52 protein-coding genes, 1 tRNA gene and 3 pseudogenes (2 of these 56 running past the window's edge) are annotated in these 57671 nt (G+C 56.8%); 19 read left to right on the forward strand and 37 right to left on the reverse strand.

The annotated features are described in order from the left end of the window. From ACHZBS_RS01945 to ACHZBS_RS01965, 5 genes are all read right to left on the reverse strand, one after another. Positions 1-206, reverse strand: partial view of a hypothetical protein gene (locus tag ACHZBS_RS01945; protein WP_319404847.1) — the start only. The gene continues 322 nt to the left of window position 1, outside the view; the window shows 206 of its 528 coding nt (coding positions 1-206); it begins with the start codon at positions 204-206; the stop codon falls past the left edge of the window. Continuing rightward, positions 203-1039 carry a rod shape-determining protein MreC gene (gene mreC / locus ACHZBS_RS01950; protein ID WP_319404848.1) on the reverse strand — a complete coding sequence of 279 codons (837 nt, stop codon included), beginning with the start codon at positions 1037-1039 and terminating at the stop codon, positions 203-205. Before mreC ends, ACHZBS_RS01945 begins: the two co-directional genes overlap by 4 nt. 8 nt (positions 1040-1047) lie before the next feature. After that, complete coding sequence (locus tag ACHZBS_RS01955) at positions 1048-2088, reverse strand: rod shape-determining protein (RefSeq protein WP_319404849.1); 1041 nt, start codon at positions 2086-2088, stop codon at positions 1048-1050. A gap of 157 nt (positions 2089-2245) precedes the next feature. Continuing rightward, complete coding sequence (locus tag ACHZBS_RS01960; protein ID WP_319404850.1) at positions 2246-3334, reverse strand: serine hydrolase domain-containing protein; 1089 nt, start codon at positions 3332-3334, stop codon at positions 2246-2248. A 12-nt stretch (positions 3335-3346) separates the two neighbouring features. Then, a complete protein-coding gene (locus tag ACHZBS_RS01965; RefSeq protein WP_319404851.1) occupies positions 3347-4267 on the reverse strand; it encodes an LD-carboxypeptidase in 921 nt (306 codons plus the stop codon). Between the two features lie 60 nt (positions 4268-4327). Between ACHZBS_RS01965 and ACHZBS_RS01970 the strand changes: the two genes are divergently transcribed. Continuing rightward, positions 4328-4404 (forward strand) — tRNA-Pro (locus tag ACHZBS_RS01970). Positions 4405-4782: 378 nt separating this feature from the next. On the opposite strand, the gene ACHZBS_RS01975 is transcribed toward ACHZBS_RS01970, so the two are convergent. Further along, complete coding sequence (locus ACHZBS_RS01975; RefSeq protein ID WP_319404852.1) at positions 4783-4932, reverse strand: hypothetical protein; 150 nt, start codon at positions 4930-4932, stop codon at positions 4783-4785. A gap of 124 nt (positions 4933-5056) precedes the next feature. Between ACHZBS_RS01975 and ACHZBS_RS01980 the strand changes: the two genes are divergently transcribed. The 3 genes and pseudogenes from ACHZBS_RS01980 to carB all read left to right on the forward strand — a co-directional run bounded on the left by ACHZBS_RS01980 (position 5057) and on the right by carB (position 11450). Then, on the forward strand, positions 5057-5665 hold the full coding sequence (locus ACHZBS_RS01980; protein WP_319404853.1) for a D-alanyl-D-alanine carboxypeptidase family protein: 609 nt from the start codon (positions 5057-5059) through the stop codon (positions 5663-5665). Between the two features lie 514 nt (positions 5666-6179). After that, positions 6180-7940 (forward strand): acetate--CoA ligase, encoded by a 1761-nt coding sequence (gene acsA / locus ACHZBS_RS01985; protein WP_319404854.1) that lies wholly within the window; start codon positions 6180-6182, stop codon positions 7938-7940. 308 nt (positions 7941-8248) lie between these two features. Next, positions 8249-11450: pseudogene (gene carB, locus ACHZBS_RS01990) on the forward strand (carbamoyl-phosphate synthase large subunit). Between the two features lie 119 nt (positions 11451-11569). On the opposite strand, the gene ACHZBS_RS01995 reads toward carB, so the two are convergent. From ACHZBS_RS01995 to ACHZBS_RS02075, 17 genes and pseudogenes are all read right to left on the reverse strand, one after another. Beyond that, positions 11570-12364 (reverse strand): transporter substrate-binding domain-containing protein, encoded by a 795-nt coding sequence (locus ACHZBS_RS01995; protein ID WP_319404856.1) that lies wholly within the window; start codon positions 12362-12364, stop codon positions 11570-11572. A gap of 179 nt (positions 12365-12543) precedes the next feature. Beyond that, positions 12544-13011, reverse strand: coding sequence for a hypothetical protein (locus ACHZBS_RS02000; protein ID WP_319404857.1), 468 nt, complete (start codon positions 13009-13011; stop codon positions 12544-12546). Positions 13012-13033: 22 nt separating this feature from the next. Further along, complete coding sequence (locus ACHZBS_RS02005; protein ID WP_319404858.1) at positions 13034-13912, reverse strand: F0F1 ATP synthase subunit gamma; 879 nt, start codon at positions 13910-13912, stop codon at positions 13034-13036. Continuing rightward, complete coding sequence (locus ACHZBS_RS02010; protein ID WP_319409052.1) at positions 13866-14345, reverse strand: hypothetical protein; 480 nt, start codon at positions 14343-14345, stop codon at positions 13866-13868. Before ACHZBS_RS02010 ends, ACHZBS_RS02005 begins: the two co-directional genes overlap by 47 nt. Before the next feature lie 42 nt (positions 14346-14387). Further along, positions 14388-14624, reverse strand: a pseudogene (locus ACHZBS_RS02015) (hypothetical protein); the annotation flags it as partial. After that, positions 14605-15456: pseudogene (locus ACHZBS_RS02020) on the reverse strand (F0F1 ATP synthase subunit alpha); the annotation flags it as partial. The pseudogenes ACHZBS_RS02020 and ACHZBS_RS02015, both read right to left, overlap by 20 nt. Beyond that, on the reverse strand, positions 15453-16208 hold the full coding sequence (locus ACHZBS_RS02025) for a hypothetical protein (protein WP_319404859.1): 756 nt from the start codon (positions 16206-16208) through the stop codon (positions 15453-15455). The pseudogene ACHZBS_RS02020 and the gene ACHZBS_RS02025, both read right to left, overlap by 4 nt. Positions 16209-16211: 3 nt before the next feature. Further along, the gene (locus tag ACHZBS_RS02030; protein ID WP_319404860.1) at positions 16212-16490 is read right to left on the reverse strand and encodes a F0F1 ATP synthase subunit C; all 279 of its coding nucleotides are present in this window, start codon (positions 16488-16490) and stop codon (positions 16212-16214) included. A gap of 16 nt (positions 16491-16506) precedes the next feature. Then, the gene (locus tag ACHZBS_RS02035; RefSeq protein ID WP_319404861.1) at positions 16507-17181 is read right to left on the reverse strand and encodes a F0F1 ATP synthase subunit A; all 675 of its coding nucleotides are present in this window, start codon (positions 17179-17181) and stop codon (positions 16507-16509) included. Then, entirely contained in the window at positions 17165-17467 is a 303-nt protein-coding gene (locus ACHZBS_RS02040) for an ATP synthase subunit I (RefSeq protein WP_319404862.1), read from the reverse strand. Before ACHZBS_RS02040 ends, ACHZBS_RS02035 begins: the two co-directional genes overlap by 17 nt. After that, the gene (locus tag ACHZBS_RS02045; RefSeq protein WP_319404863.1) at positions 17457-17783 is read right to left on the reverse strand and encodes an AtpZ/AtpI family protein; all 327 of its coding nucleotides are present in this window, start codon (positions 17781-17783) and stop codon (positions 17457-17459) included. The genes ACHZBS_RS02040 and ACHZBS_RS02045 overlap by 11 nt, the downstream gene beginning before the upstream one ends. Continuing rightward, positions 17776-18162 (reverse strand): F0F1 ATP synthase subunit epsilon, encoded by a 387-nt coding sequence (locus ACHZBS_RS02050; RefSeq protein ID WP_319404864.1) that lies wholly within the window; start codon positions 18160-18162, stop codon positions 17776-17778. Before ACHZBS_RS02050 ends, ACHZBS_RS02045 begins: the two co-directional genes overlap by 8 nt. After that, positions 18159-19559, reverse strand: a complete 1401-nt coding sequence (atpD, locus tag ACHZBS_RS02055) for a F0F1 ATP synthase subunit beta (protein WP_319404865.1) — start codon at positions 19557-19559, stop codon at positions 18159-18161. The genes ACHZBS_RS02050 and atpD overlap by 4 nt, the downstream gene beginning before the upstream one ends. Positions 19560-20047: 488 nt before the next feature. Beyond that, complete coding sequence (locus tag ACHZBS_RS02060; RefSeq protein WP_319404866.1) at positions 20048-21847, reverse strand: long-chain fatty acid--CoA ligase; 1800 nt, start codon at positions 21845-21847, stop codon at positions 20048-20050. Between the two features lie 301 nt (positions 21848-22148). Beyond that, positions 22149-22955, reverse strand: coding sequence for a crotonase/enoyl-CoA hydratase family protein (locus ACHZBS_RS02065; protein WP_319404867.1), 807 nt, complete (start codon positions 22953-22955; stop codon positions 22149-22151). Positions 22956-22972: 17 nt separating this feature from the next. After that, on the reverse strand, positions 22973-23374 hold the full coding sequence (locus ACHZBS_RS02070; protein WP_319404868.1) for an SET domain-containing protein-lysine N-methyltransferase: 402 nt from the start codon (positions 23372-23374) through the stop codon (positions 22973-22975). Between the two features lie 414 nt (positions 23375-23788). After that, positions 23789-24811: a hypothetical protein gene (locus ACHZBS_RS02075; protein WP_319404869.1), complete on the reverse strand. Its 1023-nt coding sequence runs from the start codon at positions 24809-24811 to the stop codon at positions 23789-23791. 420 nt (positions 24812-25231) lie between these two features. Between ACHZBS_RS02075 and ACHZBS_RS02080 the strand changes: the two genes are divergently transcribed. From ACHZBS_RS02080 to ACHZBS_RS02095, 4 genes are read left to right on the forward strand one after another with little or no spacing between them, the layout of a single operon-like run. Continuing rightward, positions 25232-25813: a chalcone isomerase family protein gene (locus ACHZBS_RS02080; protein WP_319404870.1), complete on the forward strand. Its 582-nt coding sequence runs from the start codon at positions 25232-25234 to the stop codon at positions 25811-25813. A gap of 5 nt (positions 25814-25818) precedes the next feature. After that, a complete protein-coding gene (locus tag ACHZBS_RS02085) occupies positions 25819-27207 on the forward strand; it encodes a glycoside-pentoside-hexuronide (GPH):cation symporter (protein WP_319404871.1) in 1389 nt (462 codons plus the stop codon). Between the two features lie 11 nt (positions 27208-27218). Continuing rightward, positions 27219-28013, forward strand: a complete 795-nt coding sequence (locus ACHZBS_RS02090; protein WP_319404872.1) for a DUF1295 domain-containing protein — start codon at positions 27219-27221, stop codon at positions 28011-28013. Next, positions 28010-29065 carry a cyclopropane-fatty-acyl-phospholipid synthase family protein gene (locus ACHZBS_RS02095; RefSeq protein WP_319404873.1) on the forward strand — a complete coding sequence of 352 codons (1056 nt, stop codon included), beginning with the start codon at positions 28010-28012 and terminating at the stop codon, positions 29063-29065. The genes ACHZBS_RS02090 and ACHZBS_RS02095 overlap by 4 nt, the downstream gene beginning before the upstream one ends. Before the next feature lie 462 nt (positions 29066-29527). On the opposite strand, the gene ACHZBS_RS02100 is transcribed toward ACHZBS_RS02095, so the two are convergent. Continuing rightward, a complete protein-coding gene (locus ACHZBS_RS02100; protein ID WP_319404874.1) occupies positions 29528-30220 on the reverse strand; it encodes a DnaJ domain-containing protein in 693 nt (230 codons plus the stop codon). 230 nt (positions 30221-30450) lie between these two features. Next, positions 30451-30768: a hypothetical protein gene (locus tag ACHZBS_RS02105; protein ID WP_319404875.1), complete on the reverse strand. Its 318-nt coding sequence runs from the start codon at positions 30766-30768 to the stop codon at positions 30451-30453. Between the two features lie 658 nt (positions 30769-31426). Here ACHZBS_RS02105 and ACHZBS_RS02110 point away from each other — a divergent pair. The 3 genes from ACHZBS_RS02110 (at position 31427) to ACHZBS_RS02120 (ending at position 32958) form a co-directional block, all read left to right on the forward strand. Then, entirely contained in the window at positions 31427-31993 is a 567-nt protein-coding gene (locus ACHZBS_RS02110; RefSeq protein ID WP_319404876.1) for an Hsp20/alpha crystallin family protein, read from the forward strand. Between the two features lie 69 nt (positions 31994-32062). Continuing rightward, positions 32063-32524, forward strand: coding sequence for an Hsp20/alpha crystallin family protein (locus ACHZBS_RS02115; protein WP_319404877.1), 462 nt, complete (start codon positions 32063-32065; stop codon positions 32522-32524). A gap of 29 nt (positions 32525-32553) precedes the next feature. After that, a complete protein-coding gene (locus tag ACHZBS_RS02120; RefSeq protein WP_319404878.1) occupies positions 32554-32958 on the forward strand; it encodes an Hsp20/alpha crystallin family protein in 405 nt (134 codons plus the stop codon). 507 nt (positions 32959-33465) lie between these two features. Here the strand turns inward: ACHZBS_RS02120 and ACHZBS_RS02125 are convergent. The 5 genes from ACHZBS_RS02125 to ACHZBS_RS02145 form a co-directional block, all read right to left on the reverse strand. Beyond that, complete coding sequence (locus ACHZBS_RS02125; RefSeq protein WP_319404879.1) at positions 33466-33666, reverse strand: cold-shock protein; 201 nt, start codon at positions 33664-33666, stop codon at positions 33466-33468. 224 nt (positions 33667-33890) lie between these two features. Next, entirely contained in the window at positions 33891-35189 is a 1299-nt protein-coding gene (locus ACHZBS_RS02130; RefSeq protein WP_319404880.1) for a cyclopropane-fatty-acyl-phospholipid synthase family protein, read from the reverse strand. Between the two features lie 16 nt (positions 35190-35205). Then, positions 35206-35973 (reverse strand): DUF1365 domain-containing protein, encoded by a 768-nt coding sequence (locus ACHZBS_RS02135; protein WP_319404881.1) that lies wholly within the window; start codon positions 35971-35973, stop codon positions 35206-35208. Further along, complete coding sequence (locus ACHZBS_RS02140; RefSeq protein ID WP_319404882.1) at positions 35970-37217, reverse strand: FAD-dependent oxidoreductase; 1248 nt, start codon at positions 37215-37217, stop codon at positions 35970-35972. The genes ACHZBS_RS02135 and ACHZBS_RS02140 overlap by 4 nt, the downstream gene beginning before the upstream one ends. A gap of 51 nt (positions 37218-37268) precedes the next feature. Beyond that, positions 37269-38135: an acyl-CoA desaturase gene (locus ACHZBS_RS02145; RefSeq protein WP_319404883.1), complete on the reverse strand. Its 867-nt coding sequence runs from the start codon at positions 38133-38135 to the stop codon at positions 37269-37271. A 375-nt stretch (positions 38136-38510) separates the two neighbouring features. Between ACHZBS_RS02145 and ACHZBS_RS02150 the strand changes: the two genes are divergently transcribed. From ACHZBS_RS02150 to ACHZBS_RS02180, 7 genes are all read left to right on the forward strand, one after another. Beyond that, positions 38511-39953 carry a DNA integrity scanning protein DisA nucleotide-binding domain protein gene (locus ACHZBS_RS02150; RefSeq protein ID WP_319404884.1) on the forward strand — a complete coding sequence of 481 codons (1443 nt, stop codon included), beginning with the start codon at positions 38511-38513 and terminating at the stop codon, positions 39951-39953. Positions 39954-39976: 23 nt separating this feature from the next. After that, positions 39977-40411 carry a hypothetical protein gene (locus ACHZBS_RS02155; protein ID WP_319404885.1) on the forward strand — a complete coding sequence of 145 codons (435 nt, stop codon included), beginning with the start codon at positions 39977-39979 and terminating at the stop codon, positions 40409-40411. 71 nt (positions 40412-40482) lie between these two features. After that, complete coding sequence (locus ACHZBS_RS02160) at positions 40483-41301, forward strand: transporter substrate-binding domain-containing protein (protein ID WP_319404886.1); 819 nt, start codon at positions 40483-40485, stop codon at positions 41299-41301. A gap of 222 nt (positions 41302-41523) precedes the next feature. Further along, entirely contained in the window at positions 41524-43227 is a 1704-nt protein-coding gene (locus ACHZBS_RS02165; protein ID WP_319404887.1) for a DUF6909 family protein, read from the forward strand. A gap of 89 nt (positions 43228-43316) precedes the next feature. After that, positions 43317-46676, forward strand: coding sequence for an AsmA-like C-terminal domain-containing protein (locus ACHZBS_RS02170; RefSeq protein WP_319404888.1), 3360 nt, complete (start codon positions 43317-43319; stop codon positions 46674-46676). 18 nt (positions 46677-46694) lie between these two features. Next, entirely contained in the window at positions 46695-48095 is a 1401-nt protein-coding gene (locus ACHZBS_RS02175; protein ID WP_319404889.1) for a S8 family serine peptidase, read from the forward strand. A 321-nt stretch (positions 48096-48416) separates the two neighbouring features. After that, complete coding sequence (locus tag ACHZBS_RS02180) at positions 48417-49238, forward strand: 4Fe-4S dicluster domain-containing protein (protein ID WP_319404890.1); 822 nt, start codon at positions 48417-48419, stop codon at positions 49236-49238. 325 nt (positions 49239-49563) lie between these two features. Here the strand turns inward: ACHZBS_RS02180 and ACHZBS_RS02185 are convergent, their stop codons facing one another. The 7 genes from ACHZBS_RS02185 to surE form a co-directional block, all read right to left on the reverse strand. After that, positions 49564-50067 (reverse strand): MGMT family protein, encoded by a 504-nt coding sequence (locus ACHZBS_RS02185; RefSeq protein WP_319404891.1) that lies wholly within the window; start codon positions 50065-50067, stop codon positions 49564-49566. Positions 50068-50177: 110 nt separating this feature from the next. Further along, positions 50178-50366 carry a ferredoxin gene (locus ACHZBS_RS02190; RefSeq protein ID WP_319404892.1) on the reverse strand — a complete coding sequence of 63 codons (189 nt, stop codon included), beginning with the start codon at positions 50364-50366 and terminating at the stop codon, positions 50178-50180. 184 nt (positions 50367-50550) lie between these two features. After that, positions 50551-51558 (reverse strand): hypothetical protein, encoded by a 1008-nt coding sequence (locus ACHZBS_RS02195; protein ID WP_319404893.1) that lies wholly within the window; start codon positions 51556-51558, stop codon positions 50551-50553. A 59-nt stretch (positions 51559-51617) separates the two neighbouring features. After that, complete coding sequence (gene cysS, locus ACHZBS_RS02200) at positions 51618-53900, reverse strand: cysteine--tRNA ligase (protein WP_319404894.1); 2283 nt, start codon at positions 53898-53900, stop codon at positions 51618-51620. Between the two features lie 103 nt (positions 53901-54003). Beyond that, positions 54004-54648: a dTMP kinase gene (gene tmk, locus ACHZBS_RS02205; protein ID WP_319404895.1), complete on the reverse strand. Its 645-nt coding sequence runs from the start codon at positions 54646-54648 to the stop codon at positions 54004-54006. A gap of 6 nt (positions 54649-54654) precedes the next feature. Next, the gene (locus ACHZBS_RS02210) at positions 54655-55617 is read right to left on the reverse strand and encodes an HD domain-containing protein (protein WP_319404896.1); all 963 of its coding nucleotides are present in this window, start codon (positions 55615-55617) and stop codon (positions 54655-54657) included. Positions 55618-55661: 44 nt separating this feature from the next. Next, positions 55662-56426, reverse strand: coding sequence for a 5'/3'-nucleotidase SurE (surE, locus tag ACHZBS_RS02215; RefSeq protein ID WP_319404897.1), 765 nt, complete (start codon positions 56424-56426; stop codon positions 55662-55664). Between the two features lie 221 nt (positions 56427-56647). Here surE and ACHZBS_RS02220 point away from each other — a divergent pair, with 221 nt between their 5' ends. Further along, positions 56648-57671: the beginning of an LPS assembly protein LptD gene (locus ACHZBS_RS02220; RefSeq protein ID WP_319404898.1), read on the forward strand. 1283 nt of this gene lie beyond the right edge of the window; the window shows 1024 of its 2307 coding nt (coding positions 1-1024); its start codon is at positions 56648-56650; its stop codon lies off the right edge, out of view.

Below are 57671 nucleotides of genomic sequence, written 5' to 3' on the forward strand. Positions count from 1 at the left end.
CCAAACACACCGCCGGAGATGCCGTCCATGCCCAGTCCGCCGAGCACGAGGATAGGGATAGCCGCCCGCGGCGGGTGGTGAACGCCCAGATAGACCACAAACGGAGCCAGCAGGTCATATAAGTGCATTGGGCCGCCGCCAGCCAGCAGGGTGGTCTGAAAAATGATCAAAAACAGACAGACGATCAGATGATAGCCGTATATCATGATTCCCCGGGAAGACCTTCGTCAGCGGGTTCGGAAATGACGAACACTTCTTCGAGAATATCGAAATCCACGTATGGGGTTACCGACACTTTCTGGAAGATCCCGGCGTTCTGGCGAACGATTTCGGAAATGCGTCCCACCCGCAACCCCTTGGGGAACACCCCGTCCAGTCCGGAAGAAACCACGATGTCCCCCACACTGATCTCATGCTTTCGCAGGACATAGTCGAACAAGCAGTAATCGGCACCCCCGCCCTTTACAATGCCCCTCGCCCGGGTGTGCTGCACCAGGGCATCGACGGCACTGTTGGGATCGGTCAGCAGAAGCACTTTGGCATACCGTCCCGACGCCTCGACAACCACGCCAACAATCCCCTCGGGGATCACCACCGGCGCACCCTGGCGGACGCCGCCTGCGGTCCCCTTGTCCACGATGATGGTCTTTGACCAGTCAGACGGGTCCTTGCCCACAACCTGGGCGGCGATCATCGGCCGGGGGATCTCTTCTTCAAAACCTAACAGGTGGCGAAGCCGGTCATTGGCCAGTTCGGTTTCCCTGTACCGGTTGAGCTGCTGCAGGCTCTGCCCCAGGGCTTTTTTCAGGCTCTGGTTCTCCTTGGCGCTGGAAACCAGAAAAAAGTATTGGTTCCAGATGTCCTTGACGGAATGAAAAAAAGCGGAGAACTGCTTCTGGAAGGGAGCGACAATGACGAGCACGCCCCGGCCGAGACCGGACGGAGCCTGGGAGTGTTTGCCGGTTATGGTTAAAAGGATGACGTTCACCGCGACCAGAACGATCACCACGGCAACCAGAATCATCCTTTTGGAAAACATGGGACCCGTTAAACGATGACGATCTGTTTAAGGATTTCTAGGCTGTCCAGCATTTTGCCGGACCCTAAAGCCACAGTAGACAGCGGATCTTCAGTAACCGTAATGGGGAGCCCGCTCTCCTCTCTGAGCAGCTTGTCCAGGTTCTTGAGCAACGCACCACCGCCGGTGAGCACAATGCCCCGGTCCACGATATCGGCGGCCAGCTCCGGCGGGGTCTGTTCGAGGGCGATTTTCACCGTTTCCACGATGGCTTCAATCTGTTCGGAAATGGCTTCCCGGATCTCTTCGGAATCAATGGCCAGAATCTTGGGAATGCCGGTAACCAGGTCGCGCCCTTTGACCTCGATGGTCTCAAGCTTGTTGGGATCCGGGTAGGCGTTGCCGATGGTGGTTTTAATGATCTCGGCCGTTCGTTCGCCGATGAGCAGGTTGTACTTACGTTTGACGTACTGGATGATGGCCTCATCCATCTTGTCCCCGGCCACCCGCAGCGAGCGGCTGTAAACGATGCCTGCCAGTGATATGACCGCCACTTCGGTGGTACCGCCGCCGATATCCACCACCATGTTGCAGGTGGGCTCGGTGATGGGCAGGCCGGCACCGATGGCAGCCGCCATGGGCTCTTCGATGAGAAACACCTCGCGGGCTCCGGCAGACTCCGCCGACTCCCGTACGGCGCGCTTTTCCACCTGGGTGATACCCGAAGGCACGGCAATGATGATGCGTGGCCGGACAAAGGTCCGCCGGTTGTGAACCTTGTGAATGAAGTGGCGCAGCATCGCCTCGGTCACTTCGAAATCGGCAATCACGCCATCGCGCATGGGTCGGATGGCCACGATATTCCCCGGAGTACGGCCAAGCATATTCTTGGCTTCCATACCCACTGCCAGAACCCGGTTTTTGGTGCGATTGTCCGTTCGAACAGCCACCACGGAGGGCTCGCTGAGGACAATGCCCTTGCCCTTGACGTATACCAGCGTATTGGCCGTACCCAGGTCGATGGCCAAGTCGCTGGAAAAGACACCCAAAATGGAATCGATGAAGTTCATGCCGCCTCTTTTTCGGTTTAAATCAAAAACGCCGCCAGACATGTATTGCACAGGGAGCGACGGCAACCGGGCCGGCACTTCTGCACAGTGGACGAGTTCACCGAACCGCTACCAGAAATGGTCCGTGATTTCAAGACTTGATTTCTTGAAATCAGCTTTAATCCAAATAAATTTCAAAATGTTCCATGATCCGGTCGTGAATATGGGGACGAAATTGACCCAGCCGGGTATTCCAGCGAAAGGGATGCACGCGGTTGGTTAACAAAACAATGCAAATTTCTTTATCCAGATCCATCCAGAAGGAAACCCCGGTAAAGCCCAGGTGCCCGATGGTATTGGCCGAAAAATAACGGCCGGCGCTGGAGTTTTCCACTGATGGGCGGTCAAAGCCCAGCGGCAACGGATTTTTCCCTGCCCCGTGGAAAATGTCGCAAAGGATTGGCTCCGAGAAAATAGGTGCCGACGAACGACCGCGCCAATCCGCAACCAGAAGGCGAAGAAGCTGAAAAACGGCCTCGGCCGTGCCGAACAGGCCGGCGTGCCCATCGATGCCGCCGGCAAACCAGGCATTATCGTCATGCACTTCGCCGACCAGCAGTCGGTTTCGAACCGGACAAAGTTCTGTGGCAGCATATGGTCGACGGGGCCGCCGGCTGCCGGTGAGGTCGACGAAAAACAGATCGTCCAATCCCATCGGTTCGTAGACGCCTTCTTTTAAAAAACGGTTCATGGGACAACCGCCCACCGCTTCTACCAGCCGGCACAGCAGCATGAAACCCAGATCGCTGTATAGCGTCCTTTCTCCCGGTTGGTATTCCAGCGGCGTGTGCTTCAGGAGATTCAGAACCGCCGCCTTGCGCTCCCGCGGCAAAAGGGATTTGAGCGTCATATATAAAAGGCGATGGGCGGGGAAACCGCCCTGATGGCAAAGCAGTTGCCGGATCGTGATGGCCGCCTTGTCGCTGCCGGCCAGTGCGGGCAGCCATGTTCCCACCGGCTGGTACAAATGGATCCGACCCTGGTCTGCCAGCCTGGCCACAGCCAGGGTGGTGGCCAGGGGCTTGGTCAAGGAGGCGAGGTCAAACACGGTTTCCCGGGTCATGGGCTGGTTCGAGAACAGGTTCGCCTTGCCGTAAGCCTCGAAAAAAAGTACGGCATCACCCTTTCCCACCAGAAGCACCGCTCCCGGAAAGACATTTTCCCGGAGGCCCTGTTGCATCAGATCGTGAATGGGATCGCTCTTCATCGCTGGCCACCCTCACCGCACGGCGGGTTCTGCAAAAGTCAATGATCCGGAGCGGGTGTCCAACTTTGCGGGCAGGCCCACCGGCAGCGTCATGTTGACCGTTGCGTGCCCCACGTCAAATCCGGCCAGAATGGGGATATCCAGACCGCCCAACCGGTCGGCAACGATGCGGTGGACGGCTTCGGCCGAACCGCAGTCGGTAAACGACCCCAGCGCCAACCCGGCAAGACCGTCGAAGCAGCCGGCCAGCATCATCTGGGTCAGCATGCGGTCGATACGGTAAGGCTCTTCCCCTCGATCTTCGATCAGCAAAATGCCCCCGCTGAAATCCGGCTGGAACGGGGTGCCCGTCAGATGACAGAGCAGGGTCAGGTTGCCACAGAAAAACCGCCCTGTTGCGCTGCCCGATCGAATTACCTGGTTCGACGGGGCAGAAAGTGACAGGGACGCGGGCTTTGACAACGCCAATTGAAGACGATCCCGGGTTGACGAATCCGCACTGCTCAGGGTGGTGACCGTGGGACCGTGAAAGGCCACCATGCCGCAGCGCTCCACCAGAAAACCCAACAGTACCGTGATGTCGCTGAATCCGACAAACACCTTGGGATGGCGGGAAATGGCATCCACGTCCAGCAGCGGCAGGATGCGCATGGCGCCGTATCCCCCGCGGGCGCAGATGATGCCGTCAATGCGAGGGTCGGCAAACAGCCGGCTCAGCAGGTCCGCCCGGTGCTGGTCGGCACCGGCCAGGTATCCGTTTTGATCGAAAAAGCCCTCCGGAATGGCGATGTTGAAATTCATGGATTCCAGGACCTGGATGCCGGCATCAAACGACTGCCGGTCAAAGGAGCTGGCCGGTGCGGCAATGCCAAGGGTGTCGCCGGGTTTGAGCGCCCGCGGCAGCACCGGCTCGGATGGGTTCCGGGAGTTCACTTTTTTGCCTTTGCCTCCTTGACACCGGTTGATGATGATGCTAAAGGTCTGCCTTCTCGTCGGGGCGTAGCGCAGACTGGTAGCGCACTTGAATGGGGTTCAAGGGGTCGGAGGTTCAAATCCTCTCGCCCCGACCAGATTTTAAAAAAGAAACAAAGGGGTTGCAGAACGACTGCAACCCCTTTTTTCTTGGTTTTTGCCTTGGGGTGCACTCACCGCGAACTACGTCTTGGATAATAGGGGGTTGCGGACATCTCTGCAACAAAAAAAGGTGCCGAATATCAACACTTTCTCTCTTCAGATCGATCACCGGTTCAATTCAAACCAAACCTTCCCAAAAACTGATCCGGGTCAAGACCCAGTTCCTCGCAGCATGAGTCCAAAGATAGAAAATAATCCGACCGGTCTGCCACCCAACTCAACCCACTTTCAAAATCCGTCTGGATATTTTCATTCTGGTGTTTGATGCAGGCGTTGACCTTTTTCCCCTGCCGCTTTTCCCACCGCCGATAACGTTACAGATCCCTGACGAATGTCGATTGCATCGAAAAACACATCAGTTTGAACTGGGTGCCGAATGAATCATATGGCTGATGGGGTTGTAACCCTTCAGTCGACTGCATGGCGGAGATGTGTTTGCGTTGGATGACCGGGTCGCGTTGCATGGATCATCTCCCATGGTCGGTAGGCATTGTAACTACCGATGTTGTTATTGATGTCAAATTCCCTTGATTCTCGCTGAAAAATTGTGTTGGCTTAATCAGATGTAATGTTTTGCATGGCCATCGAATGGTTTTTACCGATTTTCCCTTCGTTATAAAATTGCCGGGAAAAATTGACCTGACAACAAATGGGACTGGGCATATAAGGATAGCCGTTATGCTATTTTCGGTGCGGGCAGAAACGCTTCTTCGGGAACTGGGAATTCCCTCCGTGATGTTGGCTGCACGGGGCCTTCGGGAGCAATTGGAGGCCAAGGAACTTGAGATTGCTGAGATTGGGTCTGAAGGGCAACAACACCTTTTGGAGCCAATGGCTGCCGAGGCATGGGGTCTTCTTAAAAAAAGTGCATCGGAGGCTGGTGTTTCGCTATTCGTGGTATCCGCGTTCCGAAGTATTGAGCGGCAATCTGAAATCGTTAAACGGAAGTTCGCCGCCGGTGAGTCCATCTCACAAATTCTTGCTGTCTTGGCACCGCCTTGTTTTAGTGAGCACCATACCGGCCGGGCCGTCGATATTGGAACGCCAAGCTGTCAGCCCCTGGAAGTGGAGTTTAAGGGTACAGAAGCCTTTCGGTGGTTGCAGCAACACGCAGGGCGCTTTGGATTCTTGATGTCCTATCCTGATGGTAATGACAGCGGCTACCAGTATGAACCCTGGCATTGGTGCCATCAATAAATGCCCAACTATGCATTTCCGCCGGCAGTTGTTCGATTGGCTGAGCGGCAACGTTACCAACACAATTTTTCAAAGAACGATTGCGAAGTTAATTTACCATCCGCATTTTTATCAGCAGGTTTCGAACTCCTATGCATTACCTACCATCAAACCGGTCATCTGCATTTCCGGTTCCGATAATCAGCCCCCACCCGGTGTCGGATCACCCTCGCCTTATGGACCTTCCGCGCACGAGGGTTTTTCGTTCCTCTTTCGATCCCGAGTCGACTATCCCAGAACGGGTCACCCATGGAGGGTCATCGGTGTTGGGTTGATAGTTTCCCAGCTCGATTTCCGACCACCTCATCGGCAACGGCATCACCCAGCGCTGCGTCGGTGAAAGATGGTATCCATTGACAGCCCATTTGAGCTCTGCCATATTTTTTTTAAGAACAAGCGATTTTCTACTCATCGTTCTTCACTGCCGATCCCAACACCGCATTCTTTATCAGACAGTACCGGGGGAGATGCAAAGTTGATCTGGAAGCCCATTCAGAAAGACCCGAAATCCTTTTCAAAACGTCCGAATCTGCTGGATTACGCCAAAACCGCTGCGGCCTTTTCGTGGGAGACCGTACGCAGCGAGTTGGATGGGTTGCCGGGGGGCGGGGGGCTCAACATCGCCCACGAGGCGGTCGACCGTCATGCGGACGGAGGACTTCGGAACCATGTGGCCCTGCAATGGCTGCGCAGCGACGGCACCTCCCGTGCTTTTACTTACGGCGATCTGAAAACGCATACCAGCCGCTTCGCCAATGTCCTCGACAGCCTGGGCATCGGCAAGGGCGATACGGTCTGCGCGCTGGCCGGCCGGATCCCCGAGTTGTATATCGCAGCCCTGGGGACCCTCAAAAACAAGAGCGTCTTCTGTCCCCTCTTCTCCGCCTTCGGTCCGGAGCCGATCTGTCAGCGGCTGAGCAAGGGCGACGCCAAAATTTTGCTGACCACCCACGGGTATTACCGCCGGAAGGTCGAGCAACTGAAGGATCGGCTGCCCCTGCTCAAGCATGTGCTCCTGGTGGATGTCGCGGATCATCCGGGCAACGGACTCCTGTCGCTCCCCAAACTCATGGCCGCCGCTTCCGACACCTATATTATCCCGCCCACCGACCCGGAGGATATCGCACTGCTTCACTTCACCAGCGGCACCACCGGCATGCCCAAGGGCGCGCTGCACGCCCACGACGCCGGACTCACCCACTACATGACCGGCAAATACGTCATGGATTTTCACCCCGACGATGTCTTCTGGTGCACGGCCGACCCCGGATGGGTGACCGGCACCTCATACGGCATCATATCGCCGCTGCTGCATGGGATCACCAATGTCGTGGACGAAGCCGATTTCGACGCCGGGCGCTGGTGCGACATCCTGGCCGACCGGAAGGTCAGCGTCTGGTACACGGCCCCAACGGCCATCCGCCGGTTCATGCGCATGGGCATCGAACCCGCCCGGGCATACGATCTGCGCCATCTGCGCGTCATTCACAGCGTCGGCGAACCGCTCAACCCCGAGGCCGTGGTCTGGGGGGTAAAAGCCATGGGAATGCCGATTCACGACAACTGGTGGCAGACGGAAACCGGCGGCGTCATGATCGCCAATTTCCCGGCCATGGAGATCAGACCCGGCTCCATGGGGCGCCCGATTCCCGGCATCGATGCGGCCATCGTCCAGCGCGTCGACAAAGATACCGTCAAGGTAATCGAGGCACCTGACGTTCAGGGAAATCTGGCCCTTCAGCCGGGCTGGCCGTCCATGTTCCGGGGCTACCTGCACGACAAGGCGCGTTACCGCAAGTGCTTCGTCGGCGGCTGGTATCTGACGGGTGATCTGGCCAAACGGGACGCGGACGGATATTTCTGGTTCGTGGGCCGCGCCGATGACATCATCAAAACCGCCGGCCACATGGTGGGCCCCTTCGAAGTGGAAAGCACCCTCATGGAGCACCCCGGCGTTGCCGAAGCCGGGGTCATCGGAAAGCCGGATCCGCTCATCGGTGAACGCGTCAAGGCGTTCGTCACCCTCAAACCGGGCTTCGCCCCCGGCGACGCGTTGCGCCTGGAAATCATCGGGTTCGCCCGCAAAAAACTCGGTTCGGCCGTGGCGCCCAAAGAGATCGAATTCAAGCCCGACCTTCCCAAAAACAAGGCCGGTAAAATCATGCGCCGGCTGCTCAAGGCCCGTGAATTGGGCCTGCCCGAAGGCGATCTGTCGACCCTGGAGGACTCCCGGTGAACAGTCCGCCCACCGGAAAAACGGCGGCGAGCGTGGTGGGCTGCGGCCAGGCCCTGCACCTGCTGCACGCCATAATCCGCATCCGCTGCCTGGATGGCTGATCGAAAGAAACCTCCATCTCAAACTCCCCGGTTTTTACTACCCTGCCTGTCGCGGGTCCCCGGTGTCCCCTGAATACCTCCGAAAGCAGCAGTTTTGGCAAGTTCCCCTTGATTTTAAGTCCTGCTTAATTTAGCTACAAAAAGTTTATCTGAAATAACGCCCACGCCCGCGACAACCGATCGCCAACCAATCTGCCAGGAGGAAAAATGCCCAGACGCGAGGACATCCATAAAATTCTGATCATCGGTTCCGGCCCCATCGTCATCGGGCAGGCTTGTGAATTCGACTATTCCGGAACCCAGGCCTGCAAGGCTCTGCGATCCCTGGGCTACGAGATCGTGCTGGTCAATTCGAACCCGGCTACGATCATGACCGATCCCGGTCTCGCGGATGTGACCTACATCGAACCCCTCAACGTCAAGGTGCTGACCGAAATCATCGCCGCCGAGCGGCCCGACGCCGTGCTGCCCAACCTGGGTGGGCAGTCCGCCCTGAACCTCACCGCCGATCTGCACCGTCAGGGGGTACTGGAGGCCTACGGGATACAGGTCCATCGGCGTCAGCCCGGAGGCCATCGAGCGCGGCGAAGACCGCACCGCCTTCAAGAAAACCATGAACAGCCTGGGCATCGACATGCCGCGCAGCCAGGCCGTGCAGAGCGTGGCGGAGGCCGAACAGGTCGCCCGGGAGCTGGGCTATCCGGTGGTGATCCGCCCGGCGTACACCATGGGCGGCACCGGCGGCGGCCTGGTGTTCAATGTCGAAGAGCTGCAGATCATTGCGGCCCGGGGGATTGCCGCCAGCCTGATCGGCCAGGTGCTGGTGGAAGAATCGGTGCTGGGCTGGGAAGAGCTGGAACTGGAAGTGGTCCGGGATGCCAAAAACCAGATGATCACGGTGTGCTTTATCGAAAACGTCGACGCCATGGGGGTTCACACGGGCGACAGCTACTGCACGGCGCCCATGCTGACCATCGCTCCCGCCCTCCAGCAGCGCCTCCAGGAATATTCCTACGCCATTGTCGAGGCCATCGAGGTCATCGGCGGAACCAATGTCCAGTTCGCCCACGATCCCAAAACCGGCCGGGTGGTGGTCATCGAAATCAACCCGCGCACCTCACGCTCCTCCGCCCTGGCCTCCAAGGCCACCGGATTTCCCATCGCCCGCGTCTCCTCGCTGCTGGCCGGAGGGATGACCATGGATGAAATTCCCTACTGGCGAGACGGTACCCTGGAAAAATACACGCCATCGGGCGATTACGTGGTGGTGAAGTTTCCGCGCTGGGCTTTCGAGAAATTCGAGGGCATCGAGGACCGGCTCGGCACCCAGATGCGGGCCGTGGGCGAGGTGATGAGCATCGGCAAAACTTACAAGGAAGCCTTCCAGAAGGCCATCCGCAGCCTGGAAATCAACCGCTACGGCCTGGGTTTCGCCAGGGACTTTAATACCCTTTCGCTGGAGACCCTGATGCAGCGGCTGACCGTAGCCACCAGCGAGCGTCAGTTCATGATGTACGAGGCGCTGCGCAAGGGCGCTACGATCGACGACCTTCACGCCGTGACCCATATCAAACCCTGGTTTATCGAGCAGATGCAGGAACTGGTGGCGCTGGAAGAGGAGATTCTGGCCTACCGGGGCGGTCCGCTGCCTGAAGATCTGCTCAAGCGCGCCAAACAGGACGGGTTTGCCGACAGGTACCTGGCACGGCTGCTGGCGGTGCCGGAAAAAACCATTCGGGAGCAGCGCACGGCCATCGGCATCGTCGAGGCCTGGGAACCGGTACCGGTGAGCGGAGTCGAAGACGCCGCCTACTATTTCTCCACCTACAACGCACCGGACCGGGTCACGGTCAGCGAGCGGCCCAAAATCATGGTCCTGGGCGGCGGACCCAACCGCATCGGCCAGGGCATCGAATTCGACTACTGCTGCGTCCACACCGCCATGGCGATCCGTGACGCCGGTTACGAGTCCATCATGGTCAACTGCAATCCGGAAACGGTTTCCACCGATTACGACACCTCGGACAAACTCTATTTCGAGCCCCTGACGGTGGAAGACGTGTTGAGCATCACCGCCAAGGAGAAACCCGAGGGGGTCATCGTCCAGTTCGGCGGGCAGACCCCGCTCAACATCGCCCGCGAACTGGCCGATGCCGGCGTTCCCATCCTGGGCACCTCGCCGGATACCATCGATCTGGCCGAGGACCGCGACCGCTTCCGGAAGATCATGGAGGAACTGAGCATCCCCCAGCCCGAATCGGGCATGGCGGCCAGTCTCGAAGAGGCACGGGCGATCGCCGCGCGCATCGGCTACCCGCTGATGGTCCGCCCTTCTTATGTCCTGGGCGGCCGGGGCATGGAAATCGTTCACGATGACGGGATGCTGGCGCGCTACGTCAACGCGGCGGTGGAGCTTTCGCCCGAGCGCCCCATCCTGATCGACAAATTCCTGGACAACGCCATCGAAGCGGAAGCCGACGCCATTGCCGATGGCCGCAATGCTTTCGTGCCGGCCGTGATGGAGCATATCGAACTGGCCGGCATCCACTCCGGCGATTCGGCCTGCGTCATTCCGCCCATCAGTCTGGGGCCCAAGCACATCGACACGATCCGGGAGTACACGCGCCGGATTGCTACGACCCTCAACGTGGTCGGGTTGATGAATATCCAGTACGCCATCTACGACAACACGGTCTATGTGCTGGAAGCCAATCCCCGGGCCTCGCGCACCGTGCCGATCGTCTCCAAGGTCTGCGGACTCTCCATGGCCCGCGTGGCCACCCAGGTCGTGCTGGGGCGCACCCTCGACGAACTGCAGCTCAAAGACCGCCGGATACCCCATTACGGGGTCAAGGAGGCGGTGTTTCCGTTCAACATGTTCCCCGAGGTGGACCCGGTGCTCGGGCCGGAGATGCGCTCGACCGGCGAGGTTCTGGGGCTTTCGCACTCCTTCGGGCGGGCTTTCTTCAAGGCCCAGGAGGCCACCCAGACCGCACTGCCGCTGGAGGGAACCGTGCTCTTCACCATAGCCGACCGGGACAAGACCGCCGCCATCGAACCCGTGCGCCGGTTCCGGGAGCTGGGCTTCCGGATCATGGCCACCGAAGGCACCCACCGCTTTCTCAAGGAGCGCGGCATCGACACCGAGGCCGTCTCCAAGCTCGACCTGGGGCGGCCCAACCTGGTGGATGCCATCAAGTGCGGCGACATTCAGCTGCTCGTCAACACCCCCAGCGGCAGCAAAAGCGCCCAGGACAGCTCGAACATCCGCAGGGCGGCCATCAAGTATAAGATTCCTTATATCACCACCACCGCGGCAGCCATCGCGGCGGCCAAAGGCATCGCCGCCCGGCGGGAAGGCGCCCCCAAGGTACGCTCCCTGCAGGACTACCATGCCCGGATCGATTGAAAGATCATTGGCACCCAGGAACATCATCATCAGGGGCTCGCTTGAAATTCAGCATGAACTGTGCCGGACAGGCGCCAATATCGGATTGCCTTGCTTCCCGATATTCTCATGAAGGGAGGTCAGTCATCAACTCGCGGAGCAAAGGATGGGTAAGGGAAACCCCACTTTTCGAACAGCTTCTTCAATTCCCCCGTTTCGATCAATGACGGCATTATTGAATCGTAGCGTTCGATAAGTTGTCTGGATCGCGGGGTATCCGCGAATCTCAGGTAAAGGGCTTTTTGAACGACGATATGGATATCGTACTGGTCCCTGTCGATGGTCTTCGCCCGGATGTATCGGTTCAGGAAGTTCAGATTGTCCATGTAAAAGTCAACCCTGCCGATATCCACCAGTTTCCATCCCTGATACTCATGGTCGATCTCCCACCATCTAACCTGAACATCCAGAAATTTATGGAAATTGTAGTCTCGTATCCATACGATTCGCTTTCCGGCGATGCTTTGCTGGCCTTTCCACTCGCTGATTTTGCCTTTTTTCGAGAGGACACACAATGTCTCGCCGCCAATGGGATATCGGGGGAAAATATCGCTCGCCTGGTCCTTGGGCACAAAATAGCCCCCCGGCAGCGCATCCGCTTCACGATGTTCGAGCATCAACATCGCGCGTTTCCAGGGAACGATTTTGTAAGCGATGGTGATTTGCAAAGGATCGTAGACCTTGTGCAGAATATCGAAATAGAGCCCGGTGCCGTCTTTTTTGGTGACATTTTCCCACGATGGGGTGGCAATCCGAATGCTGTTGATTTCGCTTTGGGGCTGAGGGCATGCAATCGAAACCCAACAAAGATGGACGAAAACGGATAGAAGGAATATGCCCCGCGTCGATATATGTTTTCCCCCGCCGTCTCTCATAAGGTCTTCACATCGCTGAAATACTTTTCCAGAATATCCACTTCGAGGGCATTGTTCAGCAGGTTCCCTAGTATTATCCTTACGCACCGCCACACACCGGCGTCTACCGGGTTCAGGTCAGGCGCGACGATCCCCACATCGTCAACCGATCCACCGACTGAATCCCTATATGCCGATCATCAATCGGCCGGGTGCAGACGAAGGTAGCGCGGCGTAATCTTCTCCAGCGTAAAGCGCCGATCAGCGATCATGAAACCAAGCCGGGCCTCGGCGACATCGAAATCCTGGGCATAGGTGACGCCGGCGTCCAATCCCTGAATTACAATATCCAGACGAAAATTACCGTTGTCCGTCATGCCCCGGTAGGTGAGCTTCAGCCCCTGGGACAGCAACGGCTGGTCCAACGGGAGCAGCAAGCCGTTGGCAATTTCCCTAGCCGGCCAGGGAAACGGTTGTTCCCCCAGCCTGCCGGCATTCTGCATGGCGGTCTCGTAATCGAAACTCCACCCCCAGTTGTACCCGGGTGAGGCGCTGCGGTATTCAGTGGGAACCGCATCCGACAGGAGGATCGCCCACACGAAAAGCCCCGCCCCGACCAGCAGTATGCCGACAATAGCCGCTATTTCAATCGGACGATGGTTTTCCATGTCAATGCCTTGGGTTTGTGGTTCAGGGCCGGTCACTGAGCGCCTCGAAGCCGGAGATAATATCCAGCAGTTCATTGGTGATGCCGGCCTGCCGCTGTTCCCTGAAGCGGGCCTGCAGGTCGTCCAGAAGGTCCATGATGTTTTTCTCAGCCGCCTGCATGGCCATGAGCCGGGCCGCGTTCTCGGCGGCCAATGACTGGGCAAAGGCCCGGTAGAACGAAATGAATAGATACTGCCTGAAGAGGTGGGTGAACACGGTTTCCCGCGAAGCCCCCAGCATGGGCAGGCAGCGGTTGGGCCAGGGGGTGGATCGCCGCTTGTCGGCCCAGGACGCATCCAAGGGCAGGACGCGCTGAAATACCGGTACATACCCCCCGTGCTCTCCGAGCACGTGATGGCAGATGCCGAACTGCTCCAGTTTTTTTGCCGACCGCCATTGTTCGATCTTGCCAATCACCGCCTGGATCTGCTCGTTGACGGCGTTCAGCCCTGCCGGTGCCGGAAAATGGACATCCGCGGGAACCCCCGCATCGGCCAGAATGCCGTGAATCTTTTCTCCCACGCTCCAGAAAACCCAACTCTGTCCGCCGGTCGCTTGTGCATTGGCATGCTCATGAGCAAATGGCCAGAGCGATTCATTGAACGGGCCGCACATGCCCTGGTCGGATCCCACCACCAGGCAAATGCGCCCCAGGTTGCGGGACGGGGTATCCATCGGACGGCCCATGCGCAGGAAGACCGTCCATCCCATGTCCACCACCAAACGGTATTGCTCCAGCGACGCCACCGCCCGCTCGAACTGACGGATATTGACGGCGGCCAAACTTTTCATCGTCCTGACCACGCCCAACAGATCATGGGCGGTCTTGATCTTGCGGTTCAGGGATTCCAGTGTCGCCATGTTCCTCCTTGAGCGGCAGTAGCGCCGCCGTAATCAGGCCGGTCAACCGGTTCCATATCGGGTCGTCGTTTTCAGCCGCAGACAGGGTGTGATCGTAATCGGGAATCCCGATTTTTACCGCTTCAAGGATCATGGTTTCGGCCTGCCTCATCTTATCTTCGGGAATGTCGTCCATCAAGCCCTGGGCAACGGCGAACAGCACGGCAATCTGCTCACCGGCGCTCATGGTGAGCAGCTCCTGCTGCTTCAGCACCTCCCGCACCCGCCGGCCATGTCCCAGGGTTTGCTTGGTTCGCTCATCCAGGCGGGTGCCGAAACGGGCAAAGGATTCCAGTTCCTGGAATTGGGTGTAAGATAGCCGAAGATCCCCGGCCACCTGTCGGTAGGCGGGCGGCTGGGCCTTTCCGCCTACCCGGGACACGGATTTACCCACGTCCACCGCCGGCAGAACGCCTTTTTGAAAAAGATCTGGCGACAGGTAGATCTGGCCGTCGGTGATTGAAATCAGGTTCGTGGGGATATAGGCCGAGATGTTCTGGGCCTCGGTTTCCGCAATCGGCAGGGCCGTGAGGGACCCTCCGCCCAGCTCCTGCCTGAGATGGGTGGACCGTTCCAACAACCTGGAGTGCACATAAAAAAATATCTCCGGGAAAGGCTTCGCGTCCCGGCGGACGCCGCAGCAGAAGACTGAGTTGGCGATAGGCCACGGCATGGCGGGTCAGGTCATCGTAGACCACGAGCACATCCCGTCCCTGCTCCATGAAATACTCGCCCAGGGTGGTGGCCGCATACGGGGCGATGTATTGAAGCCCGGGGGGTGCATCCCCCTCCACCACGACCACCACGCTGTATTCCATGGCTCCTTCACGATCGAGGATACCGGCCATCTTGGCGATCCCCGCGCTGCGCTGACCGATGGCGCAATAAATACAGATGACATCCTTGTCTTTCTGGTTGATGATGGCATCCAGGGCCACCGCGGTCTTGCCTGTCTGGCGGTCCCCCAGGATCAGTTCCCGCTGCCCCCGGCCGATGGGGATCAGGGCATCCACCACCTTCAGGCCGGTCTGAAGCGGCTTGACCACCGGGGCCCGATCCATGATCGGCGGCGCTTCGCCAAGCACCGTGCGGCGCTGCCCGGTCTCGGCAGGGCCCCTGCCGTCCAGCGGTCGCCCCAGGGGGTCCACCACTCGGCCGATCAGCCCGTCACCCACGGGTACATCGAGCACGCGGCCGCTGCGGCGCACCTCGTCCCCGGCACCGACCGCTTCACTGGGACCGAAGAGGATAATCCCCACCCGGTCGGGCAGGAGGTCCAGCACCATTCCGGCAATATCGGGGCCCACAGTCACGCGTTCCTCGGCCCCGACCTGCCCCAGGCCATCGGCCCAGACGATCCCCTGCCCCACGGATTTCACGCGGCCCACCTCCGCGGCCTTCAGATCGGGCGCGAAATGTTGTACCCCCTTCTCGACGGCCTTGTCGATGGACACCAGAACATCATCCAACCCGCTTTGCTGAATGCTGTGTTCGTTTTCGTTCATGGCTTCACCCGAGGGTCCTTGAACAGGTTCTCCATGATCTCGGTCTCCAGATCCCCCAGGTAGTCGGCCAGATGCCAGGCGACCTGGCGGTCGCCGACCACCAATTGGATGCCCAGCCCCAGATCCGGGGAAGATTCAAACCGGATCCCGGAGCAATCCGGAAACCATTGGCCGAGCTGCGCCCGAATCGTCCGGGTGTCATCATCGTCCAGGGGAATCCCGGATTGAACAATGATCTCCCGTTTCAGGGCCTGATGACTCAACGCCATCTTGCGGGAAGCCAGTCTTTCCAAAAAAACCCGGAGCACCTGCCGATTCAACCGCTGATCGGCCAGATCCCGGAGTACCTTCTCGCCAATGCGCATCACCTGCCACACCAGGTGCCGTTTGAGTTTTTCCAGAAAGGCCCGCCGGTCGCGGGTCATGTTGGCCAGAAAGGTCTGCCGAAGGGTTTCCACCTCTTCCCGAATGGCCGCGATGGTTTCCTCGCGCCACCTGGACACCTGGTCCTGGGCCTCGGTCATGAGGCGCTCCCGGGCATTTTCCAGAGTGTTTTTTTCTTCTTCAAGCTCCAGCGCCCTGATTTGGGCTTGCTTTTCCGCCTGTTCAGCCCGGTTCAAGGCATCGGCCATGGATTTCTCCCGTTGATCCAAGGCACTGCGGATCGGCTTGAACAGAAACCGATTCATGAGCCAGATCAGAATGAGGAAATTGACGATCTGGGCCATTACCGTAAACCAGTCGATGAGCACGATCTATCCTCCTGCCTTGGACAGAAAGTACTTCCAGAACGGGTTGGCGAAAATGAGGATCATGGTCACCACAAAGCAGTAGATGCCTGTCGATTCCACCATGGCCATGCCCACGAAGAGCGTCCGGGTGATGGTACTGGTTTCGTCCGGCTGCTGGGCGATGGAACTTAATGCCTGGGCCAGGGCGCGCCCTTCCCCGAGGGCCGGCCCGATCGCACCGATCCCCATGCAGATGCCCGCCGCCAGGATTGAAGCCAATGCAACCCAACCAAGTGCGTCCATATCATTTTCTCCTTTCTCAGGCTGTTGTTGCCACCTCCATGCCAGCGCTGATGTACACCGCTGCTAAAATGGCGAATATGTAAGCCTGCACCAGTCCCGTCAACAGCCCCAGAATCTGCATGGGGATGGGAACGATCAGCGGTGCAATCAACAGCAGGATGGCTCCGATCATGGTACCGCTCATTACATTGCCGAACAGGCGCACGGACAACGCCAGGGTCCGGCTGAGTTCGCCCATGATATTAAATGGCAGCATAAACGGGGTGGGTTGAAGGTAGTTTGCGACATAGCGTCTCAGTCCGATCGCCCCGATACCATAAATGGGGACGGCAACAAATACGCAGATGGAAAGACCGGCCGTAGTGGACAACGACCCGGTGGGAGGTTCAAAGCCGGGAATAATGGAAAGAAAATTGCAGACGGCGACGAAAAGGAACAACGTCCCCAGAAAAGCCAGCAGTCCCCTGGGATGGCGTGGCGAAATATCGTCCAGCTGCTTTTCGATCAGGTGAACAACGACCTCCAACACATGCTGATTCGACGAGATGGGTACGCCGGTTCGTAAACGGCGGGTGGCCAGCCATGCGATCACGGTTAACAGAACCATGACCCCCCAGGTGAACAACATGGTGCTGTTGACCTTTAGAAGGCCCAACTGCCACCAGATCCGATCGTCAGGAGTGAGCTGCATGATGCCGCCCCCCGCTTTTACTTTCAATCATACGGGTCAGAACGATTCTGACCAGGAAAAAACCCCCAACGGTAAAAAAGAACGCTCCCGCATCGGTTCGCACCGCGGCCCAGAAACCGGTCAGGGCCACCGTCAGACGGACAAGCAAACTGACCCCCAGCCATCGCTGCGGCCAACGCTTTTCCAGTATCTTCTTCAGGGTCAACCACAACCCGCCAAAATAGCAAAACCCCAACAATCCGCCCCACAGAAAGGCCATTGTCCACCGCGTCGCATCAACGTCCATGGTCGTTCCTCTCCCTTTCGATCGTCCTTCGCTGCCGGTTTATCCAGAACCAGGCGTTGATACACCCCAGAACCAGCCCGATCACCAAGAGCATAAGCGTCCAGGAGTAGGGACCGGGCCATCGCAGATCGATCCACACGCCCAAAAAGATGCCCAGCACCGTGGGAATCGCCACGGCCCACCCCACCATGCCGAACGTGCCCAAGCCGAACCAGATCGGGTCTTTCCTTTTCTCCCGAGCCCGCAGCTTGCGTTTCTCGCCGGTCTTCACCGCAGCGAAGAAACGCTTGTCATGCTCTGGCAAACGATCAGGCATTTTTCCCGAACTCCACAAACCGGCGGATGAAGTCGGCTTCCAGACGGGCCACGACCACACGGGTTTGCCGTTCGCGTTCATCCGCATCGGTGATAAAGCGGCTGACCGTTGAATGCAGGTCCCCCAAGGTCCCTGAAACAGCCATCCGCGTAGCCACCTGCACCCGCTCTGCCTGCTTGATCAGGATACCGCCGTTGACGGCCATGAAATGCTCACCGCCCGTCGGGGTCCAGTAACTCAGGATGCCGGGAACCAGCGCCGCCGCCAGGTCCAGATGGCGGGGACGAATGCCGAAGGCCCCTTCCGGCCCCTGGGCCACCACCTTGTCCACGGTCTCGTCGAGAAACACCGCGGCCGGTTGAAACACCGTGAGTCTCACCGCTTGGCCTCCCCGATGTCGCCAATCATGTATACGGCGCTCTCCGGATGCTCCGAGAATTCGTCGTTCAGAATTCGTTCGCATCCGTCAAGGGTGTCCGCAATATCCACCAGTTTGCCCTCCAGTCCCGTGAACTGGGTGGTGGTAAAAAAAGGCTGGGTCAAAAAGCGTTCCAGGCGCCTTGCCCGGTAGACGGTCTTGCGGTCCTGCCGGGAAAGTTCCTCGATGCCCAGCATGGCGATAATGTCTTTCAACTCCTCGTAGGTCGCCAGGGTCCTGCGCACCTCGCGGGCCACCTGGTAATGGCGCTCCCCCAGAATGCGCGGCTGCAGCATGATGGACCGCGATTGCAACAGGTCGATGGCCGGATAGAATCCCTCGCTGGCGCGGCGTCGGGAGAGGACGATGGACGCGGAAAGATGGCTGAAGGTATGCACCGCCGACGGGTCGGTGAGATCGTCGGCCGGCACGTAGACCGCCTGAATGGAGGTAATGGCCGCCTGGCTGGTGCTGGCGATGCGTTCCTCCAGTTCGGCCAGTTCCGTGGCCATGGTGGGCTGATAGCCCATGCGCGAGGGCAGCCGGCCCAGCAGCCCGGACAGTTCCGACCCCGCCTGGATGAACCGGAAAATGTTGTCGATGAGCAGAAGCACGTCGCGCTTGAGATCATCGCGAAAATACTCGGCCATGGTCAGCGCCGTGTGCCCCACCCGGAACCGGGCTCCCGGGGGTTCGTTCATCTGACCGAAGACCATGACCGTGTTGGGTAGCACATCGGCGGCCTTCATCTCCCGGTGCAGTTCCTCGCCCTCGCGGCAGCGTTCGCCGATACCGCAGAAAATGCTCATTCCCTTGTGTTTGCCCACCATGTTGTGAATCAGTTCGGTGATCACCACGGTCTTGCCCACGCCGGCGCCGCCGAAAAGCCCGGCTTTTCCGCCCCGCTCCAACGGCACCAGCAGGTCAATGGCTTTGATGCCCGTAAAAAACACCGCTTCCGAGGTCACCCGGCGGGACAGTTCGATGGGCGGCTGATGAATGGACCGGAACGCCATCCCCGATGGCGGCGGTCCCCCATCGATGGCATCGCCAAAAAGGTTGAACATGCGCCCCAGAAGCGCCTTGCCCACCGGTGCCTTGAGTGGCTCGCCGGTGGTCCAGGCCGGCTCGCCGCGGTATAGCCCGGCGGTGGCGTTCAGGGCAATGCCGCGCACCCTTTGTTCGTCCAGATGGACGGTGGTTTCGATGAGCACCCGTCCCTCGGGACCCGAATGGATCAGCGCATGAATGGGGGGCAGGGTTTCCGTAAATTCAAGGTCCACCACATTGCCGCGTACGCTGACGATCCGTCCTGGAATGCGTTGTTTGCCATTAGCATGGAATGAATGCGTATCCATTTCATGTCCCTCGATGCCCGATCCGGTTGTTTGCATCGCTATGTGCGGGCTTTATTTATCCGAGCCTGCGTTTTCCTTTTCCAACGTGTAAACATCGCTGACAGGTGATTCGCCGATTCCGCCATGATCATCCCTGCTTGGGCCCATCGACACGAAGGGTGGCCCGGCTGTCTATATCGCTATTGTTAAGGCACCATCCGCACGCCCGGGCTGCCAAACGGACGGCCGACGGATGCAGTTAACCAATTGTCATGCAAAATAGATGCAGAAGATGGTTGCCTCATGCATCACAGTGGTTATATCGCCAGTAAAAAAGCCCGCTCCATGATTGGAGCGGGCTACTGAATGCAGTTCCTAATTGTGCATGGTGGTCTACGGTAAGGATAGAAAACGGTGCGTTTGCGGTTTCCTTCAGGTCGGTCTCCGGACCGGTTAATCTTACGGGGTCCTGTCGAACCCGGTTCGAACCAACGCCAGCAACCGTATCGCTAGTTTTTGCGATAGGCTTCAGCGATCATCGGCTCATATACCTTGAGCACCTCGCGGCGCTTGAGCTTGAAAGTCTGGGTGAGCATACCGTTTTCAATGGAAAAACCCTCGCTGAGAATGATGAACTTTTTGGGAATTTCGTAAGTTCCGAATTTGCCTTTCAAATGGCTGAGGATCTGATTTTCGATGGTGGACTTGACGGCCGGGTGGGCTATCATGGCAGCCGGTTCCGTGGGCCATCCATTTTGTATAGCCAACTTGTCCATGACGATGAAATCAGGAAATACGAGACAGACCGTAAACGGCCGGTTGAGTCCGTAGATCATGGTATGCTCCACGCAGGGCAGCAGCTTGATTTCCTCTTCCAGGGTCGCCGGAGAGACGAACTTGCCGTTTTCCAGTTTGAACTGCTCCTTAATTCGGCCGGTGATGTGCAGATATCCGTCATCGTCGATATAAGCCCGGTCTCCGGTTCGGAGTCCGCCGTCCTCGGTCATGGTCGCCCGGGTCTCCTCGGGTTTGTTGTGATACCCCTTCATGACATTCGGACCGTATACGATCAGTTCACCCTCTTCCGGGTTGTCGCTGTCGAAGGTCTTGTCGATCACCAGGCGCACCTTATCGATCGGTCTGCCGGCGCTGCCCAGCCGGTTGTGCTGCGGACTGTTGACGGTGCCGGCCGGCGACAATTCGGTCATTCCCCACGCTTCATACACAGGGATGCCCACATCTTCGAAGAATTCGGCGATATGGGGGCTCAGCGCCGCACTGGAACTCAACGAATACATGAGCCGGCCGCCGAACTTCTCACGGATTTTTTTGAACACGACGGCATCGGCAATTTTCAACTTCAGATTGTTGACAACACTGTTTCGGCCCTCTTTTTTGAGGCGACGCCGCTCAATCCCTGCATTGACGCCCATGTCGAATAATTTTTTGGCCAACCCGCCCTGTTCGTTCATCTTGGCGTTCAGACCGTCGTAAACGCGATTGAAGACGCGGGGCACAGCCACGAGAAATGTCGGTTTCACCAGTGCCAGGTCGTCTACGATGGTCTGGGGGCTCTCCGCAAATCCGGTGGATCCTCCCAGCCGCATGAGCAGATGCAGTTCGGCGGTTTGCCCGTATGAATGCGCCCAGGGCAAGAATGAGAGGGTTCGCAGGTTTTCATCCAGCTGTGGATAGGCTTTGGTAGACGCATGTACATTGCTGGTGAGATTGCCGTGGGAGAGCAGCACCCCTTTTGGGGCACCAGTCGTACCCGAGGTATAAATGAGTCCGGCAATGTCATCGGCAGCCGGATAAACGGCGGTCACGGGGTTGTCCCTGCCGAGACGCTCCAATGCCGCCATGCTTCCCTCGCCTTCACCGTCGATGAGGACGACGTGGTCGAGCGTCTCGATTTCATCCGGCCACCCTTTCACCTTGGCCAGGATCTCCGGTTTGGAAACAAAAAGCACCCGAACCGCCGCATCCTCGATAATATAGCGCCAAGTTTTCTCGAGTTCCGCTTCATACATGGGCACATAGCGGCCAGCCAAGCTGTAGGTGGCATAACAGGCCGCCGCCCACGCCACGCGATTATTGGCGATGATGCCGACGGCATCGCCTTTCTGGATGCCCAGGTGGGCCAGGCCGCCGCGAAGGTTGGCAATCCGCTGGGCCACCTGATCGTAGGTCACCCAGTTATAGCTGTCCCTGGTTTTGTTTTTCGTCCCCATCCAAAGATTACTGCCGAATCTGGCCACACTTTCCTCAAACATCTCAACCAGATTGTCCGGCTTATCCAACGTGACCATGGCGCCTCCCTTGTCATCCGTGGGGGTTCTTATCGTCCCTTCACCCGCACGTAAAGCGGTTATCCCGCACGCCTGCCGGTTCCACCACGGCAGCCCGATGAAACCGAGCGACAATGAACTCCGTTTATTATTTCTGTTTTTAATTATTTACAATGTAAATTCAAAGAAACGGAGTTTACTTACACATTGGAGGACTCTATTGCAAGGGAATTCATAGGCTTCAGGGAGTTTCCGTCATAAACAACGGACCGATGTTTTCAAGCGGAATCGAGTTGTATTCCCTAACGGAAAAACGACAGCCTTATTTTCCGTGAAAAACCGGCTCACGCTTTTCCATGAATGCGGTGACGGCTTCCATTAAATCCTCGGAAGGCAGGCTTGCGGCATTTTTCTGGGCCACGTAGGACAGCCCGGGATAGACCCCGTTGTCCCGGCTGTAGTTAATCACTTCCTTGACGCCCTGAACGGTGAGCGGCGCCATGGCGGCAATCGATTTCGCCAGATCATCGGCGGCCTTGATCAGCGCCTCCCGGTTCTCGCATACCCGGGTAACAAACCCCATCTGAAGGGCCTCACCGGCAGTGAAGTCCCTGCCGGTGAGAGCCAACTCCCTGAACCATCCCTGGCCGATAATGTGGGGCAACCGCTGCAGGGTTCCCAAATCGGCAATAATGGCGATGCGTGTTTCCCGAATGCTGAACAGCGCATCTGCTGAAGCCAGCCGGATGTCGCAGGCGGACAACAGGTCCACGCCGCCGCCGATGCAGTGGCCATGAACCGCAGCGATAACCGGTTTTCTGCAGCGCTCGATGGCGTTGTTGCTCTCCTGAAGGTCCAGAATTTTTTTCCTCAGACGTTCCCGATCGTCAGCACCTTTGCCGGTCAGCATGGCCCCGGCCTCCATGAGGTCCAAACCGGCGGTAAAGCTTTTCCCGGTGGCACGGATGACAACCGCCCGCACGGCAGGGTCTTCGTCAAAACGACGGAAATGATCGGTCAGTTCCTTAAAAAACGCCATGCCCATGGCGTTTCGCCGTTCCGGTCGACATAGGGTCAGCCAGGCGACATGCCCGTCTGCTTCCACGTCCATCGATTGGTTTTCACTCATCGGGTAATCCTTATTATTTATTCGGGAGCCAACGCTCTGGATTCCCACCATTCTTTTCCGTAATTGACGAAAAGCTGTCTGCCGGCAGCTACGGCTTTGATGGTGTGAAACACAATCAGATCCCGGTCGGTATCGTGCCAGTATTCGGTATTGTGATCATAGGAGTGATTGAACAGGCTTCCCCATCCAAGCACCAGGGAGTAATAATCCGACTCACCGTTTTCATCCGCTGATTCCAGATTGAACAGATAGTCATCGAGGGAAGCGCCGCATTCGCCGGCTTTGATCCGAAGATAAGGACACTCTTCAAGCGTCGTGTCCGCGGGGATAAATGTCGTCGTAAAAATCCCATGGCCAAATTCGCATGGAGAAATGACAATCTTCGGATGTCTGAAAAGGGGCTTTCGCTTATTTTTCATCGCTCGTAGCCAATCGAATTCCTATCAGTCCAGTCAGGGGTGTACCAATCGGTATGGACAAAGTCAATCCGCGGGTTATCCATAGGGTCGGTCGAATTAAAATGGAAAGTCCCGGATGCATGTGGCTTTGGAGGTAGGTTGTTGTATCTATTGCACAGTCGGCACACAGAAAAGCTGCCTGTAAAATTGAATCGATCGACCGGCCCCAGGAGGATGGTTGTGTCGCAGATGCCATTTTGGCGCCACCGGTCAATCCGCTCTTCGTGGGAGCGGCTTGAGGAAACGAGGGTGGGGTCTCTTTTCTATGCTGTTAATGTAATCCAGCACGTGGGTATAGTCGTGCCGCGGGCTGAGTAATACCATTTCCGCATCCTTGCCCACTTTTACCGGGTGGCCAAAAAAAGCGGCAGTGCTTCAAAAACCTCGCTTCAGCAGCGTATTGATCTCCTCCGGATAGGCCATGCACAGCGTTTCGTTGAACAGGTTGCGCAGGGCGCCGATGTCCGGCGTTCCCAGTTTCTGGTTAAAGAAGGTTCGAGGTGAGAAAAGCAGATGAAAGCGAAAGTGGTCGTCGCCTCGGGCGCCGGTAAAAAAATTCATGTTGAAGCTGTAGACCCCCATTTTGTCGTATTCGACCATCAGTCGAGCCAAACCGGTGGATAGGTCCTTCAGGTCTTCACCGGTGAGGTCCAGCGTGCAGCGGGCATCTTCCACAATTGCCAGGACATCGCCGGCAACCCCCATGGGAGCAAAAGCGCTCAGCCAGTGGGTGCGGCCGACCTGCCCAAGGTAGCGCTTGTCGGAATCCTTTTCCGATGCCACCAGATCATCCCAGTAAGTGGATCCATGGGTGTCCTTGTAGTTCCGGGAAGCGTCGATTTCCTGGCGCATGAGGTTCGGGGCGGAGGAGGTGGAGAACACCTGCAGGTGCGGGTGGATCAGCGAACTTCCCGCCGGCGGCATATAGTTCCAGTTGACGATGTGGTAGACGGACTCAGGATGCCCGGAAGCGTCCACACGTCGGAAAAAATCGAGGGCGAAGCCGAATGCAGCCGCCATGTGGGCCGGCGTGAACGCCGTCATGGGAATGTAATGCCGGGATCCGAAGGTGGCCACGGCGCCGATGCTGTCGTAGGGGGCGATATTGGGAAAGATGACCATGTCGTCTTTTTGCATGCGACCCTCAGCGATAAGTTCCTTGGGGAAGCAGGGGGTTACCTCGATCACCTTGTCCCCGCAGAAGGGACACCAGGCTTCGGTGCCGGCCACGAGGGCATCGAAATCCGGCTTTCCCCAATGCAGTTCCATGAAATGGCAGATCCGGGCGGTACGGCCGGTCAGCGGGTCGATGCGGATCTCGCTGGGAACTCGCTTTTCTGCCATCTCCTTTTGCGGATTGCGCATGACGGTCTCTTTCCTGGTGGCCTCGAATTTCATGGCGACTCCTTTGAAACCGCTTCACGGCAGGCCGTGAGGGATCTTCGGTGCAACGTTGATGGGATGAATGAGTGCTGCTGATGGCTGCAGGGAACATGGATGGGTCAATCGCTTGACAGCACACATCCATGTACGAAAAAATTAAATACCGCAGGATGAACACAATTTTATTTCAATGTCAATGTGTTGCATTTAAACATCTTCATCACTGCCATGCCGGGCTGGCAACGTTCACCGGATCGGCATGATCCGCACCGCGATCTCCGCAATCGTCCAGGAGAGCCATCGGGGTGGCAGTTTTACCCTATCAATGGCCACCAATTCTAATCGCATTGAAAAACCGTTGTCCACTGACAATGTTAATTGTCAATGGCGGCGGAAGACGTGGCCAAATGCCCGCTTGGATGGTGAGGTGATCGAATGGCGAATGACAGCTTGAAGATAAAGTGGAATAGATATGTATTGATATTGACTCTGATGATTGCGCACCCGGCAGGAGCCACCGAAGTTGAAAACGTCGTTTTCGACAAACAGGTGGTGGTTGGCCAACAGGCATTGGAAATCAAAGGTGCCGGGGTGCTGCGTTATCTGCGTTTCATCAGGGCCTACGCAGGGGCCTTATACACCCTGCCCGGCGTGGAACCCGCAACCATCCTTTCCGACACCCCCAAGCGGCTGGAAGTCGAATACTTTCACGCCTTGAAAGGCGAGGACTTCGGGCCGGCCACCTACAAGGGATTATCAAAGAACCTGGATGCAGTGGAGATCGAAAGGCTGCGGCCACGCATCGACTACCACAACAGCCTATACGTGGATGTCCAGCCAGGTGACCGCTACGCCCTAACCTACCTTCCCGGCGTAGGCACGGAACTATCCTTCAACGGTCGGCCCATGGGGGTCATCGAGGGGGCGGATTTTGCAGGGGCTATTTTCTCCCTTTGGCTGGGGGAAAACCCATATGATCCGCAATTCAAGAACGCCCTGCTGGGAATAGACGGTTAACCCCCATGCAAACCGCATCCTTTAAAACGCGTTTGGCTTATGCCTTGCCGGCCTTCGCCCTGGCGATTATCGGTATACCGGTGTACGTGTATATTCCCAAGTTCTACACCGATGTGGTGGGGATTGACATTGCCACGGCGGGCGCCCTGCTCTTCGGCGTGCGCCTTTTCGATGCTGTCACCGACCCGCTCATGGGCACCCTGTCCGACCGGACCCGTTCCCGTTTCGGTCGCCGCAGGCCCTATATCGTGGTCGGTTCCATCCTCATCGCCGTAGCCCTGATTTTTCTTTTCAACCCCCCGGCGGCATCGATCGCCCGGAATACTGCCTGGTTTGCCTTCTGGATCTACGCCCTGTTTCTCTTTTGGACCTTGGTCACAGTTCCCTATGAGTCATTGGGTCCGGAGATCACCTATGACACCGACGCAAGAACGGCCTTGTTTGCCTGGCGGGATGGTTTCCTGATCGCCGGCACCCTGGCTGCGGCAGCTTCTCCGGCCCTGGTGCAGGCCATCTTCCAGACCGGTAACGATGCAGCCGGCCAACACAGCCAATTTTTCTGGATTTCCGTGATCTATGCCCCTTTGGTTGTGGGAATGTGCGGATGGTGCGTCAGGGTCATCCGCGAACGGGACGATGTGCCTTCGGTCGCCGCAGCCGTAGGCTGGCGGGATCTTCGAACGGTCTTTGCCAACCGACCGTTCATGATTCTTCTGGCGGCCTATACCATCAGCGCCATCGGCAGCAACCTGCCGGCCACATTGATTCTCTATTATGTGCAATACGTGCTCGGTTCAAGCCAGGCTAACCTGTTTCTTCTTCTCTACTTCGTGACCGGTATCCTCCTCCTTCCGGTCTGGGTCCGCCTGGCCCATCGCTTCGGCAGAAAAGAGACCTGGATTGCCTCCATGGCGGTCAACACCGGGGCCTTCATGGGCGTATTTTTTCTGGGTCCGGGCGACGCCGCCATCTACGCGGTCTTGGTGGTGGTGTCCGGCATTGGATTTGGTGCCACCCTGGCCCTGCCCTCGGCCATCCAGGCGGATGTGATCGATTACGACGAACTGAAAACCGGCCGCCGCCGGGAAGGCCAGTATATCGGCCTGTGGTCCATCTCCAAGAAGCTTGCGGCCGCCGTAGGCGTAGGCTTGGGCCTGGCCGTTCTCGGCGCAACCGGATACACGCCCAATGTTCCTCAGGCCGACACGGTTCGCCTTGCCCTGCGGGTCCTTTACGCATTGGTGCCTTCGATTTGCAACCTGCTGGCCATTGCCATCGCGCTGTATTATCCCATCAGCGGTGACACCCATGGCCGCATCCGGGCGGCCATCGACCGGCGACAGGCGGGGCATCGGGTTGCGGACCCGCTGAAACCCTCTGAAATGATCGGATAGGAAAAATGACCATGGAAAACTGGACGACCATACCGCTGATCAACCTGGCCACCGTCGCCGCGATGATGACCATGGGCTGGATTTTCAGTGTATTGCGGCGCAACGTCACCATTGTAGACAGCCTGTGGGGCTTGGGGTTCGTGCTGGTGTCCGGCGTCACCTTTTGGACGGGAAACGGATTTGCCGGCCGAAGCCTGCTGATCCTGATCCTGACCGCCGCCTGGGGATTGCGCCTTGCCGGATATCTGACCTGGCGCAACTGGGGCAAACCGGAAGACCACCGCTACGGCCAGTGGCGTGAAAATAGCGGCCAACCATTCTGGATTGTCAGCCTCTTCAAAGTATTCTGGCTGCAGGCGGTCTTTCTTTGGGTCATCTCCCTGGTACTGCAGAAGGCCCAGCTGTCGTCAGCCCCATCCCGGTTCACGGCACTGGACGTCATGGGAACGCTGGTGTGGGTGTTCGGCTTTGTTTTCGAAGCGGTTGGCGACTGGCAACTGGCCCGATTCAAGGCCGATCCGGCTAACCGCGGTCTCGTTATGAACCGGGGCTTGTGGGCCTGGAGCCGCCATCCCAACTATTTCGGAGAATTTCTGATCTGGTGGGGTTTTTTCATGGTGGCTCTGGCAACGCCGGGCGGGTGGTGGACGATGATCAGTCCAATTATCATTTCCATTGTACTGCTGAAAATGACCGGCGTGCCGCTGACCGAATCGGCTCTCAAGACCCGGCGTCCCGGCTACGCCGAATACATTGGCCGCACCAGCACCTTCTTTCCGCGGCCCCCTCGGAGGAAAAACCGATGAAAGGGCTCATCGATCTGGCCGAACGGGCCTGGCTTCCAGACCCGTTGGTAAGGCTTGGCATCCGCCGCCTGAACCGCATGCGGCTCAGGGCGGAAGCCGGACGGCATGGCCGTAACCGTGGGCAGGCGATTGCCGAACTCGTGAAAACCATGGCCCAAAGTCCCGTGGCTCTTGCCACGGACAAGGCCAACGATCAGCACTACGAGGTTCCGGCCGCCTTTTTCGAACGGGTGATGGGAGAACATCTGAAATACAGCAGCGGTTTCTGGAATCCCGGTGTAACATCCTTGGACCAAGCCGAAGCGGATATGCTGGCGATCACCGCCGAACGTGCCGGGCTGGCCGACGGCATGGACGTGCTGGAGCTTGGATGCGGCTGGGGGTCCCTGACTCTGTGGAATGCCGCTCACTACCCCAACAGCCGCATCACGGCGGTTTCCAATTCAATTTCCCAGCGCCGCTTCATCGAAAATCGCTGCCGGGAACGAGGACTCGACAACGTTCAGGTGATCACCGCCGATATGAACCATTTTTCGACCGATCGACGTTTCGATCGCATCGTCTCGGTGGAGATGTTCGAACACATGCGCAACTGGCAGTCGCTCCTGGCAAGAATCGACGCCTGGCTGAAGGATCGCGGACGCCTCTTCATTCATATCTTCAGCCACCGCCAATTTGCCTATCCTTTCGAGACCGGCGGTGATGACAACTGGATGGGACGATTCTTTTTCACCGGCGGAATGATGCCCAGCGATGACCTGATTTACCGTTTTCAGCAACACCTCATGGTGGAAAAGCACTGGCGGGTCAACGGCAACCATTACCGCAAAACCGCCGATGCCTGGCTGGCCAATATGGACGCCCGGAAAGATTCAATCATTCCGATCATGGCAGATGTTTATGGAGAAACGGATGCCGCATTGTGGTTTCAGCGCTGGCGGATCTTTTTCATGGCCTGCAGCGAACTGTGGGGATATGCCGATGGACAGGAATGGATGGTATCTCACTACCGGTTGAAAAAAGTGGCGGTGGGTGAAGGACAGCATAGCTGACTTGAATCGAAGCAGATTACCAAATTTAAATTGTATATCTTCTTTCCATTTTTTCGGTTGGGGCTGTGGCTATCTGCCGTCTGATACAGGGTGATAGGTGCATTTTCGGTAAAGTAACCTGCACGGTTCTTTTTGGGAAGCAAATGGTCAAACTCCTGACACCAACTCTTCATTTCTTCGAAATCTCCGTCCCATTTGCCCTCCTTTGTTCTGCACCGAGGCAGGCCCAATGAACCCACCCCGGTGTGCCTCTTTTGCGGTTCTCTATCAGCACATTTCGTTACTCATTCCACCACATGGTGGTATAGGCGGTTCCTTTTTTCTCAGGATTTTCAGCGATCGTCACCTCAGTGGTCAGCATCAGCCCGGATACTGAGGCGGCGTTTTAAATGGCGGACCGCACTACCTTGGTGAGGCCGATGACACCAGCCGCCAAGAGGTTCGTCCAACCGTCGCTCAGGGTCAATCAACATCCCTGGGACGAAATTGCACTGTAAAATAAAGGTTTCTTATGCCAAACCGATCAAGTGGGATAATTACAGAGTGGTCTTTCATCAAACCTTGAGGGAATACGACAGATAGTGGTACTTCACCTGAAATAGTACCCTCACCTGCACATCGATGGCACTCATAGTAACCGATGTGTCCATATCCTCGGCACGTCCGACAAACCGTTTGAGCTGGAACCCTTATGGTTACGGTACCCCCTCGTGTCGCCTGCTCCCTGGTGATTGGGACCTCAAGCGTCAGATTTTGGACCCTACTGGATTTTATAGGATTAACGCTTGAGAAATTGTCCCATAACCAATCAAATATCTCGTCAAAGGAGGGTGAAAACGTTTCAAAGGAGTGAATGGGTGAAATCTTTCCCAAATCAACAGGGCCACTCCCAGGAATCAGCGGTTCTGGTTCCGAAGTTGGCGTGATGCCTGGAACACTTCTAACCCGTTGGTCCGGTAGAGACCTTTCATAAGCTTTTCGCTTAACGGGATTTCCTAATACTGAATAGGCTTCATGGATTTGCTGAAAAGGCTCACTGTCACCCCCATAGTGATCCGGGTGGAAAGCCTTGGCCAATCGGCGATACGCCGAATGAACTTCATCAGATGTTGCATCGGATGTGACCTCGAGAATAGCAAAGTAACTTTTTGCCATAAGTGCCTCCCTTGTCGATTTATGCAATCATACAAAAGCTCTTTATTTTGGGTATTTACATTTTCAATGGGCTTTGTGAGCAAATGAAATTTAACATCCGCTCCCCCCCCCCCCCCCCCCGGCAAACCGAATTAATTTTGGGTGGTCAAATTGATGTTGTAAACAGTTTAAGCTTTGGCAAATCATTGTCAGCTTATTTTCCACAGGGTTGCGCTTGTTGTTCACCGTCCTCAATTATCCCTTTTAATAAATTCAATCGGGAGAATATAGATTCGTTTGCCATGATCGACAAGTGTTTCGATTTCGGCAAAGGTTTTTGCAAATGATAACGTTACCGATTGGAATGATCGGAAGCGCGAATCATCCTCTCCCACCAGTTGCCTGATTTCATCCATTAGCGGTTTCCCCTGGATTAAATGTTCCTTGATTTTAGCAAAAGCCCTCTCACGATTGTTTTGTCGCCTGTGCTCCTTTTTGAAAACTGGCAACAGACGCTGTATCGACAGTTCAACGATGTCGTCTCGAGATGCGGAAACTTGTTCAGCCAATGCCTACAGCGTAGACAGGGACTTTTGGCTTACGACAAATGTTTTCGAATTTGTTTATCCTTGTCAAGGCGATCGGGTGTCAACGATCTGGCAATCGCATGCAGTGCTTTCACATCTTCCATCAAAAACCGAAGGACGATCTCTGCTTTATACCCAATTGAGTGGATAGGATGCTGAGAACCGAAATCACCTCTAGGCGCAGCCTGAATGTAGCCTTTACTGATTTTTTCCCAGCAGATCCGAAAAATTGTCTAATTGTAACGGCGCCTCGTTTTGAATTTCACTTCGTTGGTCAGATCCACTCCTGTCCTACATTACATATATTTATTATATTTTATTAGTAATATACATTATTAATTATAAATTTTGTAATTTCAAGACTGGAAGGTTACAAAAAATAATTAAAACTATTGAATCTATTAAATAAATCATAATTTATTTTCATGTATTGTAGCCTTCTGCATATCCCAGAGGGGGCATCACAGATTTTGGGTTCTATTTTAACTTTGGATTTCAAACCATATTTTGTTTTAACCATTCTATATTATTATGTTAAAAAATTTTAACGAAATGGTCGCATACGCCTTGACAGTATATAAATCTACATTACTTTTTTAATATATTTTTATTAGTAATCGTCTTTGAAAGGAGGTGGAACATGAATATGAAAAAATGGATACCGTGGAACTGGTTCAAAAAAGAGGAAGAGGATGCCGGCCACGCAGTGCCAATTCAGCGGTCGTTGGCTCCAGCTCAGCACCATGATCTGGGCAGGTCATTAGCCCGTTTTCACCAAGACATCGACCGTCTTTTCGATCAGGCTTTTCGTGGGTTCGACATTGCACCATCCGGGTTCAATCGGTCTCTGCTGTCACGCCTGAACGATGGGATTATCAAACCAACTTTAGACCTGAGTGCCACCGACAAAGCATATACCATTGCAGTGGAGGTACCCGGTGTGGATAAAAAAGATGTCAAAGTAGAGATCGTAAACGACACCCTTACCATCCGGGGCGAAAAGAAGCACGAAAAGGAAGAGAATGAAAAAAATTACTATCGTATGGAACGCAGCTACGGGGCTTTTCAGCGGGTGCTTTCGCTTCCGGAAGATGCCGATCAAGCGGGTGTAGCGGCAACTTTCAAAAATGGGGTATTGACGGTCACCATGCCCAGAATGGCTACACAGCAGGCCAATGTGAGGCAGATCGAAGTGAAAAGCGCATGATTAGCATTATTGAATTCTTCAAGAGGCACGTTACCATTATTTGAACCAAAATTTAAGGAGGAATGAGCCATGTTTGCAAGAAGACTTTTCGATTTTCCGTCAGTAGGCTGGCAACATCAGTTTGCCGATCTTGAACGCATGTCCCGCCAGATGGATCGACTGACTCAAGCCGTAACGGGTAGACCGGGGATGAATTGGCTGTCTGCCAGGGTATTTCCGGCTGTCAATCTCACCGAAGACAAGGACAAGTACTATGTCCGCGCCGAGCTTCCCGGGATCAAGGCGGACGCTCTGAATATTCAGATCGTCGGCAGAAACCTGACCATTACTGGCGAACGCACGATCCCGTCCGAAGGCGAAAACATCCGGTACCACCGGAAGGAGCGTGAGGCCGGTAAGTTTTCGCGTGTGATTGGTATGCCCGGGGATATTGATGCGGACCAAGTTAATGCGCAGATGGTCAATGGCATGTTGACGGTGGCCATTGCCAAATCAGAAGCATCCAAACCAAAACAGATAACAGTCAGTTGATAACCGCTTGTGTAAAGGAGGCATAAAAAATGGCTGAATCCAAAGAACTTCAGGTAAAGGATAAACAAGAGGTGGCCAGCCCTGCCGAGCAAACCAGACCGGGTATAGTATTCACGCCCGAAGTTGATATATTCGAGAACGAACAGCAACTCAAGCTGTTGGCAGATATGCCGGGTGTGGCCCCCAACGATGTCAAAATCGATTTAAATGATAGCGTGTTGAGTATCTCTGGAGAGGTGAAACCGTTTGAAGGTAAAGATGAATCGGATGTGCTCATCGAGTTTGAAATCGGAAGATATTACCGACAGTTTACTCTCTCCGAGGGGGTAGATCAGAGCAAGATCGAAGCCAAGCTTGAGGACGGAGTCCTGCGCCTGACCTTGCCCAAGGCCGAAAAGGCGATCCCCCGCCAGATTGTGGTAACCGCCAGATAATTTCTAACGACCTGGAGACCCGAGCTGACGGGCATCGGGTCTCCTATTGGTTATTATGTATCAGGCAAGTGGATGGATTATCTGAAAAAGAAAACGGCCAAGACATCTTTGTCTTTAGTTGGCATCAAGGGGGGGCGTTCAGGTCGTCCCTACGAGAAAGAATCGGTAATTACCACCTCATAATTGAAACCAGCTTCAAATTAACTCAATTCAAAGGGAAGAAGAACCGGATTCTCACACTCAACTTAGCCAGATCATATCATACGAAATGCAAAGCTTTAGGTTTCCGCGATCTATCTTGGCGCTGGATATTTCAATCAAGGTTGTATTTATAGATATCAAAATGGTTTATACCAGTTGATGCTCACCCTTGATCACCAAAATCAATGTTTTCCCTTCCAAACGAAAAATCATTTAACTTCGGCATTCACTAATGTGAAAATAAAAGGGGATATGCGCATTGCATCACGCATACCCCCTTTTTGAATTTTGGGTCGGGCCGATACTTTAGACGACCGTTACGTTGGCTGCCGACGGTCCTTTGGGACCCTGGACAATCTCAAAAGTGACCCGGTCGCCTTCGTTGAGAGACCGGAAACCGCTTGAATTGATACCTGAATGATGGACAAACACATCCGGCCCATCTTCCTGCTCAATGAAGCCGTAGCCTTTGCTGCTGTTGAACCACTTCACTACGCCGTTAATCATGCTGGCACCCTCCTTTCAATAAAATTCTCTTGCTTCATACATAAAGGGTGCCACTGGACGAACATGACCACCACCTTCATTACGAAACCGGTCCGCCAAGCTGAAACGGACCTTCGATTAACGTGAATAATAACACGGTTATGGGGGAAATCAAGAAAATTGTGTGTCTCTTACCGAAAATTCAATTCATTCGGCAGCATCGGCGTAACAATTTGATAATAAAATCATAAACTCTTTTTCAGGCCAATTTCCGCCAGAATGGGTGCCCGGGTGTTATGGGGTTTGGCAAAAACCATCTGAACGTTGCCAATATAGCGTTCCATAAATCCCCCTTCGCAGTAGCTCAGATAGTAGTCCCACATGCGGATGAACGCATCTTCGAAGCCCAGTTCCCGGACCTGGTCGATGTTGTCGAAAAACCGCTCCCGCCACACCCGCAGGGTGGCGGCGTAGTGGGGAGTGATGTCCTCCAAATGAAACAGGCGCAGATCGCTTGACCTGGACATGGCTGCCAGCAGGGCCGCTATCGAAGGAATGCAGCTTCCCGGGAAAATGTAGCGTTTGATGAAATCAACCGATTTTTTATGCTGTTCGAAGGCGTGGTCGGCGATGGTGATGGCCTGGATGGCCATGAGGCCGTTGTCCTTCAGGTGTCGGTCGCAGACCCGGAAAAAGGTATCGTAGTACTGGTGGCCCACGGCTTCGATCATCTCGATGGAGACCAGTTTGTCATATTGACCGGTCAGTTCCCGGTAGTCGGATCTCAGCAAATGGATGCGGCGGGACAACCCTGCCGCTTCGATCTCCCCCTTGGCGTAGTCGTACTGCTGCCGGGATATGGTGGTGGTGGTAACCTCGCATCCGTATTTCTTTGCCGCGTGGAGGGCAAATCCGCCCCAGCCGGTCCCGATCTCCAGTACGTGATCGTCCGGACCGAGATCCAGCTTGCGGCACAGCCGGTCATACTTGGCGATCGATGCCGCCTTCAGTGTACTCTCCGGTGTCTCGAAGATGCCGCTGGAATATGTCATGGTTTCGTCCAGAAAGAGTCGGTAGAAGTCGTTTCCCAGGTCGTAATGGGCCATGATGTTCTCCCGGCTGCCGGTGGGCGTGTTCCTACGCATCAGGTGGAAGATCTGATTGACGGGACGGGAGAGCATGGTCCAACCCTGGTCCATCTCCCCGAACACCTGCTGATTACGGACGATGATGCGCATCACGGCAGTGAGGTCCTCGGTGGTCCAGTAGCCGAGCATGAACGCCTCGCCCGCCCCGATGCTGCCGCCGAAGGCGCAGAAACGGTAAAAGTCCTCGCGGTGAACCCGGATGGTGGCCGATATTGTAAATTCGGTGGTCTCACGGCCGAAGGTCTTCTCCATCCGGCCGTCCCTTAGGGTCAGCCGGCCATATTGAAGCTTTTCCAGCATCGCCATTACCAGACGGCGCCCTGCGCCATTGAGGGAACGGACTGGGCCGGAAACCGAGACGGTTTCTTTTTTGGGTATAATGGTTGTGGGGGTCATGGTGATACCTCCTTCTTTAAATCACATGCATCTTCTCACCTGGGTGGTCATAAAACGGGGTCTGCTTTAGTTTCAGTTTGAGTGCCTGCCAGTAGATCATAGTGATAACCTTGACGGTCATGGCCGGGTAGAGAAGCAGCATCCGGGTCAGGTTGCGCCGGTTGATCGGTGTCCTGGAAAGATTCAGGGTGGCGTCGAAAACCCGCTGCCCGTCCTTGAAATTCATCAGATGCACATTGAGGCGGTCTCCGGGAACCGAAAACCGCCAATCGTAATCGATGTCCATGGGCATATAGGGCGAAATGTGAAATTCCTTCGAAAACCTGAACCGGCGCCACTGTCGATCCGGATGGATGTTGCCGGCATCATCCAGAACATACAGGTGCCGCTCCCCCCAGGGGGTGTTGGCAATCTCGGCCACGATGGTCTCCAGGTAAACATCCCTGTCGTCGTTCAGGTAGTAGAACGTCACCGGGTTGAAGCAGTGACCGAAGTAGCGCAGGTGGGTAAGCATGCGAATCGGGCCAGTGGGCCGCCGCCCGGTTTTGGATTCCACGTAGGCCCGCAGTGCCCGATCCAGCGGGACCCGAACATCGCCGAAATGATCCCGGCGGCGGAAATAGGCCAGATTCACCCTATCCGCCGACCACAAGGGGTGAACGTTCAAGGCCCCCGGCAATTCGGCCAGATCCAGAAACATAAAGAACAGGCGGTATCGGAATTCATTCCCTATCGGGGTAAAACGGCGGTGGCGGATGGTTCCACGGTAGATGGCGCTGTTCATGGCAACCCCTTCCCGAAGGGGCGGCACACGGCCATGGCGCTGTTGACGCCGTCTTCGTGAAACCCGTACCCCCAGTAGGCCCCGCAGAAGGAGGTCCGATTCACTCCGCTGATTTCCGCGTGCCGGCGGCGGGCCAGAAGACTCTCCGGCGTATAGACCGGATGGTGGTAGACGAATTGGCGGATGATTTTCTCCGGATCGATGCGGTCGCCGATGTTCAGGGAGACGCAAATGGTTTCCGGGGCATCCAGGCCCTGGAGCATGTTCATGTTGTAAGTCAGGGCCACCCGGTCCGAGGCTCGTTCGGGGGTCAGATAATTCCAACTGGCCCAGGCCGCCCTTTTGGAAGGCAGCACGGATGTGTCGGTGTGCAGCACCACCTGGTTTTCCTGGTAGCCGATAGGACCCAGGACCGCGCGTTCGGTTGCCGACGGGTCGGCCAGCATGGCCAGGGCCTGATCGGAGTGGGTGGCGATCACCACGTGGTCATAGTTGTCGGCACGACCGTCGGCGGTCTTTACCACCACCTTGTCCGGTGAACGGGTGATGGCCACCACCGGGCGGTTCAGGCGGATGCGGGCGGAAAAAGGTCGGGTGATGGGGCCGATGTAATTCCGGGAACCCCCTTTGATAACCCGCCATTGAGGCTGATCGGATATGTTCAGAAAACCGTGGTTTTCAAAAAATTCGACAAAATAGCGCGCCGGAAATTGACGAAACGTGCGCGGACCCGCCGACCAGATGGCCGCACCCATGGGGATCAGAAAGTGGTTGATGAAAAAGGCACTGTAGTGGTGGGTGGCAAGGTAGGTTTCCAGGGTTGTCCGATCATCGCCTGAATCGAGAAGCTTGCGGGCCTCACGCCGAAAGCGCATCGCATCGACCAGCATACGATAAAAAGCCGGGCGCAAAAGATTTCTGCGCTGGATGAACAATGAATTGAAACTGCTGGGGCAAAACTCCAATCCGCTTTGGAAATCCTGGAGGCTGAAGCTCATCACCGAAGGCTGAGAAGCAACGCCCAGATGGTCCATCAATCGCGTGAAATGGGGATAGGTTTTATGGTTGAAGACGATGAAACCGGTGTCCACCGGCCAGGTGCGACCATTTAACGGGACATCCACGGTGGCGGTATGGCCGCCGATCGTGCTGTTGGCTTCATAGGCCGTCACCTCGTGATCTTCACTCAGCAGGTAACCCGATGTCATCCCGGAAATGCCGGTGCCGATGATGGCGATGCGCATTAACCTTCCTCCCTGTCTGAAGCGGACTGGAAATAACCTGCCGGAGACATGCTATCCTGATCGGAGTCTTTCAGGCACCGGCCGCAGGTCCCGGACGATGCCGGCCCTTTCCATGAGGTTCAACAGTATGTAGGTGATATCGATTTCCCACCAGCGAAAGCCCTGGCGGGCCGATACTGCGAAGTAGTGATGGTTGTTGTGCCACCCCTCGCCCAGGGTGATCAGGGCCAGCAGTGCGTTGTTCCGGCTGGTATCCGGCGTATCAAACCGACGGGTACCGACCATGTGGTCCAGACTATTGATGGTGCACGTGGCGTGAAAGAGCACCACCGTGGAGATGAAAAACCCCCATACGACCATCTGGCCGCCACTGGTTCCCAGTTCGGGTGCGGCCCGTTTCAGCAGGGCACCGAAAACGTAGAGAGCCGTTGCCAGCAGGATGGGAACTGCCGTATCGAAGCGGTTAAGCCAGACGAGTTCGGGAAAACGGGTCCACTCTTGGACATACCGGTAAGGGGTCACAAAGTTGGCCCGTGAGGTAAGCCACCCCATGTGGCTCCACCAGAAACCGTGCTGTGAGGGGCTGTGGACATCTTTTTCCGTATCGACGAATCGATGGTGATGGCGATGATGCCCTGCCCACCACAAGGGGCCCCGCTGTGCCGAGGCATTGCCTATGACGGCAAAGGCAAACTGCCAGCCGCGTCCGGTCTTGAATGCCTTGTGGGAAAAATAGCGGTGATAAAAACCGGTGATGGCAAACATGCGCAGCAGGTAGAGGACAACGGCCGTCCACACCGCCACCGGACTCCACCCCACCCAAATCACGCCCAGACATGCCAAGTGAAGCAGAACAAACGGAAGGATTCTCGGCCAATCGACCGTCTTTTCGAAACCGCCTGATTGAAGGTTCTCCATCCCCGCTTCTGAATCAATCCATCTCAAGAAGGCATATATGTAGTTATTGACCATTCATCTATTTCTCGTTCGGTGGTTGGACTTTCTGATTGTGCAACGCTCGGATCGAAAGGAGAAGATGTTCAGTTCACACCCTACTTCCATTTTAAAATGACCCAGCCGTCAAGTCAATTCTAAGGAATGTATCTGCGAAAACAATGGGGAGCCATCGACGGCACTCTGGTAGGTAGAAACTATCGATGCAAACAGATCGGAAAGGTGCCACGGGCAGCATCCCGGCAGTCGATTGACAAAATCCATGGGGTCGATTAAGACCGTGGACAGAGTATTGTCCATGGTCCTTTTACCGAATCCACAAGGCTACGGAACATCACGTTGACCCTCAGCACGTTCACCTGCCACTGTTTCGGCGACACCCTGGATGGCCTTCGCGACGGGTTGTCCCACTTCTCCGGCCCCAGCCGGGCGGCTATTGTTTTTGCCCTTGGAGCCGATGATCCCATGTTCATCTTCGATCCGCAGAATCTTCTATCCGGTCACGAACCCCGCCTGAAGGAATTGTATATCGAAAACCAGGAGTGGCGAAACCACCTTCCCATCCACCGCGGCAGCCTGAAATACAGCCACATCAAACCGGAAAAGAATCTTCAAATGACCGGCCTGATCTCCTACGGCGGCCGATCCGGCTCCGTTTACTACCAGATGTGGTTTACCGAGCATCACCCGGACATGTGCAGCACCGGCCCCACCGAACGCTGGTTGGAGCACGCCGCTTGGCGCTTCTCCCACGACATGGCCAGCGAGAGTGTTTTCTACACCGGTATTTCGGGCGGTTTTTTGCGGGAATACGCCACCCATGCCGTCCGCGATGATGTGGTGGACCGCATGAACGTGCTGCTGGGCTGGGACACCCGGCTGCGCATTTATCCCATCCTGGATGCGATCCTGGAACTGTCACGGACACGGGAAGAGGGTGCCTGGCCCCGGGGGGAGCTGGTTTTCGTAGAACCCCAGACAGTGGCCCGCATGCCTTTCCTGGCCCAGTTCTCACCGTCTGAACAGCCTACCATGGAAAACATCAAGCATGTGCGCAAATTGTTGGCCGCCGTTGAGCAGTCAACCCGGAAACTGATTTCCGACGGCCGCAGCGTGGTTGGAATTGGCGCAGACAGCCTGCCCGATTTTACCATTACCGCCGATTTCAGGGGAGGCCACGGTTTTCTGAAGGTTGTTGACGACACGGTGTGCAGTTTTGCCGACGGTACCTATCAGTCCACCACCCGGCGGGCCAACCTGGTCCATCTGGAAGAGGCACTGCTGGAGTCGGACCTCGATCCGGAAACCGGCAACACCGTTTTTAAAATCATTGTTGAACTAGTTCACCAGGCTGAAGACCAAAAGCACGGTGCCACCCTGGTTCTGGACATGAATCCCTCGCCGGTGGTCATTTCCGGCCAGCGCTTCGACCGTCCCCTGGACTTGCGTGAACCGGCGATCCTCGCGCTGGCCAAATCCCTGCTGCGGGTGGACGGTGCCCTGCATATCGGTGCCGACATTCACCTTCACGGGTTTGCCTGCCTGCTGGACGGACGGGCCATCGAAGTCGAAAACCGGGCCCGCGGGGCTCGCTACAATTCGGCCTTGCGGTTCACCGCCGAGCATGCGAACATAATCATCGTAGTGGTCTCGTCGGACCGACCGGTATCCATCATTCAATCCGGAGTCGAAATCAGCGCCGCCTGCCAATGGAAGCCCATATCATGCCGAATTGTTCAGCCGATCCCCCTGGACCGGTGGGTGGGTCGCAACAGTGAATAGAGATAGTTACGGAGAGGTTCCTTATGAATCGAATCACAAAGGTCTTTGTATGCCTTCTGATCTTGCTGTCTCCTCTGCCGATATCAGCCTTCGAATCGACAAAACGGCCGATTCTCTACCCCAATGCCCATTTTGAAATCATGGGCAGCGAGAAGGCCCAGGCGGATATTGACGACTGTTGGTTGATAGCTCAAAAGGCCGGCGCCAGTGAAGATAGCTCGGCGCAGGTATCCGAGGAAGCGGCGGCTGACGCTGCCGCCCTGGCCGCCGCCGGCGCTGCCGCGTCAGCTGTTCTCGGGGGTGACCCCGGCCGGGGAGCCGTTGCCGGAGCCGTGGGAGGCGGCGTCGCATCCATGACTGCGGGCATGATGGCCCAGGACAATCCCCCCCGGGTGTTCAGAAGGATCGTCGAACGCTGCCTTTTCGAAAAAGGATACGAGGTGGTCGGCTGGGAATAACCGCCGGCCCACCCGTCGAACGACCTGATGGGCTGAACCGATTATCATTTGCGGAAACGTAGAGGAAAAAAATGAAACGAGTTAAACGGGACCTGCTGCTGTTGCTGGTTCTTGCTTTTGCCACAGCGTGTGCCCATATGAACAGCGGTACCATGAATTCCTCAGACCTGGACCGAATTGCCCAAAGAGGGGTCCTGCGCGTGGGCACGGCCGCCAATATGCCGCCGCTGAACATGCTGGACAAATCCGGCGTTCCCATGGGACTGGATGTGGATCTGGCCGGTTATATGGCCGGCGCCATGGGCGTTAAACTGAGTCTGGTGATCAAACCCTTTCCCGAGCTCCTGCCGGCATTGGAGGCCGGTGAAGTCGACATGGTTATTTCCGGCATGACCATCACCCCCGAACGAAACATGAAGGTAGCTTTTGTCGGCCCCTATCACCTCTCCGGCAAAGCCCTGTTGACCAAGTTCAAGTCCCTGGTGACCTCCGAAGACACCTCGAAACTCAATTCCGAAGCGTTTGCCTTCACAGCCCTGGAAGGTTCGACATCTGCCAGTCTGGTCGAAACCATGATGCCGAAAGCCCGTCTGATCACTGCCAGGAATTACGATGCGGCCGTCGAAATGGTTCTCACCAACCAGGTGGACGCCCTGGTGGCCGACTACCACGTCTGCGTGCTGTCGCTGCTGCGTCACCCCGCCGAAGGTCTGGTCTCGCTGATCACCCCGTTTACCTATGAACCGCTGGGCATCGCCATGCCGGCCGGAGATGCCCAGATGATCAACTGGACCACCAACTTTCTCAATACCATGCGGGAATCCGACGAGCTGATCAAGCTTAAGGTCAAATGGTTTGAAGATCCGTCCTGGCTGTCGAATCTCAAGTAGCGTCATGACGTTTTGCGGCAAGTACGGGGAAACCGCAAGCCTGTCGGGACACCCGTCCATCTCCATGCGCATCTAAACACGTTGACCCGCTTTGAGAAAAAACCCCGCTGGCCAACGATCACGTTTCCCTCCGGCTCGTTTACACCTGTTCAACCCATCCCCGGATATGGTATAAAACAGCCATCCGTTTCCCCCCGATAGGAAGTGGATAAAGGAGGTCCTGTGAGGGAGTTCACCAAAGCCCAGAAAGCCCGGCATGCCATTCGTGAGTTCAAGACCCTGACCGACGCATCGGCCATTCGCGGATTCTATCGCCCCTGCGGAAAAATGGGCAAAGCGTTGGAGCAGTGCCTGCGGAACCTGAGCCCGGAAATTTACGGCAGCATGAACGACCCCCGCATCGTGGAACTCAAGGGGCTTGAATACGTCATCGACCGGCTGCCCAAAGGCATCGAAGAGTGCAATCGCATCATCCTCACCGAGGAGGACCCGTTTAAAAACGACACGCTGCAGCCGACCCTCCCCTTGAAACGTCGGCGGACCTGCTACCGCGTGGGACAAAACGAAATGTGTTTCGTGATCACCCGGGGCCTGAGCGAGATATACGACATCCTCACCCATATGACCTTCCTGGTGGTGGAAGCCCGCAAGATCCACAGCCGCATGACCGACGATTCCGGCAGCCTCACCATCGAATGGAGCGAACTGGAAAAAACCGTTCGTCATCGGGACCCGTTCTCCGATGCCGTTTTGGACCAGGCCCTGTGGAGCCTGAGCATCATCTTAGGCCGCCCCTACCGGGAAACCCGGGACACGTTTCACTACCTTGAGGCCAACAAAAAACAATTCGGCAGCAACAACGGGCTGTTCCACCTGATCCACAGCCTGGGCCAGCGCATCGAGGCCGAACACAACAACCGCAATGACGCCATCATCATCTACCTGACCCCGTCGCTCATGCGGATCATCGGGCAGCAGGAGTATGAAAAAAAGTGGGCCTCGGATATCAAGGAGAAGTTGATTCGACAGAACCTTCACCAGCGGCCGATCCACATTATCAGCGCCAACCTCCACAGCGTGTTGAATGTCCTTTACGGGTTTGCGGCACTGCAGACCGACGGGCGGACAACCCAGGGCAACCGGTATGATTTTTTCCATGACCTGCGCCAACATCAGGACGAGATCGAAACGTTTGCCGCGGCGCATGGATTTTTCGCACTGCCGGACCGTTCCGGCGCCCACATTGACTGCCAGTTCATCGACACCTCGCACCTGAAGGGACTGGCGTTGCACCCGGATCTCGACATCACGATCCCAGAATCGGCCGAAACCGCTCCGGTCATCCTCGTGATCGACTATGCCTTCGGCGCACAGGCATTTGAAATAATGGAAAATCTGCTGGATACCTATGTCAAGGACGGCCGCACCGTCACCTTTGACTACAGTTCCATTTCCATTATGGGCAAGGCGGGCATCCTGACCGGGGACAAGGGGGACATCATGCTGGCCACGGCCCACGTTTTCGAAGGCACCTCGGACAACTACCGGGTCGACAACGACCTTTCGCCGTCGGATTTCCCGGACACGGAGAAGGTTTACGTGGGACCTCTGGTCACTGTCCTGGGCACCTCGCTGCAGAACAGGGACATGCTGGAAAAATTTCAGACGGACTGGAAGACCATCGGACTGGAGATGGAGGGCGGCCATTTCCAGCGGGCCATCAGCGCGGCCATCATCAAGGGCAACGCCCGCGAAGATATGCCGGTGCGCTATGCCTACTATGCCTCGGACAACCCCATCAAGACGGGAAGGACCCTGGCCGCCGGAGCCATGGGTAAGGAGGGGGTCAAACCCACCTACCTGATCACCAGGGTCATTCTCGAAAAGATCCTGAGGACCGGTAAACCGGAAAGACCGATGCCATGAAACCGAAAAACCCGCCGCGTAACGACTTTGTCCGGATGCTCGGCCTGTTGGCTCCGATCATCCGGTTCCCCTTTTTCAAAGGAAAATAAATGCGCCGCACCCGGAAGCTTCTCATGGTCAGTCTGGCGTGCGCCGGCATGGTCATGGTCCTGCTGCTGACCGCTGTCCTGACCACCCACCTGCTGGCCAACCGCGACATGGTGAAATCGTTCATTGTCACCAAAACCGCCCAGGCTACCGGCGGCGTATTGGTTTATGACCGCCTGGACATCAGCTTTCTTCCCATGCCCCACTTGAAGGCCCGGGACATTCATCTGCGTCGGCGGGACGCCTTCGATGTCACTGCGCGGGAACTGTCGGTCTACCCCGGGATCCTGCCCCTCCTGAAAGGCCGGGTGAGCATCCGCCGGCTGGCCCTGATTACCCCCGAAGCCAAGGTCTTCATGGATTCGGACCCGATGAAGAAGCCGGACATGCCGGTGGAGAAGACCAGCCGTTCTCTCGAGGATGGAATCAGGACGGCCATCGGCGGTCTTTTTGGCGCACTGGCCGCCATCGACCCGGGAACGGAACTGAAGATCGAGGGGGGAACGGTGACCCTGATGTTTACCGATGCGCCGGATATTCGGATTGACGCGATCAATGCATCTGCAGTCAATGATGACGGCGACCTGTCGCTGAATCTGCGCTGCCGATCAGATATTACCGGCCGGCTGGCCCTCAGTGCCGCCGCCGACATTCAAACCCGGCAGGCCAGCGGGAAAATCACCCTGACCGACATCAACCTGCGCCCCCTGCTGTTCCATGCATCCCTTCCCGGCGGCATCACCACCGAAGATACCCACGCGACGGTCAACGCCACCTTCACCCTCAACGGGCCTGAAGCGGTAAACGGACGGTTTGACATTCATTTTCCCTTCCTGACGGTCATGCGCAAGGGCCTGAGCCTGAAGCTGGACACGGTCGCCGTTTCAGGTGCCGTTGACTGCGCCGGCAAAGACCTGTCGATAACCATCGATTCCCTTAAATCGGCTCAACCGGCACTGGAACTTTCTACCGCCGCCAGCTTCACGCACACGAGTGATACGGACCGATCCGTCGTCGAAATACGTGCCACCGCCGAAGGGCTGGATGTGGCCGTCGCCGGTGCGGCCACCCGTGCCATCGCCGGCGACCTGGACGAGATCCGCACCGCCTTTTCCGTTGCCAAAGAGGGACGCTTGACCGATGCCTCCTATTCTGCCGGATTCGATGTCGACGAAACCGGATGGCATATGAAAAAAATGAAAGCGGCGGGCCACCTGTCCCGGGGTCTGGTTACTCTCCCGGGCATCGAGGCCGATCTTGAGCGCATGGATGGCAACGTGATCTACGAAGACCGGCACGTGGCGTTTAAGAATGTCAGCGGCCATTTCAAAGGGGCCACCTTCAAGGAACTGGATGCCGCCATCGACTGGGAAAAAGAAGCGACCCTGTCGATATCGAGCCCTTCGGTGGCGGTCGATATAGCACCGCTGCATGACTGGCTCACTGCGTTCAAGGATCTTTCAGGAATCAAGAACTATATCGAATCGGTGACCGGCGGTGCGCGCCTATCTAAAGTGCATATTAACGGTCCGCTCACCGAACCGGGAAACTGGGCGTTCGAAATATCCGGAACACCGGAGAATATGCGCCTCACCAGCCCCGTCGTGCCGTTTGCGGTCAGCCTCTCGGGCGGTGAGATCACCTACATGCCCGGGAAGGAGCGGGCAACCAACGTAAAGATAGCGTTCCTGGACGGGTCCTTTGTTTCGTCATACCAATCCAACGGCATCATCGATCCTGAATCGGTAGCGTGTCGGATCGACGGATCCATGGGACCGGAAGCGCTCGCGTGGGTGATCGCGAAGCTACACATCCCCGGACACCTGCAGATGAAACCGCCGGTGAATCTTTCCAATATCAGCATCGATTGGTCCAAAACGAAAACCCTCTCCTTCATGGGGGGGATGAAGACGGCCGGCGGCGTCGACCTGTTTGCGGATTTTACCGTATCCCCGCAGGACTGGCAGATCCGACGGATTCAGTTTGCCGACGGCAGTTCACGGGCAACCGCCGCCGCCCGCAAACGCGCCGATGGAATCGAGGTCAGCTTCTCCGGCAACGTGGGGAAGACCACGGCCGACCGCCTTCTCGAACACAACCCGATTTTGTCCGGCCGGATCGAGGGCGATTTTAGCGCCGTACTCGACACCCGTTCACCGCTTAAGTCTTCATTTACCGGAAAACTGGCGGGAGAAGGGTTGCATTTTCTCGGTCTGGTCCCGGACCCCATCGACGTGAGGCAATTTTCCATCGACGGCTACGGTGGAAAACTGAAGATCGAACCCTCGGAAATATACGTGTGCAATAGCCTGTTGAAGGTCGATGGGATGTTGGACAGCAGCGACGGCAGCCTGACCGTTGATCTCAACGTAGACGCCGACCGCCTGGACGAGGAGTTGATCCGAACCCTCCACCCCATCGACAGGGAGAAAGCGGACACGCCAAGGCAAACCGCGGCCGCATCGGCAATGACGCCGCGGGGAGCGGTCCACCTCAAGGCGAACGACTTCACCTACGGCGGGTTTACCTGGTCCCAGGTGCGGGCCGATGTCCGCCTGGACGGCGAGAACACCCAGGTTCAGATCAACCAGGCGGATTTGTGCGGCATTTCCACCACCGGGAAGCTGGGATTCTCGCCCCGGGGGATGAGTCTGCACATCACCCCGACGGCCACGGGCGCATCGCTTCAGGAGACGGCCAACTGCCTCTGGCAAAAACCGGTAAAAGCGCAGGCGCGATATGACCTTACCGGTGAAATCAACCTGCCGCCGACTCCGGAAAACCCGACCCGATCCATGTCCGGGCATATGGAATTTTCATCGGACAACGGAAAAATCGAGTATTCCAACGTGCTCATGAAGATCTTTTCCGTTCTCAACATCACCGAAATGTTCACCGGAGGACAATCCGATCTCACGGAAGCCGGATACGGTTACGCCAAAGCTTATGCCAAGGCCGATATCGGGGAAGGAAAACTGCAGTTCAGCGAGATCCTGCTGGACGGAAACTCCCTGAAGATCACCGGCCAGGGAACCATCGCGCTCGATACCCGCGAAACGGACTTCTCGCTGCTGGCGGCCCCATTGAAGACCATTGACCGGATCGTCAACAAAATCCCCATCGTCAACTACATCGCCGGCGGCTCCCTGATTTCAATCCCCCTGCATGTCACCGGACCGCTGGCCGACATCAAGGTCACGCCCATGTCGCCACTGGCCGTTGGAGAAGGGCTTCTCAACCTCATGGGAAGAACATTGAAGGCCCCCTTCAAACTGGTCCAAAGCGCTTCGGAATTCGCCGTGGAGGAATCATCCAAATTGATCGCCCCATCAACCGCCGAGTCTCCCCCAGGCACCCCTTGAAAGGCGAGGACATGCAAGATGAAAAGAATCAAAAAAAATAGTATTTTTCTCCTGCTCTGTCTGTTGCTGAGCCCTCTTTCAGCGCAGGCAGCGGAATCCGTTGTGCGGGTCAACGGCGATCGGCTGACCCTGAACGCACAGAATGAGGAACTTTCAAAGATTCTGGGATCGCTGTCGGAACAGGGCATCCGCATCCGCATCGATCCGCGTATCAATCCGAAAATCACGGCAGCGTTCAATAATCGGCCTATCGGCGCCGCCATGGCCGGCATCCTGAGATCGGTGGACTACGCCCTCATCTGGAAAAAGGACAAGTCCTCCACAGCCAATGAACCCCGGCTCCGGGAAATCCGCATCTTTTACAAAGGCCAGGAAGCGCTCGTCCGGCCCTTAAAAAAAGGCGCAAACCTGACCGTGGTCAACAATGGCGACGGCACCTATTTCGTGAAGGATATCCTGCTGCTCCGGCTGGCTCCCACTATCACGGAAGAAACCCTTGCTGCGCTGCTGGATCAGTTGGGCGCTGCCATCATCGACGCCTATGCCCCTTTGGGCATCGTCCGTCTGCGCCTGCCCCACGGCAGTGATGTACAGGCGATCACCGAAACGATCGCCAGCACCCCGGGGGTCCAAACCGCCGAACCGGACTACGCCTATCCCCTGGAAGGCGGCAGCCCCGCAATCGGCGGGACAGGAGCGTCATTGCCTCCGCCCGTGGATTCCCCGAAAAACGGCAACACGATCATAGCGGTGCTGGACAGCGGCCTGCTTTCCGATTATAAAGCCAGCCCCTTTGTCCAGTCAGCCTACGATGCCGTCTCGCCAGGCGCCGAGGTCGGTGACGAATTAGGCCACGGCACCCAGATGACGCTGATTGCCGCGGGCGCGGTCAACCCCCTGGGAGCCGGATCGATCACGCCCGCCGGCAGCCCGGTGGTCGCCATCCGTGCCTTTGACGACAACGGATTTACTTCCACCTACACGCTGATGCGCGGCATCGACTACGCCATCGAAAACGGTTCCCGGGTCCTGAGCTTAAGTTGGGGATCGGAAACGTCCAGCACGTTGCTGGCGTCTGCCGTTCGCTATGCCGCTGCCAAGGGGTTGATCCTGGTCGCGGCCGCGGGCAACGCCCCCACGGGGAACCCGGTCTATCCGGCCGCCTATGACAACGTGATCGGCGTGGGGGCGCTGGACCCCAACGGCGATACATGGGACCAGTCCAACTATGGGGATTTCGTGGCCGTATCCGCACCAGGCATGGCCGATCTGCCGGTGGGATACAAGGGCGATCCGGGCACCTATGCCGGCACCTCCATCGCCACCGCCTACATCGCCCGCCGGGTAGCGGCCATTTTAAACCAGAACCCCGATGCCGATCGGGCGACCATTTTGAGGATTCTCGGTAAAGGAAAGTGAGCCGAATAAAATGGAGGGGGGATAACGGCAGCATAACGACCATTTCAATTGATCGGCTTCCGCTTTGGATAGGCCATTGGCTTCAACGCGGTGATGCCGGCCACCAGGCTATTCCCGGATGCCAGGGTGATCAACGATATCACCCCCCAGGAACCAGAACCTTTTTTCAGGAGATCAACGCCCAACCGTCGGAACTGATCGACGGCCTGATCGATACGATCATCGGACGCATTGCCGATTGCGGCCGCAACAACCCAATCGCACCTGACACGAACCTGAATCGATTGTCGAGCCTGCCACAGACACAAGGAAGAAGGCGCAATGGGCGGTCCATATTTCATTAAAACACTAATCAACAAGACATTTTCTCAGAGGTTCTTCTGGTCCAGGCTTTCACGATATCCCGTCCTCGGCCGTCTCATCGAGTATTTGTTTTTTGAAGATGACGATATCATCTACCTGCCCAAGGACAAGGCGATTTCCATTCCGGTGAACGCGCCCCTAAATTCCAGGGAGGATACGGTGCTGCCCTCTCAGGTCCTGGAGCATTTTATCCGTCAGGCCAGCTATCACTGGATCATGAACTTCTGTATCTGCCGGGACTCAACCCAGTGTGAAGATTACCCCGTCGATCTCGGCTGTATCTTTTTAGGGGAGGCCGCCATGGGCATCAATCCCAAGTTCGGCCGCAAGGCGACCGTCGAAGAAACGCTCGAACACGCCGCCCGATGCCGTGAAGCCGGCCTGGTGCATCTGATCGGACGCAACAAGCTGGATACGGTCTGGCTGAATGTCGGACCCGGGAAAAAGCTGCTAACCGTCTGCAACTGCTGCCCCTGCTGCTGTCTCTGGAAAATGCTCCCGGAGATCAACACCCGCATCGGTTCGAAGGTAAATCGCATGCCGGGTGTAGCCGTAACCGTGACCGACGCTTGCATCGGATGCGGCACCTGTACAAAAAATGTCTGTTTTGTGAACGCCATCCGTCTGAATGGCAAACAGGCGGTAATCAGCGACGACTGCCGAGGATGCGGCCGTTGCGTGGCGGTTTGTCCAAAAAACGCCATCGAACTCAAAATCGATAACCCCAATCGCATTTCATCGGCAATCGATATGATTGAAAATCTGGTGGATGTAACTTGAAGCGATCCGTGTCGAAGCGGCCATGCGGAATATTTTAGGGGTTTAGGAAGGAACTCGGTGTAAAAGCGCATGTGGGGACCCTTGTGGAGGCAGATATCGCAGCTTCCAAAAGGAAATGGGAAAATGCGCCTTGGCGTTCTCACAACCCCTTGCTGAAGAGACACAATCAAATGGAAGACCATGAAAAAGGTAGGAATGTATTTCGGTTATGAATAAAATGGGAGCCCCCCGCCCTGGGTTTGAACCGATTATAACTCTCGAGGGAATGACACGCCAGTATGGCAGGTGACGCCCGGATTGAGTCTTCTTGCCTGCGACTCAATAATCAGGAGGCGGCCTCGAGGGCCAGCATCCTCTCCTTAAGGGGGGTTCCGCCGCCAAATCCACCGGAGGTCCCGTCGCTTCTGATCACCCGATGGCAGGGGATGAAAACCGGGTAGGGATTGTTGGCCATGGTGGTGCCCACGAACCGGGCGGCTCGGGGAAGCCCGGCCATCCTCGCCACCTGGCCGTAGGATGCCGTCCGGCCGTAGGGGATCTTGGCCACCGTACGATAGACGGCCTGTTGGGCGGAAGTGAAACGGGAAAGATCCATCACCGGCCAGGGGATGTCGATTTTTTCCCCGTTGAAATATTGAACCAGGATAGAACCAATTTCGAATGCTTTCGGGTGGTTGTTGTCGATTCCCCAATATGCTTCGTCAAATGGCCGGCACAGTTCGTCGAAACCGGACGTGGGAAGTCTGATCTCAACCAATTTGAACGGCTCGACGGAAAAGGCCACGGCGCTGTAGCCAAATGCGGTTTCGACGATCCGATAGCGGTTCATGACAGATTCCCGGCCATGCTGATGAATGGGGTGTTCGGATGCAAGGGGGATAAAAAACCCCTGAAGGATGAATCCGTCAGGGGTTGGAACGTCGTTGACACCGTCACTGATTAGGTTTCTTCGACGGTGATGGCGCTCTCTTCGCACACTTCCACGCAGCTTTCGCAGCCGAGGCACTCTTCCGCGTTCACGGGAACGGATTTTTCGTCCTGCATCTCAAATACTTCCACAGGACAAACATCGACGCATTCTTCGCAGCCAACGCATTTGGTCTCATCAACGGTCGGGGTAAAAGCCATTTTAAAAGCCTCCTTTCAATAGGTTCTAATCGTGTTGATCCAATTATCAACAGTTTTTCTCTTTGTGATGGAAAAGGGCTTATACCAAATAAAACACCCAGTCAAGCGTTGAAGCCGTTTTTTTCAGCGCCCCGCCGAAAGGCCCCCAATTCCCCGCCAGTAGGGCATTTCCTCAATGTCAAAATCAACTTTCCACCAGGACAAACAGGGTATGGCAAACCGATTCCGGTTTTTCATTTTCACCCGACCCTCCGGCGGTTGCAGGGGCCAGACGCCGGACGACGCTTGAGGGTGTCCGATTCGCGGCAGCAAAAAGGGTGACTGTCGCGGCCGGCTCGGATTCCATACCCGCAGCCATCGATACGAAGGGAGAAAGGGCAGCCGATGGTGAGGATTCCCGGGCAGCCAGATCGGCCAGCACACGGCCTAATACCATAGCTGTGCCGGCCGATGGGATGGGCAGTCGAATGTCGGCCAGCCGTTCGAGACACAGCACGTCGCCATGGATTTCCAGCAGGGTGTCGATCACCGCACGGCTGGTGGTGATCAACAGTTCCGGCAGCGCATCATCGGCAGCGGCCAGGGTCGCCCAGGCACGAATCCGCTGCATGGTCAGCTTTGCACCTGGATCGTCCCGCCAGATCTCCGCACCGAACGCCTGACGGCTGAAACCCACCTCGTCGGCATCCGTCAGGGTGTCCAGAAAATCCTTTTCCAGCGTTTTGAACCGATGAAGATCATCTTCAAGGCGGTCGGTGGCCAGATCGTTCTCCTGGGCCAGCGCCAGGAACAGTCGGGCGCTGAATTCGGCCTCCGTTTTTTCCGCCTCATGATCCGCCGGATGATCGGTCTGACGATACCGTTTAATGTCGGAGCGGATCCGGTTGACGGCGGTTTCGTCGAAAAAAGGAATGTCCCCCTGCCGCTGGCTGAAAAACCCGGCACCCGGGGTGGTTTTCCCCGGATTCATCCGTGCCCAGTCGGTGAATTCCGCTAAAGCGGCACGCAGCCGGTCGTCATCCCGGATTATCGGTATGCGGATCTCAACGAGATCCAGCGATGCCAATGCACCCAGACTTTCGGGGACGTTCGTTTTCAAGGGCTGGTAAATCACCACCGGTCCCACAAGAGCGGTCAGCATGCGGGCCGTGGATTCAGACAGATAGGTAAACGGCAGGTATGCGGGAGTCATGTTTTTCTCCAATAATTTATCAAGATGTGAAAACACGGATCCGGGCCGCAAGATGCCATTCATGGACGGACACGACCATCTCTAGGGACCACCCCCATCTCCAGCAGTTGGTCGCGCAGCCGGTCCGCAAGGACCCAGTCCTTGGCCTGCCGGGCGCGCGTCCGTTCGTCCATCAATTGCTGTACGGCCGGGTTTTCAGTTTCGTCTTCAAAATCGATAATGTTCATCACTGTATTGATGCGGGCCAGCGTTTCCATCACTTTTTCAGCCCCGGCGGTATCGATATGCCTTTCCAGAATCAGGGTGTTGATGCGCTTGACCACGGTGAAGAGGGAAGCCAGGGCGGCGGAGATGTTCAGGTCGTCGTCCATGGCGGTGGTAAAGCCATTTTTGATGTCGTAGCAGAGCTGGTCCAGTTCCCCGAAGGAATCTCCGCGGCGGACGTTCTTCAAGGCCCGGATACAGGCATCCAGGCGCTTTAAGGTTTTGCGCACCCGGTTCAGGCGCGCCACGGAAAACAGGACCGGTTTGCGATAGTTGACCGAGATCAGCCAGTAGCGGATCTCCCGCCCCGTGTACCCCATGTCCAGCAGGCCCTGAATGGTCAGGGCATCTCCCTTTTCGTCAACCTTTTTGCCGTCAACCAGTACGCGGTCGCAGTGAACCCAGTATTTGGCCAGAGTCTTGCCGGTCAGGGCACCGGCAATGGCGATCTCGTTCTCGTGGTGGGGGAAGACCAGTTCTCGGCCGGCGCAGTGGATATCGTAAAAATCCCCCAGGTACCGCATGGACATGGCTGCGCACTGCAGGTGCCATGAGGGGCGCATGTTGCCCCAGTCGGTCGGCGTGTAAATGCCCCGCTTGAGTTCCGACAGCCGGGTGCGTTTGAGAAGGGTGAAATCTCGGGGGTTGTCCTTTTCGTATTCGTCCAGGTCCACGGTGGCGCCGATGCGGATCTTGTTGAGGTCGATTCCCGATAACTGGCCGTATGCCTTGAATCGCGAAATGTCGAAATAGATGGAACGCAGCTTCTCGTAGGCATAGCCTTTCTTGACCAGCCGGTCGGCCAGGTTGACCATATCGTCGGCGTGTTCGCTGGCCTTGGGGTAGTGATTGGCCGGTTGGATACCCAAACATTTTAGATCCTTATGAAAGGATTCGATGTGCATGCCGGTGAAGTCTTTCAGGGACATGCCGGCCTGCTCGGACCCCTCGATGGTCTTGTCGTCCAGGTCGGTGATGTTCATCACCTGTTTGACCGCATATCCCCGGTAAGCCAGGTAGCGCGCCAGCAGGTCGGAGAAGACAAAGCGGCGACCCTCCCCCACGTGCATGCGGGCGTGGGCCGTGGGGCCGCAGGCATACATGGACACCTTCCCCGGATTCACCGGCAAAAAAGGCTCTTTTTTATGCGTCATGGTATTGAATAGCTTGAGGTCTATCTTCTCCTGAACGGCAAAGAGCGGGGTGGAAAGGTAGCGCTCACCGCCGTCGGGAAAGATCACCACCAGCGTCCCCTGCTCCAAGGAGGCGGCGACCCCGGCGGCCACCACCATGGCTGCGCCGCTGCTCATACCCACCATGAGGCCCTCTTCCCGGGCAAGGCGCCGGGTCATCTCGAAAGCCGGCTCATCCTCGACGTTGACCTTTTCATCCAACAGACGCTTCTCGAATATTTCCGGCTGGTAGGCCTCCTTCATGTTTTTCAGCCCTTGCAGCCGGTGTCCCAGATAAGGCTCCACGCCGATGATCCGGATCTCGGGATTGAACTCCTTGAGCCGCCGGGACAGCCCCATCAGGGTTCCCGAGGTGCCCATCGTGGCTATCATGTGGGTCAGCTTTCCGCCGGTCTGATCCCATATCTCGACGGCGGTGCCATTGTAATGGGCCTTCCAGTTGGCCGGGTTGTTGTACTGGTCGGTCATGAAATAGGCGTCGGGATTCTCCCGCGCGAGGCGGTACACCTCCTCGATGGCACCGTCGGTGCCCAGATGACCCGGCGTGAGCAGAATCTCCGCACCACGCGCCCTGAGGATCTGCTGCCGCTCCACACTGGCCGCTTCACTCATGGCCAGCAGCAGTCGGTAGCCCTTGACCGAGCAGACCATGGCCAGGCCTATCCCCGTGTTGCCGCTGGTGGCCTCGATCACCGTCTTTCCCGGTTTCAGTTCACCCGACCGTTCTCCTTCCTCGATCATGGACAGCGCCGGGCGGTCTTTGATCGAACCGCCGGGGTTGAGGTACTCCAGCTTGGCCAGCACCCGGACAGATGGGTTGGGGTTCAGCCGCCGGATCTCCACCAGCGGGGTATTGCCGATATGATTCAGGATGCTGTCGTTCATGGCAAAAGGTCCCGTTTGCAATGGCAAAAAAAACGGATCATCGCCCCCCATTCAACATAAAAAATAAATCCATTTCGATCGGATATTGACCGGATACCCCACTTCATCCGGCATTGCCTTTGAAATGTGCCTTGAGTGCCGCTTCAATCTGCTCACGCACCGCCTGCTCGTCGACCGCGGCGTCGATGATGACAAATCGCCCAGGTTCCTGCCTGGCCAGATCCAGGTATCCCGCCCTCACCCGCCGATGGAAGGCCAGGCGCTCTTTTTCGAACCGGGATTCCTTCGCATGGGCGGCATCGGCGTCAATCCGTTGCCAGGCGCGCGCCAGCCCGGCTTCGGGATCCAGATCCAGCAGCAGGGTCAGGTCGGGTGTCAGACCGTTGCAGGCCAGCTGGTGGAGCTGGCGGATCATCCCCCTGTCCAGTCCCCGGGCATAGCCCTGATAGACGAGAGTGGCATCGAAATAGCGGTCGCAAACCACCACCCTGCCGGCAGCCAGGGCCGGACGGACGACCGTTTCCAAGTGCTGGACCCGGTCCGCCACGTAAAGGAGCAGTTCTGCCGCAGGGGCCAGATCGCTGTTTTCCGGGTGGAGCAGGACGGAACGAATCTGACCGCCAATGGGCGTACCGCCGGGCTCCCGGGTGGTCAGGCAGTCACGGCCGGTCGTCTTCAGCCAATCGGCGATAATCTGAATCTGGGTGGTTTTCCCGGACCCTTCAATGCCTTCTAAAGTAATAAACATAATCGGTCATCCCGCATCCGAACTGCCCGGCCCTTTATAAAAATGTCGCTCCAACAGCCGGTGATATGGCGTCCAGGACCCGTCCGACGTGTCCTGGGCCACATATTCGCGGATACTGTTCACCCGGGAATCCATCTCGTCAATATAATTGAGCAGGACCGCTTCGATAGTTTTGGGCGGTTCGGGGGAACCGAAAGCCCGCTCACCGTGGTGGCTGACGATCATGTGCTTGAGCAGTTGGGCCTGGACGTCCGGAAAATCCGGCACCTGCTTCAGTTTTTCATCCAGCATGGACAGACCGATGATAATGTGGCTGAGCAGCCGGCCTTCATCCGTATAATCGATGCGGCGGGTATATTCCAATTCTCTGGTCTTACCCACATCGTGAAGGATCACCCCGGCCAGCAGCATATCCCTGTCCACGCCGCTGTAATGACCGGCAATCAATTCCGACAAAATGGCCATGGACAGGGTGTGTTCCAGGAGGCCGCCGATATAGGCGTGGTGCATGAGCTTGGCCGCCGGCGCCCGGATATAGTCGGCCACAAACGCCGCATCGGCCCAGAATGCCTCAAACAGTGCCTTCAAATGCGGGGTCTGCATCCGGGCAGTCATCTCCTTGATCCGGCCGAACATCTTGCCCACGTCGCGGGTAGTGGCCGCCAGAAAATCCCCTGCATCCACCTGGTCCGCCGGCACCCGGGCCATGTCCTTGACCACCAGCTGGAGGCTGCCCCGATACTCGCCCACCTGCGCCCGGACATGCACGAAATCACCTTCGGCGACCGCGGCAGCGATGCGTTCCACCTGGTCCCATACCACCCCCTTTACCTGACCGGTGCGATCCGACAGGGTCACGTTCAAAAAGGGGTTCCCGTCTTTCTTATGGGCCATGGCGCGCTCGGCCAGCAGAAACACCTCGTCAATGGCGCTGCCCGCGATAAGTTCAGAGACAAAACGTTTGGTCATCGGTGTCACCGTCTCACGGCCTTCCAAAAAAAAACGGCCGTTTGCTAAGGGGTCAGGGGAACATCCCGCCGGGCCAGTTCCCGCAGGGTATCGTAATCGGTCATGTCGCATTTGATGGGGGTAATGGAAATATACCGCTCACCCAGGGCGGCCCCGTCAATATCCGATTGGTCGTAGGCCGCCTGGCCGTCACATCCTTGCCAGTAATAGACCCGGTCCCTCGGATCCCGCCGTTTTTCGAAGTGCTGGGCAAAAACCCCGGTTCCTTGACGGCTCCAGCGCACACCGCGAATCTCGTCTATCGGCAGATCGGGAAAATTGACGTTGAGGAATGTCCCCCGCGGGAGCCCCCATCCCTTCACCTGCAGTGACAGCGATTCGGCAAAACGGGCTGCGGCATCGACATGCCGGTCACCGGGGGCATTGATGGATATGGCTATGGCGGGGATGCCGGCCATGGCGGCCTCTTTGGCGGCGGCCACGGTTCCCGAATAGTTGACATTGATGCCCACGTTGGCGCCCGGATTGATACCGGAGACAACCAACTCGGGGGGGGCGTCCAACAGCTCGGCCAATCCCAGTTTCACACAGTCCGCCGGGGTGCCGTTGACGGCAAAACCGCTCAGGCTGCCGTTGACCCGGGTATTTTCGAAACGGATGGGCTGGTGCAGGGTAATCCCGTGGCCCACTGCGCTGCGTTCACGATCCGGAGCTACTACGGTCACGTGGTGCCGGGCCGAAAAGGCACGGTGCAACGCCCACAATCCCGGTGCATGGATGCCGTCGTCATTGGTCAGCAGTACGTGCATGAAGACTCTTTTTTATCTGAAACATCGCCGCCCGAACCGGCCTTGCCCCGGTCGACAACCGATGTTTAAAACTGTTGTTGCAATTTATATTCGGATAGCTTTATATTGAATTTTTCATTTATGTGCAAGCGGTTATCCTGCATCCGCCCCCGCAGGATCCACGCTGAAACCACCTCTTTTCCCATAACCTCTATGCCCTTATTCAATTGATGCGACCTTCCATGTTCAGACCATCATCTCCCGAAATAAGCTATCCGGCGGTGATCCTGACCATCCTTTGCTGGACGCTCTGGTTCTTAGCGACGGGGGCGCCTGTTGCCGCCCACGCCGAGTCCATAACGGACCGACTCACCGGCAGTCCGAAGGTACCCTGGCAGATCAGTGCAGATACGGTCGACTACGACGCCGAAACCACCACTTATCATGCCAGGGGCAATGTAATCATCGAAAAGCAGGCCGCCCGACTGGCGGCCGATGCGGTTGCCTTCAACCACAAAGCCATGACCGCCGTGGCCGACGGCCACGTGGTGATGACCGTAGGCGACGATATTCTAACGGGGGAACGTGTGGAGTTGAACCTGGATCAGGAAACCGGCGTGGTGCACGGCGGCACCGTGTTCCTGAAGGAGAATCATTTTTACATCCACGGCGAGCGCATCGAAAAAACCGGCAAGAATTCCTACCGGATGGAAAAGGGCTCCATCACCAGCTGTGACGGCGACCGGCCGGACTGGATCATCACCGGTCGATCGGTCAAGGTCACCATCGAGGGCTACGGCTCCGCCACCCACGCCGTACTTAAAGCCCGGGATGTACCGATACTGTATACCCCCTACCTCCTGTTCCCGGCAAAAACCAAGCGCCAGACCGGCCTGCTGATTCCGGAGGCCGGCTATTCGGACCGCTGGGGCTTTTCCTGGAATCAACCGCTCTTCTGGGCCATCAACGACAGCACCGATGCAACCGCGTATACCCACTACATGGAAGAAAGAGGCACCAAAGTCGGCCTGGAATACCGCTATGCCCTGACCCACGTTTCATATGGGACCCTCATGGCCGACGGTCTGCAGGACCGTAAAACCGATGACGGCACCCCCGAGGCCACCCGGAAATGGGGCTATACCGGCGATGCCTATGACAGACCCAACACGGACCGCTACTGGCTGCGGGCCAAACAAGACCAGGAACTGCCCTGGGGGGCCATGGCGCGACTGGATCTGGATATCGTCAGCGATCAGGACTACC

Origin of the sequence: uncultured Desulfosarcina sp. (assembly GCF_963664155.2) — a bacterium.
Classification (GTDB): domain Bacteria; phylum Desulfobacterota; class Desulfobacteria; order Desulfobacterales; family Desulfosarcinaceae; genus Desulfosarcina.

Excerpts from the sequence above, each read along its gene's own strand:
- mreC (WP_319404848.1), bottom strand. The coding sequence starts at position 1,039 with ATGTTTTCCAAAAGGATGATTCTGGTTGCCGTGGTGATCGTTCTGGTC.
- ACHZBS_RS01955 (WP_319404849.1), bottom strand. The coding sequence starts at position 2,088 with ATGAACTTCATCGATTCCATTTTGGGTGTCTTTTCCAGCGACTTGGCC.
- ACHZBS_RS01960 (WP_319404850.1), bottom strand. The coding sequence starts at position 3,334 with ATGAAGAGCGATCCCATTCACGATCTGATGCAACAGGGCCTCCGGGAA.
- ACHZBS_RS01975 (WP_319404852.1), bottom strand. The coding sequence starts at position 4,932 with ATGCAACGCGACCCGGTCATCCAACGCAAACACATCTCCGCCATGCAG.
- ACHZBS_RS01980 (WP_319404853.1), top strand. The coding sequence starts at position 5,057 with ATGGTTTTTACCGATTTTCCCTTCGTTATAAAATTGCCGGGAAAAATT.
- ACHZBS_RS01995 (WP_319404856.1), bottom strand. The coding sequence starts at position 12,364 with ATGAGAGACGGCGGGGGAAAACATATATCGACGCGGGGCATATTCCTT.
- ACHZBS_RS02000 (WP_319404857.1), bottom strand. The coding sequence starts at position 13,011 with ATGGAAAACCATCGTCCGATTGAAATAGCGGCTATTGTCGGCATACTG.
- ACHZBS_RS02005 (WP_319404858.1), bottom strand. The coding sequence starts at position 13,912 with ATGGCGACACTGGAATCCCTGAACCGCAAGATCAAGACCGCCCATGAT.
- ACHZBS_RS02030 (WP_319404860.1), bottom strand. The coding sequence starts at position 16,490 with ATGGACGCACTTGGTTGGGTTGCATTGGCTTCAATCCTGGCGGCGGGC.
- ACHZBS_RS02035 (WP_319404861.1), bottom strand. The coding sequence starts at position 17,181 with ATGCAGCTCACTCCTGACGATCGGATCTGGTGGCAGTTGGGCCTTCTA.
- ACHZBS_RS02040 (WP_319404862.1), bottom strand. The coding sequence starts at position 17,467 with ATGGACGTTGATGCGACGCGGTGGACAATGGCCTTTCTGTGGGGCGGA.
- ACHZBS_RS02045 (WP_319404863.1), bottom strand. The coding sequence starts at position 17,783 with ATGCCTGATCGTTTGCCAGAGCATGACAAGCGTTTCTTCGCTGCGGTG.
- atpD (WP_319404865.1), bottom strand. The coding sequence starts at position 19,559 with ATGGATACGCATTCATTCCATGCTAATGGCAAACAACGCATTCCAGGA.
- ACHZBS_RS02060 (WP_319404866.1), bottom strand. The coding sequence starts at position 21,847 with ATGGTCACGTTGGATAAGCCGGACAATCTGGTTGAGATGTTTGAGGAA.
- ACHZBS_RS02065 (WP_319404867.1), bottom strand. The coding sequence starts at position 22,955 with ATGAGTGAAAACCAATCGATGGACGTGGAAGCAGACGGGCATGTCGCC.
- ACHZBS_RS02070 (WP_319404868.1), bottom strand. The coding sequence starts at position 23,374 with ATGAAAAATAAGCGAAAGCCCCTTTTCAGACATCCGAAGATTGTCATT.
- ACHZBS_RS02075 (WP_319404869.1), bottom strand. The coding sequence starts at position 24,811 with ATGAAATTCGAGGCCACCAGGAAAGAGACCGTCATGCGCAATCCGCAA.
- ACHZBS_RS02080 (WP_319404870.1), top strand. The coding sequence starts at position 25,232 with ATGGCGAATGACAGCTTGAAGATAAAGTGGAATAGATATGTATTGATA.
- ACHZBS_RS02085 (WP_319404871.1), top strand. The coding sequence starts at position 25,819 with ATGCAAACCGCATCCTTTAAAACGCGTTTGGCTTATGCCTTGCCGGCC.
- ACHZBS_RS02090 (WP_319404872.1), top strand. The coding sequence starts at position 27,219 with ATGGAAAACTGGACGACCATACCGCTGATCAACCTGGCCACCGTCGCC.
- ACHZBS_RS02095 (WP_319404873.1), top strand. The coding sequence starts at position 28,010 with ATGAAAGGGCTCATCGATCTGGCCGAACGGGCCTGGCTTCCAGACCCG.
- ACHZBS_RS02100 (WP_319404874.1), bottom strand. The coding sequence starts at position 30,220 with ATGGCAAAAAGTTACTTTGCTATTCTCGAGGTCACATCCGATGCAACA.
- ACHZBS_RS02110 (WP_319404876.1), top strand. The coding sequence starts at position 31,427 with ATGAATATGAAAAAATGGATACCGTGGAACTGGTTCAAAAAAGAGGAA.
- ACHZBS_RS02115 (WP_319404877.1), top strand. The coding sequence starts at position 32,063 with ATGTTTGCAAGAAGACTTTTCGATTTTCCGTCAGTAGGCTGGCAACAT.
- ACHZBS_RS02120 (WP_319404878.1), top strand. The coding sequence starts at position 32,554 with ATGGCTGAATCCAAAGAACTTCAGGTAAAGGATAAACAAGAGGTGGCC.
- ACHZBS_RS02125 (WP_319404879.1), bottom strand. The coding sequence starts at position 33,666 with ATGATTAACGGCGTAGTGAAGTGGTTCAACAGCAGCAAAGGCTACGGC.
- ACHZBS_RS02130 (WP_319404880.1), bottom strand. The coding sequence starts at position 35,189 with ATGACCCCCACAACCATTATACCCAAAAAAGAAACCGTCTCGGTTTCC.
- ACHZBS_RS02135 (WP_319404881.1), bottom strand. The coding sequence starts at position 35,973 with ATGAACAGCGCCATCTACCGTGGAACCATCCGCCACCGCCGTTTTACC.
- ACHZBS_RS02140 (WP_319404882.1), bottom strand. The coding sequence starts at position 37,217 with ATGCGCATCGCCATCATCGGCACCGGCATTTCCGGGATGACATCGGGT.
- ACHZBS_RS02145 (WP_319404883.1), bottom strand. The coding sequence starts at position 38,135 with ATGGAGAACCTTCAATCAGGCGGTTTCGAAAAGACGGTCGATTGGCCG.
- ACHZBS_RS02155 (WP_319404885.1), top strand. The coding sequence starts at position 39,977 with ATGAATCGAATCACAAAGGTCTTTGTATGCCTTCTGATCTTGCTGTCT.
- ACHZBS_RS02160 (WP_319404886.1), top strand. The coding sequence starts at position 40,483 with ATGAAACGAGTTAAACGGGACCTGCTGCTGTTGCTGGTTCTTGCTTTT.
- ACHZBS_RS02170 (WP_319404888.1), top strand. The coding sequence starts at position 43,317 with ATGCGCCGCACCCGGAAGCTTCTCATGGTCAGTCTGGCGTGCGCCGGC.
- ACHZBS_RS02175 (WP_319404889.1), top strand. The coding sequence starts at position 46,695 with ATGAAAAGAATCAAAAAAAATAGTATTTTTCTCCTGCTCTGTCTGTTG.
- ACHZBS_RS02180 (WP_319404890.1), top strand. The coding sequence starts at position 48,417 with ATGGGCGGTCCATATTTCATTAAAACACTAATCAACAAGACATTTTCT.
- ACHZBS_RS02185 (WP_319404891.1), bottom strand. The coding sequence starts at position 50,067 with ATGAACCGCTATCGGATCGTCGAAACCGCATTTGGCTACAGCGCCGTG.
- ACHZBS_RS02190 (WP_319404892.1), bottom strand. The coding sequence starts at position 50,366 with ATGGCTTTTACCCCGACCGTTGATGAGACCAAATGCGTTGGCTGCGAA.
- ACHZBS_RS02195 (WP_319404893.1), bottom strand. The coding sequence starts at position 51,558 with ATGACTCCCGCATACCTGCCGTTTACCTATCTGTCTGAATCCACGGCC.
- cysS (WP_319404894.1), bottom strand. The coding sequence starts at position 53,900 with ATGAACGACAGCATCCTGAATCATATCGGCAATACCCCGCTGGTGGAG.
- tmk (WP_319404895.1), bottom strand. The coding sequence starts at position 54,648 with ATGTTTATTACTTTAGAAGGCATTGAAGGGTCCGGGAAAACCACCCAG.
- ACHZBS_RS02210 (WP_319404896.1), bottom strand. The coding sequence starts at position 55,617 with ATGACCAAACGTTTTGTCTCTGAACTTATCGCGGGCAGCGCCATTGAC.
- surE (WP_319404897.1), bottom strand. The coding sequence starts at position 56,426 with ATGCACGTACTGCTGACCAATGACGACGGCATCCATGCACCGGGATTG.